At 68.4% G+C, this 55,533-nt stretch carries 46 protein-coding genes; 23 read left to right on the top strand and 23 right to left on the bottom strand.

Going from position 1 to position 55,533, the window contains the following annotated elements; all coding sequences use genetic code 11:
• On the top strand, nt 1-1,670 hold a 1,670-nt coding region (locus CXY81_RS03095; protein WP_304481846.1), incomplete at its 5' end, for an SbcC/MukB-like Walker B domain-containing protein.
• A 36-nt stretch (nt 1,671-1,706) separates the two neighbouring features.
• Here CXY81_RS03095 and CXY81_RS17370 read toward each other — a convergent pair.
• Nucleotides 1,707-2,009 (bottom strand): HNH endonuclease family protein, encoded by a 303-nt coding sequence (locus CXY81_RS17370; RefSeq protein ID WP_369828332.1) that lies wholly within the window; start codon nt 2,007-2,009, stop codon nt 1,707-1,709.
• Nucleotides 1,973-2,479, bottom strand: coding sequence for a hypothetical protein (locus CXY81_RS17365; RefSeq protein ID WP_369828331.1), 507 nt, complete (start codon nt 2,477-2,479; stop codon nt 1,973-1,975). The genes CXY81_RS17370 and CXY81_RS17365 overlap by 37 nt, the downstream gene beginning before the upstream one ends.
• 49 nt (nt 2,480-2,528) lie before the next feature.
• On the opposite strand from CXY81_RS17365, the gene CXY81_RS03085 reads away from it, so the two are divergent.
• The gene (locus CXY81_RS03085) at nt 2,529-2,891 is read left to right on the top strand and encodes a DUF2834 domain-containing protein (RefSeq protein WP_104193930.1); all 363 of its coding nucleotides are present in this window, start codon (nt 2,529-2,531) and stop codon (nt 2,889-2,891) included.
• Nucleotides 2,892-3,035: 144 nt separating this feature from the next.
• Here CXY81_RS03085 and CXY81_RS03080 read toward each other — a convergent pair whose 3' ends face one another.
• Nucleotides 3,036-3,581, bottom strand: a complete 546-nt coding sequence (locus CXY81_RS03080; protein ID WP_104193929.1) for a cupin domain-containing protein — start codon at nt 3,579-3,581, stop codon at nt 3,036-3,038.
• Nucleotides 3,582-3,813: 232 nt separating this feature from the next.
• On the opposite strand from CXY81_RS03080, the gene CXY81_RS03075 reads away from it, so the two are divergent.
• Together CXY81_RS03075 and CXY81_RS03070 are read left to right on the top strand one after the other, a co-directional pair.
• Entirely contained in the window at nt 3,814-4,905 is a 1,092-nt protein-coding gene (locus CXY81_RS03075) for a TerC family protein (RefSeq protein WP_104099665.1), read from the top strand.
• Nucleotides 4,902-5,258 carry a winged helix-turn-helix domain-containing protein gene (locus CXY81_RS03070; protein WP_104193928.1) on the top strand — a complete coding sequence of 119 codons (357 nt, stop codon included), beginning with the start codon at nt 4,902-4,904 and terminating at the stop codon, nt 5,256-5,258. Before CXY81_RS03075 ends, CXY81_RS03070 begins: the two co-directional genes overlap by 4 nt.
• A 13-nt stretch (nt 5,259-5,271) precedes the next feature.
• Here CXY81_RS03070 and CXY81_RS03065 read toward each other — a convergent pair whose 3' ends face one another.
• Nucleotides 5,272-5,964: a Pr6Pr family membrane protein gene (locus tag CXY81_RS03065; RefSeq protein ID WP_104193927.1), complete on the bottom strand. Its 693-nt coding sequence runs from the start codon at nt 5,962-5,964 to the stop codon at nt 5,272-5,274.
• A gap of 168 nt (nt 5,965-6,132) precedes the next feature.
• On the opposite strand from CXY81_RS03065, the gene CXY81_RS03060 reads away from it, so the two are divergent.
• Nucleotides 6,133-7,161 (top strand): TerC/Alx family metal homeostasis membrane protein, encoded by a 1,029-nt coding sequence (locus CXY81_RS03060; RefSeq protein WP_104099663.1) that lies wholly within the window; start codon nt 6,133-6,135, stop codon nt 7,159-7,161.
• A gap of 60 nt (nt 7,162-7,221) precedes the next feature.
• Here CXY81_RS03060 and CXY81_RS03055 read toward each other — a convergent pair whose 3' ends face one another.
• From CXY81_RS03055 to CXY81_RS03045, 3 genes are read right to left on the bottom strand one after another with little or no spacing between them, the layout of a single operon-like run.
• Complete coding sequence (locus CXY81_RS03055) at nt 7,222-8,037, bottom strand: amino acid ABC transporter ATP-binding protein (RefSeq protein WP_104193926.1); 816 nt, start codon at nt 8,035-8,037, stop codon at nt 7,222-7,224.
• Entirely contained in the window at nt 8,024-8,692 is a 669-nt protein-coding gene (locus CXY81_RS03050) for an amino acid ABC transporter permease (RefSeq protein ID WP_104170359.1), read from the bottom strand. The genes CXY81_RS03055 and CXY81_RS03050 overlap by 14 nt, the downstream gene beginning before the upstream one ends.
• Before the next feature lie 12 nt (nt 8,693-8,704).
• The gene (locus CXY81_RS03045; protein ID WP_104170358.1) at nt 8,705-9,517 is read right to left on the bottom strand and encodes an amino acid ABC transporter substrate-binding protein; all 813 of its coding nucleotides are present in this window, start codon (nt 9,515-9,517) and stop codon (nt 8,705-8,707) included.
• Nucleotides 9,518-9,775: 258 nt separating this feature from the next.
• Between CXY81_RS03045 and CXY81_RS03040 the strand changes: the two genes are divergently transcribed.
• A complete protein-coding gene (locus CXY81_RS03040) occupies nt 9,776-10,786 on the top strand; it encodes an ADP-ribosylglycohydrolase family protein (protein WP_104193925.1) in 1,011 nt (336 codons plus the stop codon).
• A gap of 32 nt (nt 10,787-10,818) precedes the next feature.
• Here CXY81_RS03040 and CXY81_RS03035 read toward each other — a convergent pair whose 3' ends face one another.
• Both CXY81_RS03035 and CXY81_RS03030 read right to left on the bottom strand, forming a co-directional pair.
• A complete protein-coding gene (locus CXY81_RS03035) occupies nt 10,819-12,984 on the bottom strand; it encodes a RecQ family ATP-dependent DNA helicase (RefSeq protein WP_104193924.1) in 2,166 nt (721 codons plus the stop codon).
• A 135-nt stretch (nt 12,985-13,119) separates the two neighbouring features.
• Nucleotides 13,120-13,599 carry a PPOX class F420-dependent oxidoreductase gene (locus CXY81_RS03030; RefSeq protein ID WP_104193923.1) on the bottom strand — a complete coding sequence of 160 codons (480 nt, stop codon included), beginning with the start codon at nt 13,597-13,599 and terminating at the stop codon, nt 13,120-13,122.
• An 81-nt stretch (nt 13,600-13,680) separates the two neighbouring features.
• Here CXY81_RS03030 and CXY81_RS03025 point away from each other — a divergent pair, with 81 nt between their 5' ends.
• Nucleotides 13,681-14,403 carry a hypothetical protein gene (locus CXY81_RS03025; protein ID WP_104099656.1) on the top strand — a complete coding sequence of 241 codons (723 nt, stop codon included), beginning with the start codon at nt 13,681-13,683 and terminating at the stop codon, nt 14,401-14,403.
• Between the two features lie 60 nt (nt 14,404-14,463).
• Here the strand turns inward: CXY81_RS03025 and CXY81_RS03020 are convergent, their stop codons facing one another.
• Genes CXY81_RS03020 through CXY81_RS03005 form a run of 4 tightly spaced genes read right to left on the bottom strand, consistent with a single transcriptional unit; the run spans nt 14,464 to nt 19,623 of the window.
• On the bottom strand, nt 14,464-15,255 hold the full coding sequence (locus tag CXY81_RS03020) for a DUF6671 family protein (RefSeq protein WP_134544319.1): 792 nt from the start codon (nt 15,253-15,255) through the stop codon (nt 14,464-14,466).
• 47 nt (nt 15,256-15,302) lie between these two features.
• The gene (locus CXY81_RS03015; protein ID WP_104099654.1) at nt 15,303-15,620 is read right to left on the bottom strand and encodes a DUF190 domain-containing protein; all 318 of its coding nucleotides are present in this window, start codon (nt 15,618-15,620) and stop codon (nt 15,303-15,305) included.
• Entirely contained in the window at nt 15,617-18,100 is a 2,484-nt protein-coding gene (locus CXY81_RS03010) for a DUF2309 domain-containing protein (RefSeq protein ID WP_104193921.1), read from the bottom strand. The genes CXY81_RS03015 and CXY81_RS03010 overlap by 4 nt, the downstream gene beginning before the upstream one ends.
• Entirely contained in the window at nt 18,097-19,623 is a 1,527-nt protein-coding gene (locus CXY81_RS03005; RefSeq protein WP_146067598.1) for a proton-conducting transporter membrane subunit, read from the bottom strand. Before CXY81_RS03005 ends, CXY81_RS03010 begins: the two co-directional genes overlap by 4 nt.
• Nucleotides 19,624-19,729: 106 nt before the next feature.
• Here CXY81_RS03005 and CXY81_RS03000 point away from each other — a divergent pair, with 106 nt between their 5' ends.
• Nucleotides 19,730-20,038: a winged helix-turn-helix domain-containing protein gene (locus CXY81_RS03000; protein ID WP_104170350.1), complete on the top strand. Its 309-nt coding sequence runs from the start codon at nt 19,730-19,732 to the stop codon at nt 20,036-20,038.
• A 28-nt stretch (nt 20,039-20,066) separates the two neighbouring features.
• Here the strand turns inward: CXY81_RS03000 and CXY81_RS02995 are convergent, their stop codons facing one another.
• The gene (locus tag CXY81_RS02995; protein ID WP_104193919.1) at nt 20,067-23,246 is read right to left on the bottom strand and encodes a beta-phosphoglucomutase family hydrolase; all 3,180 of its coding nucleotides are present in this window, start codon (nt 23,244-23,246) and stop codon (nt 20,067-20,069) included.
• A gap of 86 nt (nt 23,247-23,332) precedes the next feature.
• On the opposite strand from CXY81_RS02995, the gene CXY81_RS02990 reads away from it, so the two are divergent.
• Nucleotides 23,333-24,607: a M18 family aminopeptidase gene (locus CXY81_RS02990; protein WP_104193918.1), complete on the top strand. Its 1,275-nt coding sequence runs from the start codon at nt 23,333-23,335 to the stop codon at nt 24,605-24,607.
• 55 nt (nt 24,608-24,662) lie between these two features.
• On the opposite strand, the gene CXY81_RS02985 is transcribed toward CXY81_RS02990, so the two are convergent.
• The 3 genes from CXY81_RS02985 to CXY81_RS02975 form a co-directional block, all read right to left on the bottom strand.
• Nucleotides 24,663-24,866 carry a hypothetical protein gene (locus CXY81_RS02985; protein WP_104099648.1) on the bottom strand — a complete coding sequence of 68 codons (204 nt, stop codon included), beginning with the start codon at nt 24,864-24,866 and terminating at the stop codon, nt 24,663-24,665.
• Between the two features lie 71 nt (nt 24,867-24,937).
• Nucleotides 24,938-25,669, bottom strand: a complete 732-nt coding sequence (locus tag CXY81_RS02980; RefSeq protein ID WP_104193917.1) for an SGNH/GDSL hydrolase family protein — start codon at nt 25,667-25,669, stop codon at nt 24,938-24,940.
• A gap of 9 nt (nt 25,670-25,678) precedes the next feature.
• Nucleotides 25,679-26,581, bottom strand: a complete 903-nt coding sequence (locus CXY81_RS02975; RefSeq protein WP_104170346.1) for an oxygenase MpaB family protein — start codon at nt 26,579-26,581, stop codon at nt 25,679-25,681.
• A 75-nt stretch (nt 26,582-26,656) separates the two neighbouring features.
• Here CXY81_RS02975 and CXY81_RS02970 point away from each other — a divergent pair, with 75 nt between their 5' ends.
• Nucleotides 26,657-28,120 (top strand): cryptochrome/photolyase family protein, encoded by a 1,464-nt coding sequence (locus CXY81_RS02970; RefSeq protein ID WP_104170345.1) that lies wholly within the window; start codon nt 26,657-26,659, stop codon nt 28,118-28,120.
• A 414-nt stretch (nt 28,121-28,534) separates the two neighbouring features.
• Here CXY81_RS02970 and CXY81_RS02965 read toward each other — a convergent pair whose 3' ends face one another.
• Nucleotides 28,535-28,825 (bottom strand): hypothetical protein, encoded by a 291-nt coding sequence (locus CXY81_RS02965; RefSeq protein ID WP_104170344.1) that lies wholly within the window; start codon nt 28,823-28,825, stop codon nt 28,535-28,537.
• A gap of 136 nt (nt 28,826-28,961) precedes the next feature.
• Between CXY81_RS02965 and CXY81_RS15980 the strand changes: the two genes are divergently transcribed.
• Together CXY81_RS15980 and CXY81_RS02950 are read left to right on the top strand one after the other, a co-directional pair.
• Entirely contained in the window at nt 28,962-30,023 is a 1,062-nt protein-coding gene (locus CXY81_RS15980) for a Pvc16 family protein (RefSeq protein ID WP_146067597.1), read from the top strand.
• Between the two features lie 194 nt (nt 30,024-30,217).
• Entirely contained in the window at nt 30,218-30,508 is a 291-nt protein-coding gene (locus CXY81_RS02950; RefSeq protein WP_134544339.1) for a hypothetical protein, read from the top strand.
• Here the strand turns inward: CXY81_RS02950 and CXY81_RS02945 are convergent.
• The gene (locus CXY81_RS02945) at nt 30,480-31,343 is read right to left on the bottom strand and encodes a DUF429 domain-containing protein (protein WP_104170340.1); all 864 of its coding nucleotides are present in this window, start codon (nt 31,341-31,343) and stop codon (nt 30,480-30,482) included. The genes CXY81_RS02950 and CXY81_RS02945 overlap by 29 nt on opposite strands.
• Nucleotides 31,344-31,450: 107 nt before the next feature.
• On the opposite strand from CXY81_RS02945, the gene CXY81_RS02940 reads away from it, so the two are divergent.
• A complete protein-coding gene (locus CXY81_RS02940; protein ID WP_104193915.1) occupies nt 31,451-32,923 on the top strand; it encodes a sugar porter family MFS transporter in 1,473 nt (490 codons plus the stop codon).
• Here CXY81_RS02940 and CXY81_RS17360 read toward each other — a convergent pair.
• Nucleotides 32,916-33,626 (bottom strand): RNase H family protein, encoded by a 711-nt coding sequence (locus CXY81_RS17360; RefSeq protein ID WP_104193914.1) that lies wholly within the window; start codon nt 33,624-33,626, stop codon nt 32,916-32,918. The genes CXY81_RS02940 and CXY81_RS17360 overlap by 8 nt on opposite strands.
• Nucleotides 33,627-33,949: 323 nt before the next feature.
• On the opposite strand from CXY81_RS17360, the gene CXY81_RS02930 reads away from it, so the two are divergent.
• Nucleotides 33,950-35,248: an ISL3 family transposase gene (locus tag CXY81_RS02930; RefSeq protein ID WP_104193913.1), complete on the top strand. Its 1,299-nt coding sequence runs from the start codon at nt 33,950-33,952 to the stop codon at nt 35,246-35,248.
• A 147-nt stretch (nt 35,249-35,395) separates the two neighbouring features.
• Here CXY81_RS02930 and CXY81_RS02925 read toward each other — a convergent pair whose 3' ends face one another.
• On the bottom strand, nt 35,396-36,577 hold the full coding sequence (locus tag CXY81_RS02925; protein WP_104193912.1) for a MarP family serine protease: 1,182 nt from the start codon (nt 36,575-36,577) through the stop codon (nt 35,396-35,398).
• Nucleotides 36,578-36,739: 162 nt separating this feature from the next.
• Here CXY81_RS02925 and CXY81_RS02920 point away from each other — a divergent pair, with 162 nt between their 5' ends.
• Nucleotides 36,740-37,936: a DUF4192 domain-containing protein gene (locus CXY81_RS02920; RefSeq protein ID WP_104193911.1), complete on the top strand. Its 1,197-nt coding sequence runs from the start codon at nt 36,740-36,742 to the stop codon at nt 37,934-37,936.
• Nucleotides 37,937-38,003: 67 nt separating this feature from the next.
• On the opposite strand, the gene CXY81_RS02915 is transcribed toward CXY81_RS02920, so the two are convergent.
• Nucleotides 38,004-39,509, bottom strand: coding sequence for an aspartate aminotransferase family protein (locus CXY81_RS02915; protein ID WP_104193910.1), 1,506 nt, complete (start codon nt 39,507-39,509; stop codon nt 38,004-38,006).
• Nucleotides 39,510-39,514: 5 nt separating this feature from the next.
• Entirely contained in the window at nt 39,515-39,994 is a 480-nt protein-coding gene (locus CXY81_RS02910; protein ID WP_104170334.1) for an Lrp/AsnC family transcriptional regulator, read from the bottom strand.
• Between the two features lie 595 nt (nt 39,995-40,589).
• On the opposite strand from CXY81_RS02910, the gene CXY81_RS02905 reads away from it, so the two are divergent.
• The 8 genes from CXY81_RS02905 (at nt 40,590) to CXY81_RS02870 (ending at nt 55,407) form a co-directional block, all read left to right on the top strand.
• The gene (locus CXY81_RS02905; RefSeq protein WP_104193909.1) at nt 40,590-41,663 is read left to right on the top strand and encodes an FHA domain-containing protein; all 1,074 of its coding nucleotides are present in this window, start codon (nt 40,590-40,592) and stop codon (nt 41,661-41,663) included.
• A 28-nt stretch (nt 41,664-41,691) separates the two neighbouring features.
• Entirely contained in the window at nt 41,692-42,498 is an 807-nt protein-coding gene (locus tag CXY81_RS02900; RefSeq protein WP_104193908.1) for a protein phosphatase 2C domain-containing protein, read from the top strand.
• Nucleotides 42,499-42,616: 118 nt separating this feature from the next.
• Nucleotides 42,617-44,071 (top strand): serine/threonine-protein kinase, encoded by a 1,455-nt coding sequence (locus CXY81_RS02895; RefSeq protein WP_104193907.1) that lies wholly within the window; start codon nt 42,617-42,619, stop codon nt 44,069-44,071.
• Nucleotides 44,068-50,001, top strand: coding sequence for an Ig-like domain-containing protein (locus CXY81_RS16270; RefSeq protein ID WP_158251985.1), 5,934 nt, complete (start codon nt 44,068-44,070; stop codon nt 49,999-50,001). Before CXY81_RS02895 ends, CXY81_RS16270 begins: the two co-directional genes overlap by 4 nt.
• A gap of 21 nt (nt 50,002-50,022) precedes the next feature.
• Nucleotides 50,023-50,994 (top strand): MoxR family ATPase, encoded by a 972-nt coding sequence (locus tag CXY81_RS02885; protein ID WP_104170329.1) that lies wholly within the window; start codon nt 50,023-50,025, stop codon nt 50,992-50,994.
• A complete protein-coding gene (locus CXY81_RS02880) occupies nt 50,991-52,364 on the top strand; it encodes a DUF58 domain-containing protein (protein WP_233193945.1) in 1,374 nt (457 codons plus the stop codon). Before CXY81_RS02885 ends, CXY81_RS02880 begins: the two co-directional genes overlap by 4 nt.
• Before the next feature lie 41 nt (nt 52,365-52,405).
• The gene (locus CXY81_RS02875) at nt 52,406-54,775 is read left to right on the top strand and encodes a transglutaminase-like domain-containing protein (protein WP_104193905.1); all 2,370 of its coding nucleotides are present in this window, start codon (nt 52,406-52,408) and stop codon (nt 54,773-54,775) included.
• Nucleotides 54,772-55,407: an FHA domain-containing protein gene (locus CXY81_RS02870; protein ID WP_104193904.1), complete on the top strand. Its 636-nt coding sequence runs from the start codon at nt 54,772-54,774 to the stop codon at nt 55,405-55,407. Before CXY81_RS02875 ends, CXY81_RS02870 begins: the two co-directional genes overlap by 4 nt.
• Nucleotides 55,408-55,533: the final 126 nt, after the last annotated feature.

Below are 55,533 nucleotides of genomic sequence, written 5' to 3'. Positions count from 1 at the left end.
AGCCCGAGGCGCGCGCCCAGGCGGAGCGGCTGCGGGCGGCCGAGGGCGCGGCCGGCCAGGTGCGGCGTCTCGACGCGGAGCTGGAGGTGGCGCACCGGACCGACGCGGTCGCCGCCGGCGAGAACGCGGCGGCGGCGGTGCGCTACCAGACCCTCGTGGACCGGCGGCTGGCCGGCCACGCCGTCGAGTTGGCCTCGCACCTCGTGCCGGGGGAGCCGTGCGAGGTGTGCGGCTCGACCGCGCATCCGGCTCCCGCCACCGGCGACGATGAACCGGTCACCGAAGCCGACATCGTGGCGGCACGGGCATGCCTGAAGCAGGCGCAGACCCGACTCGATCAAACGCACGCCGCCGCAGGCACCGTGGCCACCGACCTGGCCGAGGCCCGGGCCCGGGCCGGGGAGCGCACCATCGACGAAATCGTCGCCGAAATGGCCGCGTCCGAGGTGGCCCTCGCCGCGGCCGTGAACGCCGGCGTGCGGGCGGCAGCGCTCGGCCTCGACAAGAGCCGGCTGCGGGCCGAACTCGACGAGGTCGGCCGTGCCCTGGCAGGCCTCTGCTCCGCCCGCGATGAGGCGGCCGTGCAGCTTGCCGAGCGCCGCAGCGCCCGACAGGCCATCGACGACCGAGTGTCCGCCCAGCGCGGCGACTTCGCCTCGGTGGGCTACCGGGTCGATCGGCTGCGGGCCGAGCTGGCCTCCGCGCGGGCCCTCGACGAGGCCCTCGACCACAGCCGTGAGCGCCGGAGCCTGCGGAACGCCGCCGGCGCATCCGTTCAGGCCCAGCTGGACCGCGAAGGTTTCGTCGACGAGCAGGACGTGGCCGCCGCCCACCAGGACGACGCCGACGTGCGGCAGCTGGAAGAGCTGATCCGCGGTCACGACGATTCGCGCGCGGCGGCGCGCTCGGTGCTGGCCGAACCGGCGCTCACGGGTCTTCCCGCCGGCCTAACCGACGTCGGTCCGGCCCGGGAAACCCTGGTGACGGCGGCGGCGGAACGGGATGCGGCGCTGGCCGAACGCGGCTCTCTGGGGGAGCGGGTGGCCGTCATGACCGGCCTGGTCACGGATGCCCGCGTGCACTTCGACGCCGGCGCGGAGCTTCTGTCCACGCAGACGCAGGTTCGGGAGTTGGCGGCGGCCGTGCATGGCGACGAACCCAACACGAAACGGATGCGCCTGGAGACCTACGTTCTCGCCGCGCAGCTCGAGCAGATCATTGCAGCGGCCAACAACCGGCTACGCACCATGACCGGGGGCCGCTACACCCTCGAACACGACGACTCGGTGCAGTTCCGTGGTGGCCAGTCCGGGCTCGGGCTGATGATCCGGGACGCGCACACCGGGCGGGCCCGCCCCACCCAGTCGCTCTCCGGCGGCGAGACGTTCCTGGCGTCATTGGCCCTCGCCCTCGGGCTGGCGGAGATCGTGTCGAACCAGGCCGGCGGCATCGCCCTCGACACCCTGTTCGTCGACGAGGGCTTCGGGTCCCTCGACGGTGCCACCCTGGAAACCGCGATGAGCACCCTGGACGGCCTCCGCGCCGGCGGCCGCACCATCGGTCTGATCAGCCATGTCGACTCCATGAAGGAGCAGATCCCGGCCAAGCTGGTCATCACCGTCACCGACCAGGGCTTCAGCGAGATCGGCGAGGTCCTCGTGTCGGTGTAGCCGGGCTGTGACGGTTCGTGCTGTGCCGACGCGGAACTAGTCCAGACCGGGCGTGGCCGAGTAGGCAGGCTGGCCGGGGCAGGTCGCGAGCACGCGCGCCATGGCGTCGTGCTCGGCCCGGGCCACCCATAGGCCGTAGGTGGCCTTCACGGAGATCTGGCGGGCCACATATTCGCAGCGGAACGACTTCTCCGCGGGCAGCCAGGTGGCGGCGTCCCCGTCGCCCTTCTGCGAGTTGGAGACACCGTCGGAGGCCAGCAGGTTCAGCGGGTCGTTGGCCAGGGCGATCCGCTCCTCCCGGGTCAGCTGCGCGGCGCCGGTTTGCCAGGCGTTCGACAAAGCGACCAGATGGTCGATCTGCACGAGCATCGAGGTGGTCTCGCCGCGCTCGAACGACACCGATTCGCCCGTGTACGGCGCCAGCAGCCGCTCAAGACCCGGCAGGACGCGTCGGTCACGATCGCGGCCAGGTCGCGGGCCAGGATATCGTTGCGGGTGTCGCAGCCGTTGTCGTCCACGTCGCGCCAGGCGGAGCCGAACTCGCCGGTGCGGTCGTAGCCGGTCTTCGCGGCCTTGCCCTTGACCGGCAGGGTGGCGAGCAGGTCGGCCGCGTCGCCGGTCACCGGGGCCGCGGCCGTGGATCCGACCGGGAAGGGAACGGATGTCTCGCCCGGCGTGACGCCGGGCACGCCGACCACGATCGCTGAGACCAAAGCCAGGAGCGGCAGGACCACCATCAGGGCGGTGACGGGCCGTCGCCTGGAACGCCGGCTGCGGGTTGACGCAGGCTTGCGAGATGCGTGTGGCATGGTGCTCCCAGGGTCGGTTTTCGACCCTACCGGGCGGCAATAATGACGTATGACCAAAAACTGGACCCCGCTCGCCGCCGTCTACCTGGCGCTCAGCCTCGGCGGCCTCGTGGGCACCTGGACCTTCAACCTGCTGGCGATCGTGCAGCTACGCGACTTCGTCGGTGACTGGGTGAACAGCGGTCCGGCGGTGTCGTCACTGACCGTTGACCTGCTGGTGGTGGCGGTGGCCGGCAGCATCCTGATCATCGTCGAGGCCAGGCGGATCGGGATGAAGCGGGGTTGGCTCTACGTGGTGCTCTCGGGTCTGACAGCGTTCGCCTTCACCTTCCCGCTTTTCCTTGCGATGCGGGAACGCACCCTGCAGGCGCAGCGGGTGCGGCCGGCGCCTGCCGGAGCCCGGACCCGCTAGGCGCCAGTCAGGCGGACCAGTCAGGCGGACCAGTCAGGCGGTCTCGAACCAATTCGACGGAGATTTTGCGCAAAACCGGCCCCAAACATCCGTTTCAGCCCGAAATGCTCAAAATCTCCGTCGAATTCATTAGGCCGCACTCAGCTAGTTGGTGTCGGCGGACCGCGCCCTCGTCGAGGGGCGCTGTGCCGCCGCCTTGCGTGGTGTCTTCGCGGCGGGCTTGGCGGTCGTCTTCGACGTCGGCTTTGCCGTAGCCTGCGTGGCGGCCGGCTTCGCCTGGCGTGATTTCTGCTTCGGCTCCGTGACGGTGCCGTCGAAGTGTTCCTCCGAGGCCTGGGCGTCTGCCTTGGTCAGGTGCACGATGGCGTCCTGATGCTCCGGCGGCGCGTAGATCGTGGCGAGCCGCAGCACCTTGCCGCCCGTGTTGAGCACATTGTGCCGCGCGCCGGCCGGCACGACCATGGCCGAGTTCTTCCTGATCTTCGTCTTGGTGCCGTCGATCCAGATCTCGCCCTTGCCCTTCTCCACCCGAAAGTACTGGTCTCGATCCGGGTGCACCTCTTCCCCGATGTCCTCGCCCGGCTCCAGCGCCATCACGACCAGCTGCAGCCCCCGGGCGGTGTACAGCACCTGGCGGAAATTCGAGTTGCGGATGGCCGCGTCCTCGATGTTGTCGACAAAACCCTTCATGGGATCCTCCGTTGTTCCAGTGCACGGTAGTCGCGGCGGCGGAAGTGCTCAACCGCCGCAGTCAACCCCGCGGTTTGCGCCAAAGGGTGAAGTATGCTTCACTTATTTTCGGAGGGGAGTAATCCCCAGCGTGTGGTCGTCATTACGGTTCCGTCATCGGAGCCCGGCCACAGGGACCCGATCCGGGTTGGACCAGACCTCCAGTCGAAGCAGTGACTGGAAGGCATTCCCCATGGACGTTCCCCTCTACGCCTGGCTGGCGGTGTTCGGCATCATCGCCGTCATGCTCGCCGTCGACCTGTTCGCCCATCGCAAGGCCCATGTGATCGGAGTGCGCGAAGCCGCGATCTGGTCCGTGATCTGGGTGCTCATCGGCATCTCCTTCGGCGTCGTGATCTGGGTGACGGCCGGGGCCGAGTTCGGGCAGCAGTACTACGCGGGCTACCTGATCGAGAAGTCCCTCGCGGTCGACAACGTCTTCGTCTGGGCGATCATCTTCGCCGCTTTCGCGGTGCCGCGCCAGTACCAGCACCGGGTGCTGTTCCTCGGCGTTCTCGGTGCGCTCGTGCTGCGCGGCATCTTCATCGCCGCGGGCGCCGTGTTGATCGAGAACTTCTCCTGGATTCTCTACGTGTTCGCTGCGTTCCTGATCTTCACGGGCTACCGCATGATCCGCACCCGCAACGAGCACGCGCACCCCGAGAAATCCCAAGTGCTGCGCCTCTTCCGCCGCTTCATCCCGATGACCGAGACGTTCCACGGCCAGCGCTTACTCGTGCGCAAGAACGGCATTCTGCTCGCCACACCGCTGCTGGCGGTTCTCGTGCTCGTCGAGGTGACGGATGTCGTGTTCGCCGTGGACTCCATCCCGGCCATCTTCGCGGTCACCAGTGAACCGTTCATCGTCTTCACCGCCAACGCCTTTGCAATCCTCGGCCTCCGGGCGATGTACTTCCTGCTCGCCGACCTCATGCACCGATTCGTCTACCTGAAGATTGGTCTCTCGCTGGTGCTGATCTGGGTGGGCGTCAAGATGCTGCTGCTCGACGTGTTCTACATCCCGACGACCGTTTCGCTATCTGTGATCGCGCTGATCATCGCGGTGTCGGTCATGCTCAGCCTCCGGGCCACGCGGGGCCAGGGGCGGCGCGAGTTCGAGGCCGCTCCCGTCGGCTCGTTCCGCGAGGCCACCCCTGAGGAACTCGCCCAGATGGAGCCGGTCTGGCGCCGATCGGCCCGCACGCCCGAGCAGAAGGCACAGAATGCCGAGCAGAAGGCCGAACAGAAGGCTGAGCAGAAGAAGGTGAACGAGACCCTCCGATGACCGAGATGCTGCCCGAACCGCCGCCCGTTCCGCCGCCTGGACCGACGGATGCCCCTGGCAAGCCGTGGACGTTCCTCACCCACCACGCGCACCTGCTCCTGGCTATCGCGGGGAACCCCGATGCGCGGGTGCAGGAGCTCGCCGACACGGTGGGGGTGTCAACCCGGGCGGCGCTGAGCATCATGGCGGACCTGGTCAAGGCCGGCTACATCCGGCGCGAACGGGTGGGGCGGCGCAATCACTACAGCATCGAGCGGAACCGGCCGTTCCGGCATCCGTCGACCGCGGCGCACAGCGTCGACGAGATGATCGCCGCGTTCAGCACATTCGCGCCGCCGCCGCGATCGGTTTGACCGCGACAGCGGATCAGGCCACGGGTTCGGTCGTCAAAACCTGTGACCGGAGGCGGCTCGCGGCGATTGCGGCCGCGGCGAGACCGGTGATGAAGGTCGCGATGCCGAGCACGTAGAAGATCACGGTCACGTAGCCGCCCGGCTGGGCCGGTTCGAGGAAGGGATAGGTGTGGAAGCCGGTCAGGGTGCCCCGCACCACGGCGTAAGCCACCCAAGCCAGCGGGTAGATCAGGGCCACACCGAGGCGCTTCCAGGCCAGGGCCGGGCGCCCCGGCGAGAGGATCCAGTCCAGCGCGATGAAGATCGGCGCCCAGACGTGCAACACCTCGTTGGGCCAGCCGACACCGATGAAGCCATCGGAGACGACGTTGCGCAGCAGCGCGTTGTAGACGACCCCGGTGACGACCGCGTAGGTGAGTACCGACATTCGCACCCCGGTGAGGAGTTGGGAATCCGTGCTTCGGCGAAGGGCGAGGGAACCTCCCACGAGCAGCACGACCACGTTCATCAGGCTCGACTGGATGGTGAAGTAGCCGAAATACTCGGTCGCCACGAAGGCGTCGTTCCAGAGCTGGTCGGTGATCTGCGTAATGATGCTCGCGAGGAGCAGCAGTCCCATGCCGATCCGCAGCAGACCGGAAAGCTGCCGGAAGGTGGAGGGCGATGCTGAGTCGGAGCCCACCGGAGAGATCGCTGTTGAAGTCACTGGAAAAGAATAGTGCGGACGAGCTGGGGATTTAGCAGGGCAGGCCGCTTGCCCGGAAGGGGGTCAGCAGCAGAGGCAGGATACTGTTGACGTTCATGCTTATTTGGTTCCTCTTATGAGTAGGCTCACGCTGAAATTCTCGCTGAGGACACGACAGGAAGGTCACAGTTGCTGGAAGTAACTGCGCTCCGCTGGACGCTCACCATCGCCGTCATTCTGGGTCTGCTCGCGTTGGACCTGGGTTTGGCCATCGCCCGGCCGCACGTCGTCAAGTTTCGGGAGGCCGCACTCTCGTCGGTGCTGTACATCGCGGTCGCGATCCTGTTCGGCCTCGTTTTCGCGGCGCAGGTGGGCTGGGGGTTCGGCGCGGAATACTTCGCCGGGTACATCGTTGAGAAGAGCCTGTCCATCGACAACCTCTTCGTCTTCGTGATCATCATGTCGACCTTCGCGGTCCCGGAAAAATACCAGCAGAAAGTTCTCATCTTCGGGATCCTGCTGGCACTCATTCTGCGGGCGATCTTCATTGCACTGGGTTCCGCCCTGCTTTCGCTGTTCTCATTCATGTTCCTGATCTTCGGTCTGGTGCTGATCTTCACAGCCGTACAGCTCTTCCGGCACCGTAACGTCGACCCTGACGTGCAAGACAACGTACTGGTCCGGGTGGCCCGTCGGGGCCTGACCGTTACCGACGACTATGTCGACGGTCGAATGTTCACGCGGAGCGCCGGCCGCCGCGCGGTGACACCGCTGTTTATCGTGCTGATAGCGATCGGCAGCACCGATCTCCTGTTCGCACTCGATTCGATCCCGGCGATCTTCGGAATCACCGATGAGGCGTACATCGTCTTCACCGCCAACGCCTTCGCGCTGCTCGGGCTCCGGGCGCTCTTCTTCCTCGTCAAGGGGCTCCTCGACCGGCTGGTCTACCTGTCGACCGGCCTGTCCCTCATCCTGGCCTTCATCGGTGTGAAACTCGTTCTGCATTGGGCACACGGCCTTGATGGCCGAGTGCCGGAGATCAGCACGAATCTCAGCCTGATCGTCATCGGTGTGGTCTTGACCGTGACCACGGTCGCCAGCCTGATCAAGACACGCCAGGATCCCACGGTGCGAGCTCATGCCGGCTCACTCCGGGCAGCGGATCATTCCGAGACTGAACCAGCGGATCAGCCCGACTCCGGGCACAAGAGTTGACGGGCAGGTGAGGGGCTGAGCCTCTGCCCGGCGAGGTCGGCCCCACGCCTGGATGTGCACCTAGAAGGGGAACAGCAGCCGGTGCAGGAACTGCCGGGTGCGTTCCTCCTTCGGGTGGCGCAGCAGCTGATTCGGGTCGCCGCGCTCGACGATCCGGCCACCGTCGACGAAGGCCACCTCGGTGGCTACCTCGCGCGCGAATTCGAGTTCGTGGGTCACGATCACCATGCTCCAGCCCTCCACCGCCAGTTCCTTGATCAGGCGCAGAACATCGCCCACGAGTTCCGGGTCGAGGGACGACGTGGGCTCGTCGAAGAGCAGCAGCTGCGGGCGCAGGGCGAGCGCGCGCACGATGCCCACACGCTGCTGCTGGCCGCCGGAGAGCTCGAACGGGTAGCTGTCCTTCTTGGCGCTGAGGCCCACGCGGTCGAGCAACGCGAGCGCCTCCGCTTCGACCTCCGCCTTCGGGCGGCGCTGCACCACCACGGGCCCCTCCAGCACGTTCTCCAGTACGGTCTTGTGCGGGAACAGGTTGTAGTGCTGGAAGACCATGGCCGACCGGTCGCGCAGAGCCGCACGCTGATTCTTCCCCGGTATGGCTGCGAAGTCGACCGACAGTTCGTCGGCCACGTCGATCGTTCCGCCGTCGGCCAGTTCCAGGCCGTTCAGGCAGCGCAGGATGGTGGTCTTGCCGGAACCGGAGGGTCCGATCAGGGCGAGAACGTGGCCGCGACCCACCGTCAGGTCGATGGATTGCAACACCTGGTTGGCGCCGAAACTCTTCTGGAGCCCGCGCACGCGGAGCAGGACGTCGGAGGTCGCCGCGGCATCCGGGGCCGTCGGTTCGGTCGGATCAATCGGATCAGTGGGGGACATAGCGGTCCAATCGCTTCTCGAGAACGCTCTGCACCGAGGACAGGCCCAGGCAGATCACCCAGTAGACCAGGGCGGCCTCGAGGTAGAGCAGCATGAATTCCTGGCTGAAGGCGGCCACCTGCTGTGCTTCGCGGAACAGCTCCGTGACCAGGATCAGCGAGGCGAGGGAGGTGTCCTTGACCAGGCTGATGAAGGTGTTCGACAGGGGCGGAACCGAGACACGGGCGGCCTGCGGCAGGATGATCCGGGTCAGCGCGCGACGGTGCGACATGCCGATCATGTAGGCCGCCTCCCACTGCCCCTTGGGCACCGAGAGGATGGCCGCCCGAATCACTTCGGCGGCGTAGCCGCCGACGTTGAGTGAGAACGCCACCACGGCGCTCGGCCACGGATCGATCAGGATGCCCAGCGACGGCAGGCCGTAGAAGATCACGAACAACTGGACCAACAGTGGGGTACCGCGCACGATCGAGATGTAGACCCGGGCGATGCCGGACACCCACCGGCGCCGGGAGAGGCGCATCAACGCCAGCCCGAGCGCGAGCGCCAGACCGATCGTGAACGAGGCGAGCGCCAGCGGGATGGTGCCGAGGATCGCCCCCTGCACGATGGGACCGAGCGAGGTCCAGAACAGGTCCCAGGCGGATTGGTTCATGGCTGGACGGGGTTACTGGGAAACGTCGGACCCGAAGTACTTCTCCGAGATCGACGTCAGGGTGCCGGCGGCGGCGAGCTTTTCGAGGGCCGCGTCGACGGCATCCGTCAGCTCCGTGCTGCCCTTGACGAAGGCGAACGAGGTCGCGGACTTCTCGTCGGTGTTCGCGGCGACCTTGAGCCCGGTGGCGCCGGTCTGCTTCTGGTAGTCGAGGAAGGTGAGATTGTCGTTCACGGTCGCGTCGACGCGGCCCTGTTCGACCAGGGCGACCGACTGGGCCCAGCCCTCGACGGCCTGCACACGTGCGCCGCTCTCGGTGGCGAGGGTGTTCCAGTTGCTGGTGAGCGACTGGGCCGTGGTCTTGCCGGCCAGGGTCTCGAAGGAGGTGATCGAGGTGTTGTCGCTCTTGACCACGATCACGCCGGTCGAGAACGTGTAGGGGGTCGAAAAGTTGTACTTGGCGACGCGTTCCGGGGTGGCCGTGACCTGGTTGGCGATGACGTCGAAGCGGCCGGCCTCGAGGCCTGCGAAGATGCCGTCCCACTGGGTTTCCTCGAATTTGGCCGTGACTCCGAGCTCGGCTGCGACGGCCTCGATGATCTCGACGTCGTAGCCGGTCAGTGCGCCGGAGCCACCCTCGTGGAAGGTGAACGGGCGGTACGTGCCCTCGGTGCCGATGGTGAGCACGCCCGCGTCTGTGACGGAGGACAGCGAGGTGTCGGCGCCGGTGGTGGCTGCGTCGTCGGTGTCGGTGCTCGCGGAGCAGCCGGCCAGCGACACGGTGAGCGCTGTGAGTAATACCGCCGACAGGATCTTGAGCTTCATTTTTCTGGCCTAACCGAGGTTGCAGGTGCGTATTCATCGCCGAAAAGCGATGTCTGAAGACTAACAAGGAGTGCGCCCCGGTAAGTATTCCCGTGACGCGCCGCGTCACACACCGGTTGGGCCCCGGTCAATGGCCTTGCCGGGGATTTTGGGCCGGAATAGGCTGCACTCGTCCCGTGCACCCGGCGTTCGTTCTCGGATGTGCAGGTACTCCGGTCCTTACCCGACCCGAATCGGCCCGACCCGAAGGAGCCTGCAATGAAGCTGACTGCCGACCAACACGACCGATCAGCAGCGGTGCTGCTGGGCATGGCCTGCGGGGACGCGCTCGGGGCCGGCTACGAGTTCGCCGGGCCGCTACCGGAAACCGCCCCGGTCAGCATGCGCGGCGGCGGCGGCTTCCACTGGGCACCCGGCGAGTGGACCGACTACACGGCCATGGCGGTGCCGCTCGCGATGGCCGCGGCGGAGGGCGGGGATCTCAGAGACGACTCGGTCCTCGACATCGTCGTGGCCCACTGGGTGGCCTGGGCGAAATCGGCACCGTACGCGGGCGTGCAGCTGGGGGCGGTGCTCTCGGGCAGCGAGCCGAACGCCGATTCCGTGCGTCGCGGGGCGAGGGAGCAGCATGATCGCAACGGGCGCAGCGCCGGCAACGGATCGCTCCTGAGAACCGCGCCGGTGGCGCTGGCGTTCCTCGGCGATCCGGTCGCCCTGGCCGAGGCCGCGCGCCTGGTCAGTGAGCTGACGCACCGTGAAACCGAGGCAGGCGATGCCTGCGTGCTGTTCGGGCTCGCTTTGCGGCACGCCGTGCTCGAGGGCGAACTCGACATTCGGGTGGGCCTGTCCGCCCTGCCGAGCGAGCGCCGCGCGGACTGGTCGACCCGGATCGACGATGCCGAGCGTGAACGGCCCGCGGATTTCCCGGGTAACGGCTGGGTCGTGCAGACCCTGCAGGCCGCCTGGTCGGCGATCACGTACGCCCGGGGAACGGATGCCGGCCAGGTGCGTCGCGCCATCGAAGTCGCGGCGCGCGGCGGCGGCGACACCGACGCCGTAGCAGGTGTCGCTGGCGCGCTGACCGCCGCCCGCTGGGGGCTGGAAGCTGTGCCAACAACCTGGCGCCACCTGGTGCAGGGCTGGCCGGGGCTGCGCGGCGTTGACCTGGTGCGCCTGTCCATGCAGTCAGCTCACTGCGGAGCGGTCGGGGGAGTCCGGGCCGACGAGGTCGGCTTGCAGCGCACGGTCAAGCTGCGCGCGCTGCGTTGACGTCAGGGCGAAAGCTTGAGTTCTCCGGCAGCTCAGGACTTCAACGCCAACGCGAACGGCAGCACGGCCGCCACCCCCTGGCGACGCAGTAGGCGGCCCACGACCGTGAGCGTCCAGCGGCTGTCGGCGAGGTCGTCGACGAGCAGGATCGGTCGGCCCTGCACCGTGTCGAGGGCCGCGGCCAGCTTCGGTCCCACCGCGAAACGGTCCCAGACGTTGGAGAGCCGGTAGGCGCTGTTGCCGCCCGCCGTGCCGGTGGGGCCGCCGTTCACGAGGTCGAGCGAGCCGAGCCAGGGCAGGCGGCCGGCCTCGGCGAACGCCCGAGCCACCGATCCGACCAGCAACGGATGCTGCCGCGAGGGCACGCTCACCACCGCGGCCGGCCGTTCGTCCCAGCCCCACTCCGCCAGCACGCGGATGCAGGCCTGGATCAGGGCCGGGCTCGCCGGGGCATCCGTAGACGGCGCGTCGGAGGACTGGGTGGCGAACAGGTCGCGTAGTGGGCCGCCCCAGCCCAGATCGGTGAGACGGGCGAGGGCGCGGCCGGGCAGCATCCGTTCGCCGGTCGGGATGTTGCCGCGCACGTTCACGCCCAGGCTCGCCACCCCGGTGGGCCACTGCGCGCGCGGCTCGAGAGCCACGCCGACCCGGTCGAGGGCTCGGGCGGCGGCCGAGGTCATCTCGGGCCGCACGTCGCCGGGGAACCAAGCCGTGGTGCAGTTGTCGCAGCGGCCGCAGGCCACCGCGGTGTCGTCGTCGAGCGCGCGCTGCAAGAATTCCATCCGGCAGCCGGTGGTGCGCTCGTAGTCGAGCATCGCCTGCTGCTCGCTCACCCGGGCGGCGGCGATGCGTTCGTAGCGTTCCCGGTCGTAGAACCAGGGCCGGCCGGTGGACACCCAGCCACCGGTGACGCGGCGCACGGCGCCGTCGACGTCGAGCACCTTCAGCAGCAGCTCGAGCGGGCTGCGCTTGAGGTCGACGCGGGCCTCGAGCGCTTGCGTGGACAGCGGGGCCAATCCGTGCTCCGTGAGCGCCCCGATCACGGCTTCCGCCTTGTGCTGGCTGGGCATCGAGGAGGTGGCGAAGTACTGCCAGATGTCTTCGTCTTCGACTCCGGGCAGCAGCAGCACGTCGGCGTTCTCGGTGGCGCGGCCGGCGCGGCCGACCTGCTGGTAGTAGGCCACGGGGGAGGAGGGGGCACCCAGGTGCACTACGAAGCCGAGGTCGGGCTTGTCGAACCCCATGCCCAGGGCGCTGGTGGCGACGAGGGCCTTGACCTTGTTGCGCTTGAGCATGCCCTCGGACTCCTCCCGCTCCGCGGTGTCGGTCTGCCCGGTATAGGCGCGCACCGGGTGCCCGGCCTCCCGCAGCAGACGTGCGGTGTCTTCCGCCGCCGAGACGGTGAGGGTGTAGATGATGCCGCTACCGGGCAGCTCGTCGATGTGGCTGAGCAGCCAGGCCAGCCGGGTGCGCGAGTCGGGCAGGCGCAGTACGCCGAGGCGCAGGGATGCCCGGGCGAGCGGGCCGCGGATGGTGACCACCTCAGCGCCTGCCACGCCGGTCGCGCCGTTCGCGACCGTCGCGCCGGTCGAGACCAGCTGTGCCGCGACATCCGTCACCACGCGGCTGTTCGCCGTGGCCGTGGTCGCCAGCACCGGCACCCCGGCGGGCATCTGAGCGATCAGGTCGCGCAGGCGCCGATAGTCTGGCCGGAAATCGTGGCCCCAGTCGGAGATGCAGTGGGCCTCGTCGACGACGAGCAGGCCCACCCGGGCGAGGAGCGCGGGGAGCTGCTCGTCGCGGAACTTCGGGTTGTTGAGCCGCTCCGGCGACACCAGCAGCACATCGACCTCGTCGTCGATCAGCTGCTGCTGCACCTCTGCCCACTCGTGCGGGTTGGAGGAGTTGATCGACACGGCGCGCACCCCGGCCCGGGCTGCCGCGGCGACCTGGTCGCGCATCAGGGCGAGCAGCGGCGACACCAGGATGGTGGGGCCGGCTCCCTGGCGGCGCAGCAGCAGCGTGGCGACGAAGTAGACGGCCGACTTGCCCCACCCGGTGCGCTGCACGACCAGGGCCCGTCGGCGCTGGTCGACGAGGGTCTCGATCGCCTCGAACTGTTCCTCGTGGAAGTCGGCGTCGTCACGCCCGACCAGGTTGCGCAGAATCTCGAGGGCGGCGGCGCGGGTGTCGGTCATTCGCCCAGCTTCGCAGATGCTGGTGACAGTGCGCCGGGCGCCAGACCTCGCGGCGCAGGTTGGGGAAGCGGGCGCACGGACGAACGTGCGCCCGCTTCCCCAGGGTGCACCGCGACGCCGATCCTGCGAGCGCGGCTACAGTGCGTCGAGCCGGGCAGCGACGTGGGCCGGGAAGCCGCCCGTGCCGATCGGGCTCCACCGGCTGGGGGTGATGCGGATCAGGGACTTGTCCTGAAGCGCCATCGCCGCCCGGTACTCGGCCCAGTCGGAGTGCTCGCCGGAGATGCAGCGGAAGTACTCGACCAGCCCGTCGCCGGCCTCGGGCATGTGCAGCACCTCGGCGTCGCCGTCGACCTGGATCCAGCCGCCGTCCCAGTCGTCCGAGAGCACCAGTACGGAGGCAAGCACATTTCGCTCCGCGTTGCGGGTTTTCGCCCGGGCAGGATAGGAGGAGATCACGATTCGGCCGGAGGGGTCGACCCCGCCGGTCACGGGCGAGATCTGCGGGCGGCCGTCGGTGCGGGTGGTGGCCAGCAGCATCCGGTGCCTCGGGCGCACGAAAGCGAGCATCTCGGCGAGGTCGACTGTGGTGGTGGTTGCAATGTCTCTGGCCATGATCCAAGGCTACGGCAGAGCGGATGCCCGACACGATCGGTCGCATCAGGCTCCGCGGCCACACCTCGCTATGCTCGCACCGTGAAGGTCGTCCAGGAACTCGAAACACGCATGCACCCCGACTCCGTCGCCGGGTTCCGCCTGGTGCTCGCGGAGGCACGGGTGACCGACTCCATTCTGCTGCCGGTGCGGGCGATGGAGCGCATGGTGGCGCCCGTGCAGTGGATGCTGCGCCGCGTCGGTGAGCACGGCATCCGTCTGACCCAGGCCGGCTACCTCCCGCCCGCGGTGGTCGTGGAAGCCTCGACCCAGCTCGACTGGGGCTGGCCCGTCACGGCCAGCCGGGAGAGCCACTTCCTGCCTCTGCTGGAGTTGCGCGCACACCTGCGCAGCGTGGGCCTGCTCCGAGTGAGCAAGGGGATGCTGCTGCAGACCAGTCGCGGCCGGGCGCTCGTCGAGGCGCCGCGCGATCTGTGGTGGCATCTGGCCAGAACCGCGCACCAGAGCCGCGACCCGGCCGAGTCCGACGCCACCAGGCTGCTGCTCCTACTCATTGCGCGGCGGGGTTTTGACGAGGCTGAGCTGTTCAAACAGCTGCTAGCCCTCAGTTTGGAGACCATCGGTTGGGTGCGGGCCGACGGTGCCCCGCTCTCCAGTGACGCGGCGTTCAACCTGGTGCTGCCGAAGTGGCGCTTGCTGCGCCGACTCGGTGTGTTCGATGCCGGCACGAGCAGTTACACGCGCTGGATCGTCACGCCCGGTGGGGCCGCGTTCGCCCGGGCGGCCCTGCAGTCCGAGGTCTGAGGCGCGCCGCGGTCCACCATGCATGAGGCCGACGGGGAGCACGAATAACGCCTGACCTCACTACGGGTTGCAATAGTCGCACCATTGCGGGTCGGCGGTGGCCTGGCCACGCGGTATCCGGGTCCTGTGGGTACAGCGTCCGCAGCCGTGGAGGTCCGCGGCGATCAATGCGGTCGCTGATCTACAGTCGGAACAGGGAACGCCGCGTTCGATGTCTACCTGACCGAACCCAGGTGCTTGACACAGGGAGCAGGGTGTAGCGAGGCGACGAGCCATCTGATAACTCAGCCTGCGAATGGTCTCTGCCCGCGCTGGCGATTTGTGCGCTCGGTAGTCCGGCAGAATCGTGACGGAGGACTGGTCCGTCAGAAGCAATTCGACGGTTTCCTGGAGGTCGCTGAGTTGCGTGAAGTTCTTGTAGACAGTCAGGTGATTATCGTTTGTGCTCTGCACGATCACTCCCTGTTCGGGGAATCCCGCGGCTGACGCGAACGCGAGAGCGCTGTCGGCGTTGTCGACGCGTCTGCCTCCGGGCAGCGCGGAGACATTCACGGCGCCCTCGACGAGTTCCAACCCCAGGGTTTTGTCGATGAACAGGAGAATCTCCATGTTTTCAACGAGAGGACCGAATCCGGAGCTGAAGCTGCCTTCGGAGGCAAGTCCAAGAGTGGTGCCGGCGATCTGCATACCCAGTCGCGCTTTGGCGCGGGCTGCCGAGCGGGGGCTGAGGGTGCGTGGGATATCGCCGGCGAAGGTCCCGAACTGGTCAGTGTTCAGGCCCCCCGCAGCGCTGACTGTCGCGCCGAGAATGTCGTGGAATGCCTGTTGGGCGAGGTGCTCCTTGCCGTGCATGGTGGCGAAGGTGATCAGGCGCCCAGCATAGGAGGAGTGGGAGGAAGTCATTGGAAGTAGTCGGGCCTTGAGACGTAGGTCTCGGCGACGAACATGACGCCGCTGGAGGTGTTAAGCAGCTCGCGCACGGCGTTGATGAGTTCGTCGGCTTTGTCGGGGGGCAACACGGTGATGAGCATGGTGAGGGTGTCGTACTCGTTGAAGAGCAGGGATCCAGAGTGTTGTCCGTGGTGTCCGATGCCGGAGACACCGGAGACGGAGGTGTACCCGGTGGCGCCGGCGGAGGAAACCAGCTCGCGGATGGCGGGGGCGTCGCGGGCAGGCACGACGATCTCCAGTCGGGTCATCTTGGTGAGATTGTTCATGTGTGTGGTCCTTCCATCGGGGTGGCAGTGGCGGCGGGAGTAGCGGTTGCGGTCGCTGTGAAGCCGTAGGCGGTATAGCGGTGCCAGAGGGCAGTGGGGTGATCTCGTGCGGTGAGGGTGATCCAGTCATTGTCGAAAAGATCTCGCAGGACTTGGTTGCGCGAGATGATCTCTCCGATGCGGGCCAGCGGTGCTTCGACAACGACGGTGAGGCGCATCGGCTCATGGAACAGCTCCGTGCCCAGACCCACGGATTGCCACGGCAGGCCGCGGCGGAGGTCGCCGCTGTGGCCCGAGATCACGCCGAGTGTGCCGATGGCGTTGTGGATGGTTTTCGTTCCGGCGCCGAGAGTGTCGGGGTTCAGGGCTGTGAAGTAGTACTGGTGGTTGATCCACTGCGCCACGACGAGGGGGGCGGTCATGATCGTCTCCAGGGCGGCCCCAGTGGGATCCAGTTCGGTGCGGTAGGAGTGCAGGAACACCCGCCGGCCCAAATCAACGTTTCTGGTTATGTCGCGGGGTCCGATGATCATGGTGGCGTTTCCCGCCAACCCGAGCTCTGGATACACCTCAGCCCAGTCGTGGGCACGTCCGCGCAGTCGTGCGGGGGAATGCCGGGGGGATGCTCCCGGTAGGTGCCGGGCGCGTTCGGTCACCAATTTGTCCGCCGCGGTGCGCTGAAGCTGCTCGAAGCGGTCTGCCGAACTCGTGTGGCTGTCGGGGATCAGGTGGCGGTCGAGCACGGTGACCATGTCGCTGACGGTGTTGTGTTCGGCGGCCACGAAGAACGTGTCGAAGGGAATCGGCAGCCCGCGGTCGGCGAGCAGCAGTCGCACTTCGGGGTCGTTGAAGATGGCGGCGGCGGCGCGGGCGTTGGCGTGCCCCGGATTTCCGCCGCACGCGCCGCAGTCCAGTGCGGACTGGTAGAGGTTGTTCTCCGATTCGGAGCCGTGACCTGCCAAAACGACCAGCGGGGCGAACTGGGCCAGGCCCATCATCCGCAAGGCCGTTTCGGCCAACGTGGCACGCTCGTCCAGCGTGAACGCGTCCGCGATCGTCACGTCACTGCGCAGGTCCCGGGGCGAGAGGGAGAGGGCGCGCACGATCCGTGCGTGGATGCGCGGGGTGAGGGTGCGCAGGATGCTGATGCCGCCGTAGAACCATCCTGCCGTCTCCGCGAACGCGAACGGTGTCGCCGCTGTCGAGTCCGCCGTATGCACGGCATGCCGCAGGGCGTCTCGGAATTTTCCAGCGGCAACGACTCTGTGTGCTTGTTCGTGGTCGACGGGGATCTCGGTGATGTGGTGGCGCGCGCTCAGCAGTGCCGGGAGCGAGTTGATTGCTCCGCGCGCCTGGTAGCGGGCGAACCGGATGGGGACGCCGAAGAAGCCGGCGAAACCGAACGTCTCGACCGAGGAGCTTTCTTCGAGGTGGCGGCGCAACCCCTCGGACCGGGGGTCGATGCACATCACCAACTGCACGTTGCGGCCGTCCCGGGTCTCGACGGTGGAGCGGAGTGCCCCGATCAGGGCGGTGCGGTAGTTCAGTTCGTAGGCTTTCTGCCAGGTGTACCGCTGGTCGGTTATCGGATGGGTGGACAGAACCCGAGCAACCGCGGCGACGTCCTCGCGGCTCGGCCGTGCGGCGGTGAGCGCCTGCGCAACCCGTTCGGCCCGCAACCAGAACGGTGCCGAGGTCAGCGTGGTGTGGTCGGGCTGTGCCGTCTGTGTTGTCTGGTCGGCTGCTGGGGTAATTCCGAGCGCAACCTGGACCGTGAATCGGACGGCCAGGTACGAGGTCAGGTCGATGTCGCCGACCTTCTCGGCCCGCCATTTGATGTGCCCGACCCACCCGGGCAGGTGCCCGAGTGCGGTCCGAAGGGCACGTGGGACGTCGGCCGCCGTGATGCCGAGGCATTGCAGGGCGTGCGCCAGCGCCGCGTCCGGTTCGGGCGAAAGTGTGGTGAGGGTGCGCCGAACCGTGCGGGGGAGGGACGGATCGAGGCAGGCCAGGGTTCGCCAGGCCCGGTAGAACCCGTCGGCATGGTGTGGCATGGGCCACGCCGGGTCCGGGCACAGATAGCCGGCAACCCAGACGGCCAGGTATTCATCGAGCCACGTCAGCTCCGCCACCGCAACCGGTTCGGGGGCAGGTGCGGCTGCGACCAGGCGCATATCGAGTTCGGCAACCCGGACCGCGGACACGGCTGCGGTGCCGATCCGCAAGCGTCGGTCGGCCAGCTGGGGGATGCGTTCGAGGAGTGCTGCGTCGATGTCATCACGGGTGATTCGACCGCGCTGGTAGTCAGCCAGGTAGGCGCTCCCGGGGCGGGTGGTTGCCGCTTCCGCGGTTGTTTCGGTCTCGAATGGGTAAGATTCGCGGCCGGCCAGCGGGTTCACGGCGATGAAGGAGTCCAACGGCCAGGCCGGAACGATGTCGTGGGCGGCGGCAGCGACCTGCGCGCGTAGGATCAGACTCACAGGGGTGCTCCAGTTCTGATGGGGTTACGGGGCAGGGATGCGGCAAGTGCGGACGTGTAGACACGATCGCGCAGCCAGACCGCACCGGTGCTGCTTCGAGCCAGCAGCTCGACGGCGATCAGGCCGACCGCGGGCAGAACGAGCAGCCAGCCAGGTGCCCCCTGGACCGGCACCCCGGGTTCCAGTGCTCCCGTGAACAGGTGCAGGAAGGCTACGTAGCCGATTCCGACGGCCGCCGTCACCGTGGTGCCGACCACCATCGTGCGGATCGAGAAGTGGGTTGCCAGTGCCACGGCCAGGGTGACGCCGGCGGTCAGGGCGACGAACGCCAACAGGCCGATGCTGGAGGGCGACACGGCGGGGGAGAGCACCAGTTTGGCTGCCACGAGTACGGCAACGGTTACGGTCACGGAGATGGCCACCGCGAGGCCCGCCACCAGGCGCGACGGGGCTGTGCGGGTGGGGAGGTCGCGGTCGGTGGCGTGCTGTCGCACTCCGGTTCCCGCGCCTAGGAAGAGTGTCGATTTGTACAGGGAGTGGGCAACCAGGTGGAAGATTGCAGCCGCGAACAGGCCCAACCCGCAGGCCATGATCATGAACCCCATCTGCGCCATCGTGGAGAATACCAGTCGGCCCTTCACGTCCGGGCGTGCCAGGCGCACCGCCGACGCGAACACCAGGGTGGCCGCGCCCACCACGCAGACGACGATCATCACGGACCGGTGAGGGGCGATCGCCGGCGCGAACCGCAGAAGCAGGATGGCGCCCGCGTTGACCACCCCGGCATGCAACAGCGCAGAGACCGGTGTCGGGGCGCCGAGAGTGAACGGCAACCAGCCCTGGAATGGGATCTGGCTGGATCGGGCCAGGGCGGCGAGGACCAACATCACCGCGAGGGTGAGCTGGGCGGGCGCGCTCAGGCCGGACGCACCGGCGCCGAGCTGATCGAAGGACACGTCCCCGCCAGCACCAACGAGCAGCACTGCCACCGCGAGCAGGAACGCGGTGTCGGCGGCACCAAAGCGAACCGCGGTGCGCCACACACCCTCCCGCGCCTGTGCCAGCGGCCAGTATGTGGCCAGAAGCAACACAAGTGCGGCGCCGGCGCCGACCCAGGCGCACGCGAACAGGGCCACGGACCCTGCACACACCATCAGCACGGTGAACCCGGTGAGCAGGTTCGCGGTCACCACGAACCAGACCTGACGAGGATCCCCGCGCAGGTAGCGCACGGCGAACCCCTGAATGAGGGAGGACAGCCCCAGAACGAGCAACGACATGATCAGTGCCAGGGCATCGAGTTGCAGGCTTGTCTCCCCGAAGCCCACCTGGATTGAATCCGTCCACAGGGTCGACACGGCAACGGCGACGGCTGCCGTAAAGACGAACCCCAGACCGACGACCGCCGCGGCAATGCGAGCAACCAGATCACCGCTCCGGCCGAGACGCCCGGCGATCGCTGAGGCGAGCACGGCAACCCACGGCCCCGCCAGGACCATTGCCACCGTAACATTCTCGTTCAAAGCTGCTCCTTTTCTCACGATTCATAAAACACGAAAAACATAGCACGTGTTGAGTGTCGGGATTCACGTGTGAGGAAACAATGGTCAGTTGGGTGAGAATAGGAGAATGGCGCAGTGGACGTTTTTAACCAATCACGCGCACGTGCTGTTGTGCGTGGCGGAGAACCCGAATGTGCGATTGCGCGACGTCGCGGCCCAGGTGGGCATCACGGAGCGGGCGGCTCAACGCATCGTCACCGAACTCGAAGACGCCGGTTATCTCGAGCGCGAACGGGAGGGACGGCGCAACATCTATCGCCTCAACACGGGGATGCCGCTTCGCCACCCTCTGGATCGTGGTCACCGCATCGGGGAATTGCTGGCCGCCTTCGCCAACCCCGAGGCTGCCCCGAGCGGCGTTGGCCCACAGGGATAGTGGTTTCAGGAGTCCGGGACGACCGACGCTAACCGAGCGGGAAATCGCGGGTCTCGCCGGGCGCAAGCACGGCCTCCCGGCCCTCGACCCGTACCCGGATCGGAGCGGCGCCGCCTGCCTGCAGCTGCAGGCGCACGTTGCCGGGAGTCAGTTTCAGCCGGATCGGCTGTTCCCGGTAGTTGATGGCAAAGGTGACCTCCGCGAGCTCCTTCGGCAGCACGGGATGCAGCCAGAGCATGTTCTCCCGGATCTCCAGCCCGGTGTAGCAGCGCACGACCATGTCGATCGATCCGGCCATCGCGCCGAGGTGGATGCCCTCGTGGGTGGAGCCGCCGAGGATGTCGCCAAGGTCGCTGTCGAGGGCCCGAGTCAGGTAGTCCCACGACCGTTTCCGGTCGCGCCGGGCGTCCAGCCAGGAGTGCACCACGTTGCTGAGCGTGGAGCCGTGCGTGGAGCGTGCCGAGTAGAACTCGACCGTTCGCACAATCGCCTCCGGCGGCAGTTCGTAGCCCATGGTCTCAAGCAGTTCGCGCAGCTCCTCGGCGGAGAGCAGGTAGAGCAGCATGAGCACATCGGCCTGCTTGGAGAGCCGGTAGTTGTTTGTGCTGTCGCCCTCGGCGTTGAGAATCAGGTCGAGGCGGGCGATCGAGGGATACCGGGCCCGGTAGGCGTCCCAGTCGAACTCGGGCAGGCCCTCGTAGCCCTCGAACTGGCTGATCACGCCGTCGGCGTGGAACGGCACCCGCAGCCGCAGGCTGATCCGGGCCCACTGGTCGACCTCGTCCGGCCGCAGTCGCAGCCGGTTCCAGAGGGACCCGCAGTACCGGTTCTGCAACAGAGCCACGGTGTCGACCGCGCGGCGCAGTACCCACGCGGTCATCACGTTCGTGTACGCGTTGTTGCGGAGGCCGTGGCCCGACGCCCCGGGGTAACCGTCGTGGAACTCGTCCGGCCCCATCACCCCGTCAATGTCGTAGCGGTCGTCCACCTCGTCGTAGCGGGCCAGGCTGGCGAAGAAACGAGCCACTTCGAGCAGCATTTCGGCACCCTGCTGAATCAGGAATTCGGTGTTGCCGGTGGACTGGTAATACTCCCAGATGCTGTAGGCCACGGCGAGGCCCACATGCCGCTGGTTCTGGGAATTGTCGGGCATCCACTGCTGGTTCAGCGGGTTGAAGAGGTTCGTCGGGGTCTCCTCACGCCCGTCGATGCCGCTCTGCCAGGGGAACATCGCGCCCTCGCGGCCGATGCCCCGTGCGGCCGCGCGGGCCTCGCCCAGGCGCCGGTACCGGTAGCCGAGCAGGGCGCGGCTCAGGTCGGGGCGGCGCAGGGTGAGAATCGGGTAGACGAACAGCTCGTCCCAGAAGACGTGCCCGCGGTACCCCTCGCCGTGCAGCCCTCGGGCCGGCATGCTCGCGTCGAGGTCGGCGTCGACGGCCGCCACCGTCTGCAGCACGTGGAAGGTGTTCAGGTTGAGCGCGAGCGACTGGTGATCGCTCGCGCGCATGCCCACCGCGAACTCGTCCCAGAGCACCTGCCAGGCCCGTTCGTGCGCCTCCAACAGGTCCGCCGGGTGCGGCAGGCGCCGCAACCAGATGGCCACCGCCCGGGCCGGCGAGGCGATGGCCCGGTCGCGGGAGGTGCTGACGACGACCGTCTTCTCCACCCTGACCGGATGCCCCGGCTCCAGATCCAGGGTGAACTCGTGCGCCACCCAGCCGGCGTCGTCGGTGAGCAGGTGCCGCGGGGGCTCGACCGGCTGCTCGTCCCTCCGCACCCGGGTGCGGGCCGCCAGGGCGATGTGGATGCCGGACTGCGTGGTCTCCATCTCGAGCAGCACGGTCTCGGCGTCGATTTGCGTGCCGGTGTGGGGAATCAGGTGAGCGTTGGTGAGAAGCCGGTCGGCGGCAACATTGCGGTTGAAGACCCGGCCCTCGAGGGCCGAGCGCACGGTCAACGGGCCGGTCCAGTCCTCCGCCTCGAACGTGGTGTCGAGCACGGCCACATGCGGGGCGGCCTGGGACACGAACCGCCGGGAGGTCACCCGGGTGGTGCGTCCCGCCTCGTCGCGCAAACGGATGACCCGGGTCAGCACGCCGCGCCGCAGGTCCAGCTCCTGCAGATAGGTGACCAGCTCGGTGTGGCCGACGTCGAACCAGTCCCCGTCGGCCACCCTGAATCCCAGCAGCAGCCAGTTGGGGGCGTTGACCAGGTGCTCGTCTTCGACGGTGCGCTCGCCGAGGGTCGTCTGCACCCGGTTGTAGACGCCGGCGAGGTAGGTTCCGGGGTAGTGCACGCCGTCGTCGGTGGACTCGGCCGCCGCGCCGCGAGTGCCCCAGTAGCCGTTTCCGAGTGTGCAGAGCGCCTCCCGCAGCCCCTCGGTCGCGGGGTCATAGCCGATGTAGCGCAGCAACCACGGGTCGCTGCCGGTCTCGCCTCCGGCCCAGCCGCGGTTCTTCCCGGTCAGAGCGGGGTCCAGGCCGGCCAGGTCCAGGTCGGCGAGGTCGGTGAGCACCAGATCGGCGCCGGCCGAGCGCAGCCGGCTGTCGCCCGTACGCTCCATGCCGATGACCAGGGCGAATCCGCCGCGCGCCGCGGCCTGCACCCCGGCCTCGGAGTCTTCGACGACCACGGTGCGGTCCGGCGTCACGTGCAGTCGCCGGGCCGCCTCGAGGAACAGGGCCGGGTCGGGTTTGCCGGCCAGGCGCATCCGCACGGCGTCGGTGCCGTCGACCGTGACGTCGAATAGGCCAGTGAGGCGCGCCGCGGTCAGCACGGCGGCGCTGTTGCGGCTCGCTGTCACGAGGGCCACCGGCAGCCCCTGCTCTTTCAACCGGCGCAACAGCGCCAGCGTGCCGGGGAACGCCTGCACGCCGCCGACGGCGAGCTCGCGGGTGAACAGCTCCTGCTTGCGGCCGGCGAGAGCGTTGATGGTCGCCCGGCCATGCGTCGGTTCGATCCCGCGCGAGGCCAGAAACGCACGGATGCCGTCCTCCCGCGCCCGCCCGTCGACGTACCGCCGGTAGTCGCTCTCGATTTCGAACGAAGGCACCGGCGACTTCGTCAGTCCCGGCAGTGCCTCGTCGAACAGGGCCTTCCACGCCCGGGCGTGCACGGCGGCCGTGTCGGTGACCACGCCGTCGAGGTCGAAGATCACGGCGTCGAAGGCGGCGCGGGCCGGGTGCGGCGGCTGGCTCGGCTGGTTCATGGGTGCTCCTCTGGGCCGTGAATGCCTGGCCGTGACTGCTCGGCCCTGAATGTGGACATAGTACGCAGGGTGGTTGGATATGACCCATGACATCCACACCGGACTACATCAACGATTTCGCCGAGTTCATCACCGCCTCCCCGTCGTCGTACCACGCTGCCGCGGAGGTTGCCCGCCGCCTGGACACCGCCGGCTTCGACCGGGTGAGCGAAACCGAGGAGTGGTCCGGTGCGCCCGGACGGCGCTACCTCGTGCGCGACGGCGCGGTCGTCGCCTGGGTGCAGCCGGACGGGGCCGGCCCGACGACACCGTTTCGCATTCTGGGGGCGCACACCGACTCGCCCGGTTTCAAGCTGAAGCCGAAGCCGACCATCGGCGCCCACGGCTGGCTGCAGGCCGGGGTCGAGGTCTACGGCGGTCCTCTGCTCAACTCCTGGCTCGACCGCGAACTCGAACTCGCCGGCCGCCTCACCACCATCGACGGCACCGAACACCTCGTGCGCACGGGCCCGTTCTGCCGCATCCCGCAGCTGGCCATCCACCTGGACCGGGACGCCAACACCGGCCTCACTCTCGACCGTCAGCGGCACCTGACCCCGGTGTTCGGGGTGGGGGAAACGAGTCAGGCCGACCTGGTCGGGCACCTGGCGGGCCTGGCCGGGCTGGCGGGAGAGGAGGTCGCCGGCTACGACATCCTCACGGCCGACACGGCCAATCCGGCCCGGTTCGGCCTCGGCCGCGAGCTCTTCGCCGCGGGGCGCATGGACAACCTCTCCTCGGTGCACGCCGGCCTGGTAGCCCTGATCGGAGCCCCGGCACCGGCCGGTCAGATCCTGGTGCTCGCGGCCTTCGATCACGAGGAACTCGGTTCCGAGACCCGAACGGGTGCGAGCGGGCCGCTGCTGGGCGACATCCTGACCCGGATCGGGGCAGGACTCGGGGCATCCGTCAGTGATCGCCTGCGCGCCTACGCCGGCTCGTGGTGCGTGTCGGCCGACGCGGGTCACTCGGTGCACCCGAACTACCCGGAGAAGCACGACCCGGCGAACATGGTCGTCGCCGGGGGCGGCCCGCTGCTGAAAATCAACGCCACTCAGCGCTACGCGACGGATGCGGCAGGTGCGGCCCTCTGGGCCCGAACCTGCGCGCAGGCCGGCGTGGAATACCAGGAATTCGTGTCGAACAACACGGTGCCGTGCGGCTCCACAATCGGCCCGCTGACCGCCACGCGGCTCGGCATCCGCACGGTCGACGTGGGCATCCCGCTGCTCTCGATGCATTCCGCCCGCGAATTGTGCCACGTGAGCGACCCGGTCGCTCTCCAGAAGGCGATCGGCGCGTTCTTTGCCTCGGAGGTCTAACGGCAGGCCGCGTGTGGCTGGCCGGCGTCGAACTCGTTCGGGGTGCTGCGGGGCGTCACAGCGCGTAAGCCGACTGGCGGACTCCATGCACGGGATGCCCGGAGCGGGACTCCACGAGGTCCTTGTCATCGGCGAGTTCGCAGTCGCCCTCGTGCACGATCACCGGCCAGACGATGCGCCGGTCGGTTCCGACTTGGGCTGTGCCGCCGATCCCGCACTCCCGACAGTGGACGGTGAGTACCCAGTCGTTTTGTCTCATACTTGGAGGTTTCCTCACAGAGAGGAAATCATCAAGGGGGTGTACTTTCACCCCGTGATATGCAAAACAGTTCAGCGTATGCTGATGCGGCCCAGAAGGTGCTCGGCAATCGCTCGGTAGCCTGCGTCATTGGGGTGGAAACGATCGCTCGTGCCGCCGAAGACATCCTGTCCGGCGGGGCCGCGATTGGCCTCGATCAGATAGAGGTCGTAGAGGCTGACGAAGGCGCCGCCTTCTCGGGCGCACTCGTGGTCGATGATGTCGTTGTACGCGTCGCTCTCATCGGCGCTGCCCCAGGTGCCAACGCAGACGAGGGGGACGCCCGGAGATTCGGTGTGCACGCGGTCCAGGAGTGACCGGTAGCTGAGCGCGAACTCGTCGGGCGCGGTCTGGTCGAGCACGTCGTTGGTGCCCAGTTCGACCACGGCCAGGTCGAGGTTCTCCGGCACATCGACCAGGCTGGATACCGTGCCGGTGGTGGCACCGGCCCGATTCTTGTGGAATTCCTGAACCGGGCCGCCCTCTGCGAGCGCATCGACCATCAGCGGACGGAAGCCCAGGTCTTGCAGTTCCGCGTTGAGGCCGTAGCTGATCGAATCGCCCACGAACAGCACGCGCAGGGGGCGGTCAGCGGGGCGGGTCACCTGCACGTCCCCGTCGGTCTCCGAGAGGTCGGAGTTGACGGCTGCGAAGATTCCCAGTGAGGTCAGAACGAGGGCAGCCAGCCCGATCACCAGCAGTCGGAAGGGGAAGCGGCGAGTGCGAGTCGCGCCCGTACGCGAGAGGTCAGGGCGCGGAGGCATCCGTGCAGTCTAGGCGGGGTTCTCGGCGGAGAGACGCGCGATACGGGCCCGGGCGGCATCCTCTGAGGTTGACGACCGGCCGAGCAGCAGGCGCACCAGGCGGAGAACGGCTCCGGTGCCCCAGACCACCGGGAGCAGGGAGCGCCGCAGGCCGAGCAGCTCGCGGTATTCGCGGGGGATCGAGGCGACGGCGCCGGCGAACATGACCCGGTAGAAGGGCATCATGGCGGGCCGGAGCGGGGGATTGCGAATGAAGCGCACCGCCTCGGCCACGCGTTCGTCGCTCTTGAGGATGCCGGCATCCTTGAACGCATCCAGCTGTGCCTGCAGTTCGGACGCGGAGCGCGGCGGATTGTGCACGCCGACGAGTTCTCCGGCCTTGGCCCATTCGCGCACGTAGCCGTCGGCCCCGCCGGGGATAGGGTCACCCCAGATCGTGTGCGAGGCCAGGAAGGCGTCGGTGAAAACGATGTGCACCCAGGCGAGCAGTTCGGGGTCCCCGGCGGCATAGGGACGCTCGATGCCCTGGGCGTCGCGGTAGGTGCCGGTGACCCGGTCGTGGAAGCGCCCCACGCGGGACGACTCGTGCTCGGCCAGGGTCGTGTCGGCGAAGGTCACGGTGACGAGCCACTGGATGGTGCCGGAGAGCCGTCCGAGCGGGTCTTCCCGATAGCGCGACCAATCGTGTACGCCGGCCATCGCGCCGGGGTGCAGGGTCTGCATGAGCAGGGCACGGATGCCGGCGACCATCGTCGCCATCCCGCCGTGCACGGCCCAGGAGGCGGAGCCCGGACCGAAGAAGCCGATATCGTCGCCCTGTTCGATTTCTTCGACCCACTGCGGGCGACCTGACCCGTTCCCCGAGAAGGTCACCAGAAGATGCGACCGCCAACTGTCCACGAACCTGCCCATGGATCGAGGCTAACCCGTCGCGGCTGGGCATCGGCCTCGAACCTCGCGTGCGGCAAGGCATCTAAACTCGAAGCCATGGCAGTGCCTCGCTTTCTGTTCGCCGACCAGCTCGGCCCCCATTTCGACGACGGCGGACCGATCCTGATGGTGGAGTCCGTCGGCGTTCTCGGTCGGCGCCCGTACCACCGAGCCAAAGCGCACCTCATTCTCACCGCCCTCAGGCACCGGGCCAGGGAGCTCGGTGATCGGGTCGAGTACCTGCGCGCCGAGCACTACCGGGATGTGCTGGCCGGCCGTGACCTCGAGGTGGTCAACCCCACCTCGTGGGGTTCCCGCGCGCTGGTTCACGAGCTCGGCGCGCGGGTGCTGCCCAGCCGCGGCTTCGTGACCAGCGAGGCCGACTTCGCCGTCTGGGCCGCGGGGAGGCCGCCGTCCCGGCTGATCATGGACCAGTTCTATCGCCATGCACGCACGGAAACCGGGCTGCTCATGCGCGGGCCCGATCCCGAGGGCGGCCGGTTCAACTTCGACCACGACAACCGTCAGCCGCCGCCGAAGGGAGCGGTGGGCCTGGGGCTGCCGGACCCCTTCCATCCGGTGGAGGACGACATCGACGAGCAGGTGCGCGCCGACCTCGACCGGTGGCAGGCCGAGGGGCGCATTCGACTGATCGGCGAGGACGGACCCCGCCGGTTCGCCGCCACCCGGGCGGAAGCGCTCGTGGCGCTCGCCGATTTCGTCGAGACGCGTTTGAGCGACTTCGGCCCCTTCGAGGATGCCTCGCTGCTCGGGGACGAGACGATGGCCCACGCCAGGCTGAGCGTTCCCCTTAATTTGGGGCTGCTGCATCCGCGGGAGGTGATCGACGCCGTAGTCGCCGCGTACGAGACCGGGGGAGCCCCACTGCAGAGTGTGGAGGCCGTGGTGCGCCAAATCATGGGCTGGCGGGACTGGGTCTGGCACCTGTACTGGCACCTGGGTGAGGACTACGTGCGGCGCAGCAACCACCTCGAGGCGCAGGTGGCCCTGCCGCGGGAGTTCCTCGAGCTCGACGGCAGTTCCGTGAGGGCGAAGTGCCTCAGCCATGTGCTCGACGAGGTGCGCCGCACGGGCTATGCGCACCACATTCAGCGGCTGATGGTGCTCGGCAACTGGGCGCTGCAGCGCGGTTACCAACCGGCCGAGCTCACCGAATGGTTCACGAACGCCTTCGTCGACGGCGCCCCGTGGGTGATGCCCGCCAATGTGGTCGGGATGTCCCAGCACGCCGACGGCGGGATCGTCGCCACGAAGCCGTATGCCTCCGGGGGCGCCTACATCTCGAAGATGAGCGACTTCTGTGGCGCGTGCACGTTCAACCCGAAGAAACGCCTGGGCGAGGACGCATGCCCGTTCACCGCCGGGTACTGGGCCTTCCTCGACCGGGTGGAGCCACGCATCCGGGGCAATCACCGTATGGCGCAACCGCTCGCCGGACTGCGCCGCCTGGTCGACCGGGAAGAGGTCGTCGAGCAGGAGCGTGCACGCACCGAGTGGTGAGCGTCGCCCGCGGGGCGCCTCGTGAGTCCGTCGCGGCCCGTAGGTCAACCACGACACCGTTAGAGTGAAACTTCTCAGAAGGTGACCTGTAACCCGAGCAGCCCTCGACTTCCCCTGACTGAGCTGCCGAGCAAGTGTGTGGTGCTGTAGGTCAGTCAGAGCTTGAGTCCAGGCACAGGGCGGCGCGGGTCGTGGAAGCCGGCGCAGGATCTAACGTGCGCCGGCCTGTATAAGGTGCGCCGCGAGGCGTGCAGGGGTCTCGCCGCGGATGGCAGGCGGGAGGGAGACCTCGGGAGCGCGTCATCGGGACGCGGTCGTCGCACCGAGGTTTGCTGGGGCTTGATCCGCGTCGGGAAGGGGGGAGGAGTCCAGCGGCGGGTGAGGGTCTACCTGGGCGGGTTGCCGCGCACGCGGCTACCTGACCTCGGTCGGCCAATCGGTCACGCCGGCGAGGGCAGCCTGCAATGACAGTGCCGAAGCCCGGGCCTGCTCGGCCCCGTGGGGGTTGAAGACATCGATCGCGAGCGGCGGGCCCTCGCCGAACTTGGGGATCTCCACTTCGACGCGACCGCCGCCGACGAGCGGCACGAACGGATGCGCCGTCCCGGCATCCCGCACGGTCGACCCGGCCGCCTCCGCGATCAGCCGCAGTGCGTCGGGCTTGGTGACGTGGGTCTGGGCCACGATCGTTGCCGAGTAGTCCATGGAACTCCTTCACTGAGGCGGACATCGCGAGGAACACATCTATCGAAGCAGGCTACGGCATCCGCGGGATGGGCACCGGGCCGGTTCCGCCGTGGCGCAGCCGAACTCCTCGACCTGGTTGGTGAGCCGGAGTACCGTGGCACTGTCTGCTCACTTTCGCATCCAGAAGCTCTCAGAAGCCGGGGTCCCCATGTCGTCGCTCACCAACTACGGCCAGGCCATCGCCTCGACGACCGTCGCGCTCCAACGACTGCTGTCCTCCCCGCCGATCGGGCTGCAGGTCACGGCCTACGTGCTCGGCGCACCCCGCACCGGTGTCGCCGGCCCCTCCATCAACCTGTTCCTCTACTACGACAGCCTGATCAGTTATCGGGAGGAGACCCAGAGGGGACCCAGCCGAGTGATTTCGGAGCTGCACTACCTGGTGAGTGCTTTTCCCGGCGACGACGTCGACACGGATGCCGGCAGCCACCGTGCCTTCGGTGCAGCGCGGGCCGCCATCGAACGCCATCCCGTGCTGAACGTCCCGATCGGCTCGGCAGACAACCTGCAGGTCTGGCTCTCACCCTCGCCGCTGACCAACGAGGTGCTGACCTCCCTCTGGCTGGCATCAAATGCGCCGCTGCGACTGTCCTTCGGCGTGATGGCCTCGTTCACCCTGGACGCAGCCGAGCGCACGGCAGTGGTCGGAACCGTCCGTGATGTCGTGAAGTTGGCCGGGGCAGGTGCGCTCGCCGTGTTCACGGGAGCGGATGCCGTGGCGAAGGCCGAGGCCGCGGCATCCGTCGCGAACGAACTGGGCAAGCCTCTCGTGACGGTGCCCCTGAACGAGGTCGTGGGAGCCAGCGCTGCCGCCACCGAGGACAACCTCGGCCGCATCTTCGAACAGGCCGAACACCGCGGCGCCGTGCTGATGATCGCCGCGTCCGACCCCCTGTTCGGGATGCGGCCGGAGGTGCTCGATGTCGACGACCCCTACTCCGGGTTGGAGATCGGATCCATCCTCGACCTGCTCGGCCAGTCACCGAGCGTCGTGATCATTGAGTTGACTCATCCGGCCGGGGACGAACTGGCGGACCGGACCCGGGTCGAGGTGCGCTTTCCGGGGCCGGGGCCGGGGCCGGGGCCGGGGCAGGAGCCGGAGCCGGAGCCTGGGCAGGAGCCGGAGCCGGATTCCGCGTCGGCCACCGGTGACTGAGCACGTCGAGGCCGAACTCCCGGGTTAGACCTCCCGACCAGGAGGTGAGTGTCAGGAACGCTGGCAGTGCCAGAAGCGGGACGCGCCAGATCATGGTGGGCCTCGATTCTGTCGGGACGTCGGGAATACCTGCGACCAGAGGATACCTGCGACCAGTGGACACCTGTTCGTGCGCACCCGCCTACGCTGACTGGATGCCGTCTTTCCGTATCACCCTGATCATCGGTGCTCTCCATTCGGGCATCGCCCCGGACTCCGTCCTGCCGCACCTGACGGCTGCCGCCGCGGAGCTGACGACCGTGGAGGCATCCGATCTCGCCGTGGTCGCCGGTTCTCCGCGCGCGATCGTGCGGTTCACGGCGGATGATGCCGCGATGGCCCTCCGGGTCGGCGACCGAGTGCTCGCCGCGGCCCGCACCCGCGTGGAGCCGGTGTCGTGGCAGGTGACCGAGCGGGTCAGGACGCGCTGGTACCCGGTGCGGTGACGAGCCGCGCCCCTTCGTCGCCGCGGCGCTGCTCCGGCCGGGCCGGCGCGATGATGGTCGGTCGGTGACCGAGCTCCGACACCGTGTCCCGGGCGCCGAGAACCTGGCAGCGCTCCGTGCCCCGGTGCCACCAGAGCGAGGCCGTCCAGGCGCAGAGCAGGGCGTCGATCAGGTCTTCCCGGTGTTTGTAGGCTCGGTCGACCAACGGTGAATGCTCCGTCACCAGGGCGTCCGAGACGGAATGGGAGCCCAGGTCGAGCGGCGGCGACGCTCGGGTGAGCCCCCAGATCCGCTGGATGAGGTCATCGCAGACCATGGCCCGCTTCGTCCGGCGTTCGTCCGGCGGAAGGGAGGTGCCCATGCGCTTGTAGCGGGGTCGCTTGTCGAGGTAACCGAACTCCGCCGCGCCCACGAGCGTCGTGTAGGGGTAGCACTCAAAGAAGCTGGGGGTGGCCCTATCCATCGGCGCGAGGCCGTCGGTGTAGGTCCAGCCGGAGGCTTCCAATCGGCGTCGGATCGTCACCCCGCCGGCCCAGGGGCGGCCGAGGTTCGAGGCGTTCGCGGAGACATGCCAGCGGCCGTAGCGACTGCCGGTTTCCCGCTCGCACAGGCGCATGCCGGTGGGGTTGTTCACCACCAGGGGCGCGTCGACCGCCAGCACGGCGCCGGGTTCCCACAGGGAGTCGATCCAGCGCATCACGGCATCCGTGCCGCGGGCCCAGCCGGCGTCGAGCACCCGGCCGGTCTCGTCGATGCACGCCAGGCCGGATTCATTGGCCGGTTTCGACGTGCTGCCTTCGGCCCAGGCCAGGTCAACTCCGAGGAATCGCGTCATGGGTCATGGATAGCACAGGGAGATGACGGGCGCAGGTTCCGCCGAGGTCCGGCGCCCCTTCGTTGGGGCGTAGGCTGTTCGGATTGTTCCACAATGAGACAGAGGTCTTGACGATGACCCAGACTGAGGAACCATCCACGAACGGAAAGGTCATTGCGCTGGCGGTGGCGGGAGCCTTCGGCGGGTTTCTTTTCGGGTTCGACGCGTCCGTGATCAACGGCGCGGTGAATGCCATTCAAGACGAGTATGCGCTCACGGCGACTCTCACCGGCTTCGCGGTCGCGAGCGCGCTACTGGGCGCCGCCGCCGGGGCCTACCTGGGCGGCCGGGTCGGCGATCGATACGGTCGAATTCCGGTGATGCTTCTGGGCTCGATCATGTTCTTCGTCAGTTCGGTCGGTTCCGCCTTCGCCTTCAGCATCTACGACCTCGTGCTCTGGCGCATCGTCGGCGGTCTCGGCATCGGGCTCGCATCCGTGGTGGCCCCGGCGTACATCGCCGAGATCTCACCGCGAGCGATTCGGGGACGCCTCGGATCGCTCCAGCAACTCGCCATCACGATCGGTATTTTCTCCGCTCTGCTGTCCGACGCCCTGTTCGCCAACACCGCGGGAGGCGCGAGTGAGCCCTCCCTGTTCGGGATCGACGCCTGGCGCTGGATGTTCCTGGCCTGCGCGCTGCCCGCCGCCGTGTACTTCGTGATCGCGAAGATCCTCCCGGAGTCCCCACGGTTCCTGGTGCTGAAAGACCGTGAGACGGAGGCCCGCGCGGTCTTTCAGAAGGTATGGCCCAACGGCGATGTGGACCGCGAGATCCGCGACATCCGTGCCTCGATCAAGGCCGACACGCTGGGTCAGCGTACCGGGTCACTGCGTGGCAAGGCCTTCGGCCTGCGCCCGATCGTCTGGATCGGCATCCTCTTGTCGATCTTCCAGCAGTTCGTCGGCATCAACGTGATCTTCTTCTACTCGACCACCCTGTGGAAGGCGGTCGGCTTCGAGGAGTCGAGCTCGCTCACCATCTCGGTGTTCACCGGCCTGACCAACATCGCGGTTACCTTCATCGCCATCGCCCTGATCGACCGGATCGGACGTCGGCCGATCCTGATGACCGGTTCCATCGGCATGACGCTGTCGCTGGCCACGATGGCGATCGCCTTCAGCCAGGCGGTCACCGTGGGCGGCGAGATCAGCCTGCCCGGTGCGTGGGGTGGGATCGCCCTGGTCGCGGCCAATGTGTTCGTGGTCTTCTTTGGCGCGTCCTGGGGCCCGGTGGTCTGGGTGCTGCTCGGCGAGATGTTCCCGAACACCATCCGGGTGAAGGCGCTCGGCATCGCCGCAGCGGCCCAATGGATCGCGAACTTCTTGATCGCCGTCACATTCCCGACACTGGCGGCAGTCTCGCTGCCGTTGACCTACGGTCTGTATGCGCTGTTCGCGGCGCTGTCATTCGTGTTCGTGCTGACCAAGATTCCGGAGACCAACGGCATGTCCCTCGACGAGGCGAACACCCTTCTGCCGCCGAAGAACGCGGCGAAGACCGCGTCGAAGAACGCGGCGAAGCAGACCGAGGTCAGATAAGCCCGTGAAGAAGTTCTCCGACGCTGACGCCGAGCCTGGCGGCACGCTCGGTCAGACGGGCGTGCTCGTCGGCGGAGAGTTCCAGAGACACGGTGTGGGAGGCAGCCGGCTCGTCAAACGCGAACAGCTCCGGATGCGACGGGCCGGCCGGGAGCTTCGGGGTGGCGGCAGGCGAAGCGACGGCCCGTACCTTCGTGGCCGAGGTCAGCGCGGGGCGCCGAACCGGTGCGGCATCGCCCTCCCGCACCCAGCCGGGGCCGGCTTTGATCGGCGCGTTCCGCTGGTACGCCTCTGACACGGCTCGGGCCCGGCTGTCAGCGGCCTCGTTGAGCGGGTGGTTAGCGTGGCCCTTGACCCATTCGAACCGGTAGCGGCGTCCGGCCAGAGCTTCGTCGAGCTCCTGGAGCAGGTCCAGGTTCATCACGGGCTTGCCATCCGCCTTGCGCCAGCCCTTGGCCTTCCAACCGCGCATCCACTTGGTGATGGAGTTGATCACATACTGGCTGTCGCACAGCACGAGCAGGTCGTCGTCGAGGTGGGCGGTTGCCCGGAACAGTTCGAGCACGGCCTTCAGTTCGCCCTGATTGTTCGTGGCGTGCTTCCAGCCGCCGGCGGCCCAGCAGGAATCGTTGACGAACCAGGCCCATCCGGCGGGGCCGGGATTGCCCAGGGCCGAACCGTCGGCAGCGGCGATGATCGTCATACAGTGGGCCTTTCCTGTGGTCCCGCTGGTTCAGGACCTTTCTAGTCTGCCATCGCGGACCAGATCGGCGAGTCCTCATGGCCGCGGGCACTGAGAGTTCGCGGACGGGGGTTTCCGACTGGCTCTTCCGCCCACCCCGAACGAATTCGACGGAGATTCTGGCGGAAACGGCCCCAAACCCTCCGAAAGAGCAGTTTTACGCGAGAATCTCGGCTCCCCTGCTCTATCCGTGGGTGTTTCGGAGCGCCTTAACGGCCGCACGCCGCTTCCTGTCTAGGTTTCTGACTGTCAAAGGAAAGAACCTTTATAGGCGGGAAAACGGCGTGCGGTCTCTAACAATATGGCGGACTTTGCTCGGTGTCGACAAGACAGTGGTCGAGGACGTTGATCTCGACCTGGTAGCGGGCGTTTTTGTTGCGTCGGTGCGACTGACCAGGTCGATGCGGAACCGGTGCGGGAGCTGCCAGAAGCGCTGCCCGCGCTACGACGACGGAGCAGGCCGCCGCCGGTGGCGGGGCTTGGATTTCGGCTCGACCCGGGTCTTTCTGGAGGCGGATGCCCCGCGGGTGTCGTGCCGGGATCATGGTGTGATCGTGGCTGCGGTGCCGTGGGCGCGGCACCAGACCGGCCACACCCGCCACTTCGATTCATATGTCGCGTGGCTGGCCACGCAAACCTCGAAAACCGCGGCAACTCAGTTGATGCGAATCGCATGGCGGACGGTCGGGGCGATCATCACCCGGGTTTGGGCTGACACGGAAGAGCTCCATGATCCCTTCGCCGGGCTCACCCGGATCGGGATCGATGAGGTCTCCTTCAAGCGCGGCCGGAAGTTCTTGACCGTGGTCGTCGACCACGATTCAGGGCGTCTGGTCTGGGCTGCACCCGGCCAGGACAAGGCCACCCTGGGCACGTTCTTCGATGCGCTCGGCGCGGAACGTTCCGCTCTGATCACGCATGTTTCCGCGGATGGGGCCGCGTGGATCGCGTCGGTCGTCGCAGCACGCTGCCCGAACGCAGTCCGCTGCGCGGACCCGTTCCACGTCGTGAAGTGGGCCACGGAAGCCCTCGATGAAGTCCGCAAGGCCGCCTGGACCGAGGCCCGCAAACAGGCCCGCCTAAACGAGTCCCGCACGGTTGGCCGGCCCGCGCACGACGCCCCGGCCCGGCCTCACAGCGAGCACGCGAAGTTGATGATGAACTCCCGCTACGCGCTCTGGAAAAACCCCGAAAACCTCACCGAGAAACAACAGATCAAGCTGGCCTGGGTCGTTCACACCAACCCGGCCCTGGGCCGGGCCTACTACCTCAAGGAAGGCCTCCGGCTGGTCTTCAAACTGCCCCACGACGAAGCCGCCGAGGCCCTGGACAAGTGGATCGGCTGGGCCCGCCGCAGCCGAATCCCGTCCTTCGTGAAACTCCAACGCTCCATCATCAAGCACCGGGCCGCGATCCTTGCATCGATCGAGCACGGCCTCTCCAACGGCCGCATCGAATCCGTCAACACCAAGATCCGACTGCTCACCCGAATCGCCTTCGGCTTCAAATCACCCGACGCCCTCATCGCCCTCGCCATGCTCAGCCTCGGCGGCCACAAACCCGCACTCCCCGGCCGGGATTAACCCACGGTTACGACAGGAGAGCCAGAATCTCCGTCGAATTGGTTCGGTACCGGGTGCGGCGTCCGGCCCTGGAGGACCAGGGTCCACCGGGCGCAGTCAGTTTTGACCGCAGGCAGCGACACAGCCAGTCGACGAGGACTCACTCAGTTAGCCGCTGATGCAGGTACCGGACGAGATCGGGGAGCCGAGCGTGGCGGCCTGCTCTACGACCGGGTCGACTTCCTCAATGGCGAGGGCGTAGCCGAGGTTCTCGGTGGTGGTCGACTTCGCGAAGATGACGCCCGTCACGATACCGGCCTCGCTGAGCAGGGGGCCGCCCGATTCGCCATGGTCGACGTCGGCAGCCAGCGTGTAGATCTGCCGGGAGGACGGGTCTTGCCCGTAGATGTCGGCGACCAGGGCCGGGGCCACGGCGACGACCTCGGTCGGCGCCGATTCGAATGGCCCGCCGAAGGGATAGCCGCTGCTCACCGCAAGGCTGCCCGGCGGAAGATTCTGGCCAAGGGAGAGCGGGGGAGCCTCGAGCCCCGACACTGCGATCACGGCGAGGTCCACGATCGGGTCGAAGTAGACGATCTGACCCGAACGGGACCTGCCGTCGGGCGTGACGACGACGGGCTCCTCCACCCCGGCGACGACGTGAGCGTTGGTGAGTACCCGTTCCGGAGCGACCACGAAACCGCTGCCGGACTGGTTCTGCCCGCACGCATAGGCGGTTCCGCTGATCTTCATCACCGACGCGCTCGCCGCGCGCAGGGCGTCGCTGTCGGTGCCCACGCTCGGCACGACCGGGGCCTCGCCGTTGAAGGCCTCCACGACACGCGGGATGCCCTCGGTCACCACGATGGAGCGCAGTTGGGCCAGGAAGCTCTTCACCTGGTCCGGGGTCAGGGAGTCGATCGAGCGGATCACGCTCGACGAGCTCACCGCCGACGACACCACGGGGACCCCGAGGGCACCGACGCTGAAGGCGATCATCGAGACCACGAGGGCCGACACCGCGACGGCTGCACCGGCGCCGAGCACGCGGTCGACGACCCGGAGCTTGTTGCGAGTGCCCTGGGGAGTCAGGATCCTGCCGATGGAGCGTCCGAGCGAGAGGCCGCCGATCAGCAAAACAGCTGCGGCCGCGAGGGTCGCGGCTGTGCGCCACTCCGCGGCGGGAACCCAGGTGCCCACGAGCGGCACCAGAAAGTAGGCGGCGACGGCACCCGCCGCGAGTCCGGCGATTCCGGCGATGCTGCCGATGAGGCCGTTGCGGTATCCGGAAATCAGGTAGCCGAACAGCACGACCAGCAGCAACACATCCAGAAAAATTGAGAATGCCATCCGTGAACCTCGTCCTGTTGTCGGTGTCGTGCGCTTGCCCACCGGCCGCATCCGTCTACTCCAGAGTACGTGGCCAGTCCTCCCCAGAATGTGAATCCGCCGAGTCGTGTACCGACCCGGCCCGGATCGGGAGGTGGAGGCGGTTCCGGAGAGGGTGGACCCATGAACAGGACAATCGTCAAGACCAGGGAAGCACATGACTTCCTCGCGCTCGTGCCGCAGCTCGCCGGGTTCTTGCCCGAGAAGAGCCTGGTGCTCGTCGCCTTCCGCGGCAACCGCACCTGCGGGGCGATGCGGTTCAACCTGCCCGACCCTGCGGCACCGGAGAAGGTGCTCAAGCGCATCGCCACCACGCTCGTGGGAACGCTCTGCAAGATCCCGGACGTCGACGCGCTGGTGCCCGTCGTCTACAGCGACGAGAACATCGTGGCTGTGGCCGGCCTGCCGCAGGAACGCTTCGTCGAGGTGCTGTGCGCTCGCGCCCGGCTCTCCGGTTTCCTGCTTCGCGACGCCCTGTGCGTGGCCGCCGACGGGTGGGGCTCGTACCTCGACCCGGACTGCCCGGCCGGCGGGCATCCGCTCCGCGCGATCGCCGCCTCCGAGGTGCACCGGGCCATCCCCGAAGAGGTTCGCCGCGACCTCGCGACGCTGCAGAGTCGCGCGGACCTGCCGGCGGTCGACCCGTCCATGAGAGAGCGGCTCGGCCGCCGGCTGGCGCGCTATCAACGCCTCGGCGGCCAAGCCGGCACGATGCCGGAACTGCTTGAGCTGGCCGGTGACATCCTCGACCCGGTGGTGGCCGCGGAGGCGGCGCTCGGTTTTGACCCGCAGAACCTGGGGCTTGACGACGCGGCCGCGTTGCTGTTCCTGATGCAGGGGCCGGCCTGCCGGGACCAGATGATGCTGCAATTCGCCTTCGGAGAGACGGTCGGCCGCAACACGCACTGCCTCAACCTGCGGTATGCCATCCTGCAGCGAGCCACGGGACGGAGCCTGGACGACATCATCGCTGAGGAGCAGTCCGACGGACTCGACAGCCCGCACTCCCGGGTCACGAGCGACCTTATGCTCGGGCTCGGCCGGGAGCGCCCCGACCCCGAACGCATCGAGCCGGCGATCCGACTGCTGAAGGTGCTGGTCGCTCTGGCGCCGCGCACGGCCAGACCGGCGCCGCTGTGCATGCTGGCCTGGCTGTCGTGGGCGATGGGGCGCGGGTCGGTCGCCGGAATCTTCGTCGACCAGGCACTCGCCATTGACCGGCACTACGGCATGGCTGAGTTGCTCCACACCGTTTTCGGTTCGGGGCACCTACCAGACTGGGCGTTTGCGGTCCCTCCGGACGAACCCGAAAACGCCTGAGCGGAATGCCGCTATCGGACTTCCGGCGGCAGGTAACCAGCTTCAGGCATCCGGTTGGCCGTAGCGGCTACAGGTACTTGGGCGCCTCCGACAGCACGCCGTACAGGATGTCGCCGATCTCGCGGAATTCGGCCGGGCCGATGGTCAGCGGGGGAGCGAGCTGCACGACGGGGTCTCCGCGGTCGTCGGCACGGCAGTACAGCCCGGCCTCGAACAACGCCTTGGAGAGGTAGCCGCGCAGCAGGCGCTCAGACTCGGCGTCGTTGAAGGTCTCCTTGGTGACCTTGTCCTTCACCAGCTCGATTCCGAAGAAGTAGCCCTCGCCGCGCACGTCGCCCACGATCGGCAGGGCGAGCAGCTTCTCGAGCTCGGCCCGGAAAAGCGGCGAGTTCTCACGCACATTCTCGTTGAGCTTTTCCTCCTCGAAGATGTCGAGGTTGGCCATGGCCACGGCCGCGGAAACCGGGTGGCCACCGAAAGTGTAACCGTGATAAAAGGTCGTGTCACCGTGCTTGAAGGGCTCGTAGATGCGGTCGCTGATAATGGTGGCGCCGATCGGGGAGTAGCCGCTGGTCATGCCCTTCGCGCAGGTGATCATGTCCGGCTCGATCCCGAAGGTCGTGGATGCGAACATGTTGCCGATGCGTCCGAAAGCGGTGATGACCTCGTCGGCCACCAGCAGCACGTCGTACTGGTCGCAGATCTCGCGCACCCGCTTGAAGTAGCCGGGGGGCGGCGGGAAGCAGCCACCAGAGTTCTGCACGGGTTCCAGGAACACCGCGGCCACGGTCTCCGGGCCCTCGAACTGAATCATCTCTTCGATGCGGTTGGCGGCCCACAGGCCAAACTTCTCCACGTCGTCGCCGAGCCCGGAACCCAGCTCGTCGGCGCGGTAGAAGTTGGTGTTCGGGACGCGGAATCCGCCGGGGGTGACGGGTTCGAACATTTCCTTCATGGCCGGGATGCCCGTAATGGCCAAGGCGCCCTGCGGGGTGCCGTGGTAGGCCACGTTGCGGGAGATGACCTTGTGCTTGGTGGGGCGGCCCTGCAGCTTCCAGTAGTACTTGGCCAGCTTGAAGGCGGTCTCCACGGCCTCGCCGCCTCCGGTCGAGTAGAAGACCCGGTTGAGGTCGCCGGGCGCGTTTGCGGCCAGACGATCGGCTAGCTCGATGGCGCTCGGGTGGGCGTAGGACCAGATTGGGAAGAACGCGAGTTCCTCGGCCTGCTTCGCCGCCACCTGGGCAAGCCGCTTGCGGCCGTGGCCGGCGTTGACGGTGAACAGCCCGCTCAGGCCATCGATGTACCTCTTGCCGTTCGAGTCCCAGATGTGGTGGCCGACACCCTTGGTGATAATCGGCACGCCGTGGCCGCTTTCGAGCACGGACTGGCGCGAGAAGTGCATCCAGAGGTGGTCTTTCGCCTTCTGCTGCAGGGTGGCGTTCTCTGCATCCGTGTAAACGCGGGGTGTGGCCGACACCCCGGCTGTGGTGTCGCCGGTGCTGACGGTGGCAACTTCGGCGGCGACTGCGGTGACGGGCGCGGCGGAGTCGGTGGTGGCTGATGTGATTGTCATTTTTTTTACCGTGTTCCCCAGTTGTAGAACTGCTTATGGAGTTTGAGATAAACGAAGGTCTCGGTGGAGCTGACGCCCTCGAGACCGCGGATCTGTGAATTGAGGAGGTCGATCAGTTCGTCGTCGTCCTCGCAGACAACTTCGACCAGCAGGTCGAAGGAGCCGGCCGTCAGGACGACGTAGTCGACGGCTGGAATGGCGGACAGCCGGTCCGCGAGCAGTCGAGTGTCCCCGGTCGCGCGGATGCCGATCATGGCCTGGCGGTAGAAGCCCAGCTGCATCGGGTCGGTGACGGCGACGACCTGCATGACGCCGGCATCCGTCAATTTCTGCACGCGCTGCCGCACTGCGGCCTCGCTCAGGCCCACCGCCTTGCCGATTTCGGCATACGAGCGTCGGCCGTCGGCCTGGAGTTGCTCGATGATCTTCTTCGAGACCTCATCCAGTGGTGCCGGCCTGCCCGCATTGCGCCCGTTTACGCTCATCCAGCGAGTATGCCAGCGGGAGGGACCTCAGGCAAGCGATTCCGCAGCAATTCACGTCAAACACAACGGGATCCTTGGAAGATTGTCTGGTTCAGGCTCGGTTCCCGCCGCTGGGATGATCGCTGCTGGCGAGGTTCCGCCGGCTCATCGAACCACTCGGGAGCTCCGTGAGAGCTCGCGACCTTCCCAATTTCGTCGACGGCGGCCATCGTGGATAACCAATTCGACGGAGATTTTGTTTGAAACAGCTGCTTCGGCGGGTTTAGGGCCGATCCAGCCAAAATCTCCGTCGAATTCGTTCGGGACAGAGTTGATCCTCGGCCTCGGCTCGGATCGACGTGGTGGCCGGAACGGACGTTCATCCCGCGCCGCGGTCCACTGCTCGCTTGCGTCTGCGGCGGGAGCAATGGCCTCGTCGCGGAGATGCCGTACGGCGGATTCCCGCACTCCGGTACGGTAAAGACCTGTCGATGCATGTGCTCGAGGACTACACGCGAATCACGCACGCCATGTCGTAGATCGGCCACCGACCTGATCGGCCACTGAATCGGCGTCCGAATAATGGTCGTCAACGTAACGGAAAGGCACCATTCCCGTGGGGCGCGTCGGATACGAAACCGGTCCCGGCACCGAAGCCGCCTGGACCTTCGTCGTGGGGCGCGGCTTCATCGCCGCCCTGCCCGCCGGCACCCCGGCGGGCATCACCCTGACCCTGGCCGCGCTCGTTACGGCACCCCACGTCGAAGCCGAAGAACTCGTCGCCCTCTTGCCGCTCGGTGGCGAGCACGCCGTCGAGCACTTCGCGGTGATCGTTCAGCGCGCTCCCACGGACGAGGACGGCGTCCCCGTCTCCGTGATCGTTCGCGGCGAGGTTGCGGTCGACGTGTACTCGGTCGGTGGGTCGCGCCGGTTCTCGGACGTCAGCATTCGCCCCTGGCTGTTGGCCGACTTCCTGGCCGTGACCGGGTTCACGGTGGGTTCCACCGGGCGACCCGTGGCCTCCTCGCGCGCCCTCGACTCCGGCCGGCCATTCGGGCTCGGATCCGTGCTCGCGAACACCCTGTTCTGGTCGTTGGCGGAGCACAGCCAGGCCGAGTCAGCGCAGGCCGACGCAGCACAGGCCGACGCTGCGCTGACTGACGACTCACCTGCCGACGATGCCACGATCGTGCGCTCCGGCGCCGCGGGCCGCGCGGCGGATGCCGACACCGTTCTCGCCCGCCCGCCCGGGGCCGACACCCTGATCTCCGACGTCCGGGCGCCCGGGCAGCCCGGGCCTGCGGCCGGCGCACGGGCCCGGGCCGCCGAGGCTCGCTTCGCGTTCCGGCTGCCGAACGGGGAGGAGATCCCGCTGGACCTTCCCTGCCGGCTCGGTCGCCGACCGCGAGCGCCGCGCATCAGTGCCGCCGCGCCGGTGCGGCTGATCGAGGTTGCCTCGCCCACCTCCGCCGTCTCCGGCACCCACGTGGAAATACGACAGGAGGGCGGCTCTATCGTCGTCACCGACCTCGGTTCCACGAACGGCACCGTGGTGGCTCCGCCACGCGGGCGCAGGCAACGGCTTCATTCCGGCCAATCGCTCGCAGTGCTGCCCGGTACGACGGTGCACTTAGGGGACGGTAATATCATCGAGATCCTCCCCGCAGCCGGCAACACGCCCGGTCAGTAATCGCGCGGCAATTTCGGAAGGCACAACCGTGACCCAGATTGGTCAAGGCTCAACCGGTTCCATCGTCGTACTTCCGTCGGTGCAGAAAACCGTGACGCTGGCCTGGGCGGCGATCACCGACACCGGGCACCGCCGCCAGATCAACGAAGACAGCCTCGTCGCCGAAATTCCCGTCTTCGCGGTCGCCGACGGCATGGGCGGTCACTCCGCCGGCGACGTCGCCAGCGCCGCCGTCGTGACCCGGCTGGCCGAGCTCGCCGGAACGGACCACGTCGAAGCGGAGGCGATCAACGACGCGCTCAGCCGTTCCGTCGTCGACATGGCCTCGGGCGAGGGTGTGACCGACCTTGGCACCGGAACGACCGTGACGGGCGCCGCGCTGGCCGTCGTCTCCGGCGAGCCGCAGTGGATCGTGTTCAACATCGGCGACTCCCGGGTGTACCAGCTCACCTCCGGCGTGCTGGAGCAGGTCACCACCGACCACTCCGTGGTCCAGGAACTCGTGGACGCGGGCCGGATCACCAGGGACGAAGCGGATGTGCACCCGCACGGCAACATCGTCACCCGCGCCGTGGGCTTCCACGAACCACCCGTGCCCGACTATCGCATCCGCCCCCTCCAGGCCGGGATGCGGCTCCTGATCTGCTCCGACGGCCTGACCAAGGAGCTGACGGCATACGGCATCCGTCATTTCTTGATCTCCAACCCTCGGGCGGATGACGCGGCCAAGGCTCTCTTGGAAGCCGCGCTCGACAACGGCGGCCGCGACAACGTCACGGTGATCGTGCTCGACGTGATCACCGTCAGCGATGTCGTACCCCCAGAGTTGGGGTAGCTTTCTACCGCCCGTCCGGCAGCGAGACACCTAAAATTAGGGAGCGCCTGTCGAGTCACCCGGTCGATATGCGCCTATTCACGCACGACCCGCACTGATGATGACACCGGGAGGCGACATGGCACGGCGCTTACCCTCCACGCCGCCGAACCTGCCGGGATTCTCCTATCTCCGTCCGCTCGGATCCGGCGGTTTCGCCGACGTGTTCCTCTACGAGCAGAACATGCCCAGGCGCCAGGTCGCGGTCAAGGTACTCCTGTCCGAGATCGTCAACGACCACGTGCGCCAGCTGTTCCAGGCCGAGGCCAACCTGATGGCCCAGCTGAGCTCGCATCCGTCGATTCTCACGGTTTTCCAGGCGAGCGTCTCCGCGGACGGACGACCATATCTCGTCATGGAGTACTGCTCCTCGACCCTCAGCCAGCGCTACCGCTTTGAACCGCTCTCGGTGCCGGATACCCTGCGGATCGGTGTGAAGATAGCGAGCGCCGTCGAGACCGCGCACCGGTCCGGGGTGCTCCACCGGGACCTGAAGCCGTCCAACATCCTGGTCACCGCGTATGGGCACCCGGTGCTGTCGGACTTCGGGATCGCCGCCACCCTCGGCGAGGCCGAGAGGAGCGACGCCATCGGGCTCTCCATTCCGTGGTCGGCCCCTGAGGTGCTGCTCGGCGAGATCTCCGGGTCGGTCGCCTCGGAGGTGTGGTCGCTCGGCGCCACCCTCTACTCGCTCCTGGTCGGTATGTCCCCGTTCGAAGTGGCCGGTACCGAGAACGGTTCGGCCCAGATGATGGCCCGCATCAACAAGGCCCGCGTGCCGCCGCTCGACCGCGCCGACGTGCCGGCCCGGCTCGGCGCCATCCTGAATCGCTCGATGTCGCGGCGGCCGGAACTGCGGCAGCCGAGCGTGCTGGAACTCATCCGAGAGCTTCAATCGGTGGAGGCCGAACTCGGTCTCGCGCAGACGCCCCTCGAGGTGGAGCAGGACGGCTGGGCCGTCGCTGCCCTCGCCGACCAGGAGGACCGGACCCGGATCACGGGCATCAACTCAGTCGACGCCTACGCCGGCCGCCGCCGCCGGAAGGCGTCGCCAACCGGCCTCGGCACGCGCTCGGCGACCTCGGCACTGCTGAGTACCGGGCAGCTGACCACCGGCCCGCAGGGGGACACTGTGACCACCCGGCCCAAGAAGCGGAGGCGCACGCTCACGGTATGGGGACTCGTGTCTGCGGCGGTGATCATCGTGGGACTCGCGACCACGGCGGCGACCGTGCTGGTGACCCAGGCCGGCACCGGCATCCCTCTGGTCAGTGATGTGGATGGCGCGCTCCGCTCTGGAACCATCGTGTTCAGCTGGGCCGACCCCGGGGTCCGGGACGGCGACACCTTCGTGGTGACCCTGCGCAGCGGTCAGAGCAGCATCCAGCGGGGAACGGAATTCCGGGTCGACCCGCAGGGACAATCTCGGGTCTGTGCGACCGTCACGGTCAACCGGGACGGCAAGCTCGGCGCTCCGAGCGGGGAAAAATGCGTCGACACCCGCCTTCCGGGCGCGTCCGGCGGCGCCGGGTGAACCGTCGCTGGCTCGCCCGCCACCGCTCGCTCTTCGCCACCGCGCTCAGCGGCACCGTGGTCGTGGCCGTCATTGCCACCGTGGCCATCGCCTCCGGTGGATACACCGCGCAGCGCCTCGACCTCGGAGACGCGGCCGTCTGGGTGAGTAACGAGGCTCGCCAGGTCGTCGGGCGAGCCAATACGGCCGTCTTCGAACTGAACACGGTGGTCAGCGCCGGAAGCACCAGCCTCGACGTGGTGCAACGGGGCGCCACCGTGCTGGTGCTGGACCGTGGCAACAGCGCCCTCGACATCCTCGACCCCGCGACTGCGGAGGTGGCCGACAGCGTGGCCCTGCCGCCGGACGCTGCCTCGGTCTTCTTGGCCGGCGACCGGGCGGTGGTCACCGCGAACGGCGACGTCTGGAGCGTGGCCGCGAGCCAGCTGTCCGAGTTCGACAGCACCACCGAGCCGACGCTGGCCTTCGGTGCCGGCTCCGTGGTCAGCCTCGACGAGGCCGGCGTGCTGTTCGCCTTCACGCCGGCGACGGGGGAACTCTCCCAGGTCGACCTGCTCACCGCGGACACCATTACCAGCACGGTCACGCTCACGGCCGGCGAAAAGGATGACCGCTACCAGCTGACCAGCGTCGACGGCCGGTGGGCGCTGCTCAACGCGTCGAGCCGGCGACTGTTCCAGGCGGAGGGGGTTGAAGACCTGTCCGGGAGCATCCGTTCCGGGGATGAGCCCGTCCTGTCGGAGCCGAGCGTGACGGGCGACCGCGTTCTCATCGCCCACCGTGAGGGGCTCATTGCGGTGCCCCGTGCCGGCGGACGCCTGACTCCGCTCGTTACCGGCCGGAGCGGGGACGCCGCCGCGCCCGTACAGGACGCCTACTGCGCCCATGCCGCCTGGTCGGACGGCACCGTCTGGCGCGACTGCGCGGCGGCCGGCGCGGAGGGCGGCGCCGGAAGCGACGGCGCCACCGCCACCCTGTCCGGCGTCGCCGGGGACGCCCGGCTGGCCTTCCGCCGGAACGGAACCGGACTCGTGCTGAACGACGCCCGCAACGGCACGACCTGGGCAGTGCAGCAGGGCAACGAACTGATCGACAACTGGGCCGAACTGATCGACACCGACCCCGATCAGCAGCAGGTCGAGCAGGCGGCTGACGACACCCCGCCGGAGTTCGAGAAGTCCCAGGTGCCACCCGTCGCTGTCGACGACGCTTTCGGCGGCCGGCCGGGACGCACCGTCACCCTGCCCGTGCTGCTCAACGACTTCGACCCCAACGGCGACGTGCTGGTGATCTCGGCGCTCACCCCCGTGCCCGAGTCGGCCGGGCGGCTCGAGCTCGTGGCGGACACTCAGCAGGTGCAGCTGACCCTCACGCCGGAGGCATCCGGATCACTGAGCTTCGACTACATCATCGACGACGGGCGCGGCGGGAGCGCCTCGGCCACGGTCACGGTCGCGGTGCGCTCCCCCGAGGAGAACGCCGCACCCGTGCAGGCCCGCACGACGAACACCACGGTGCGCGCCAATGGACGGGTGACCACGGCGGTGCTGGGCGACTGGGTCGACCCGGACGGCGACCCGTTCTATCTGGCGGCGGCGACCGCGCCCGCACCGGACCAGGTCAGCTTCACGCCGGCCGGGTCCGTCGTCTACACGGATGCCGGCGCGGGCGGGGGCGCGAAAACGGTGGGCCTCACCGTCTCCGACGGCCGTGCCGGCGGGGCCGGCGCGCTCTCGGTGATGGTGCGGCCGAGCGGCTCGGTGCCCATCGTCGCCGAGGCGTTCGTGGTGCTTGCGACCGCCGGCAGCGAGGTGGCCGTGTCGCCGCTGGAGCATGTGCGCGGCGGATCGGCGCCGCTGCGCCTGAGCAGCGTGCCGGCCAAACCCGAGGTGAACATCACCGCGGACTTCGACGCCGGCACCTTCCGGTTGCAGAGCAGCGTGGTGGGGGTGCACGAGATCGAGTACGCGGTGACGGATGGCGAACTCACCGCCACCGGACGCATCCGCGTCAACGTGACGGCCGCGCCCGACGCCAGCAGCGCCCCCGTCACCGTGCCGCACACCGCCTTCATCCGCGGCCAGCAGGCCACCCTCGTGGACGTGCTCGCCACGGACTCCGATCCGGCCGGTGGGGTACTTTTGGTGACGGGTATCACGGATGTCCCCGCCGACAGCGGACTTCGAATCGAGATCCTCGACCAGCGCATCCTGCGCGTGACCCTGACCAAACCCCTCGAGGGCGGCACGGCCGTGTTCGGCTACCGGGTCAGCAACGGCCTCGCCGACGCCGCGGGCACGGTGACCGTGATCGAGATCCCGCCGCCGGCCCAGAAGCAGGCCCCGATCGCCGTGCCGGACTCGATCTCCGTGCGCGTCGGCGACGCCATCGACATCCCCGTGCTCGCGAATGACGAGCATCCCGAGGGCGACACCCTCACCCTGGCGCCGGAGCTCGCGACCGAACTGCCCGCCGGCGGCGGTCTGCTCTTCGTCTCGGGTCGGGTGCTGCGGTTCCTGGCGCCGGACACGGCCGGCAACGTCACCGCCGTCTACCGAGTGAACGCCCCGGACGGCCAGTTCGCGAACGCCGAGGTCAGCATCGCGGTGCGGGAAGCCGATCCCACCTCGAACAGCGCCCCCGTGCCGAAAACCGTGACGGCCCGCGTGCTCGCCGGGGACACGGTGAGCATCCCGATCCCGCTCTCCGGCATCGACCCCGACGGCGACTCCGTGCAACTGGTCGGCCAGGAGACCAGTCCGGAGAAGGGGTCGGTCACGGTCACAGGCGTGGACTCGCTCGACTACACGGCCGGGGAGTACTCGGCCGGCACGGACACGTTCAGTTACTCGGTGGTCGACGCGCTCGGGGCCCGGGCCGTCGGCACCGTGCGGGTGGGGATCAGCCCGCGCCTCGACGGCGCCCGCAACCCGGTCGCCACTCCGGACGAAGTCGTGGTGCGCCCCGGCAGTACGATTGCCGTGCGGGTGCTCGGCAACGACTCCGACCCCGACGGCGGCACCCTGAGCATCACCGGCGTGGAGGCGAGCGGCCAGGCGAGCGGCGAGGCCGACTCGGGCACCGCCGTCGTCGACGGCGACACCGTGGCCGTGACCTCACCCGTGACACCGGGCCGCTACGGCTTCATCTATGAAATCCAGAACGTGCGGGGCGGAACGAGTTCCACCTTCCTCACGGTCGTGGTCCGCGAGGACGCCCCGCGCTCGCGTCCGGATGCACGCGACACCCACGTGCCGCTGTCCGACGTGCTCGAGGCCCGGACCGTCGACGTCGACGTGCTGGCCAACGTCTTCTTCGCGGAGGGGCCGGCAACCGCATTGGCTCTGACGGTGCCCGAGCGTTTCTCGGGAATCGCCGAGGTGACGCCGGCCCGGCGCATCCGGGTCACGGCGGGCTCGACCAGCCAGATCATCCCGTTCGCGGTGACGCACCCGGAGGACGCGAGCATCGTGTCCTACGCGTTCATCTGGGTTCCCGGGACCGACGACGCCCTACCCCAGGTGCGCCGCGGTGCCCCGCCGCTGACCGTGCAGAGCGAGGCGCTGCTCTCCATCGACATCAACGACTACGTCGTCGCGGTCGGCGGAAAAAAGGTGCGCCTCACCGACCGCAGCCTCGTGCGGGCGACGCATTCGGACGGGGCCGACCTGGCCCGGAACGACACCGGCCTCGCGTTCACGAGCACCGACAAATACTTCGGGCCGGCGTCCATTTCGTTCGAGGTCACCGACGGTTCGGGGCCTGAAGACCCGGATGGGCGCACGGCGACCATCGTGCTGCCCATCGAGGTCACGCCCCGCGAGAATCAGCCGCCCGGTTTCAATGGAGCGGTGCTCGAGTTCGAGCCCGACCAGGAGAAGGTCATCGACCTGACCCGACTCACCAGTTACCCGTATCCGAACGACCAACCTGAGCTGGCGTACACCGTGCTCGACCCGCTTCCGACCGGTTTCAGCTACGCGCTCGACGGGCAGACGCTCACCCTGCGCGCCACGGAATCCACCCCGAAGGGCGCGCGGAGCACGATCACGATCGGCGTGCGCGACGGCGTTCAGGAGGGCCGAGCCGGCCGGATCGACCTGCGCGTGGTCGCGTCAATGCGACCCGTCGCCATCCCCGTGACGGATGCCGCGGTCGCTCCCCGCGGTCGCACGACCGTCGTCGACGTGCTCGCGAACGACGGCGCCACCAACCCGTTCCCGTCCGTGCCGCTGCGCGTGCTCGCGGTGCGCGGCCTGGACGGCGGCGCCGTTCCGGCCGGGGTGAGTATCACGCCCAGCACGGACCGAAGCCGGCTGTCGGTCCGGGTGTCCTCGGACGCCGCGCCGACCGACCTGACCCTGCAGTACCAGGTGGCCGACGCGACGAACGACCCTGCCCGCTACGCCTGGGGCACCGTGCGCATCTCGGTGCAGGACAAACCCGACCCGGTGTCCAGCCTGCGCGTCACCGGCTTCTTCGATCGGGGCCTGTCCTTCTCGTTCAACGCCGGGGCCTTCAACAACTCGGCGATCACCGGGTATCAGATTTCCCTCCTCGACGCCGCGTCGGGGGCCGTGCTGTCCACCTCGCTCTGCTCAGCGACCTCCTGCCAGGTCGCGACGCCCGGCAACGGCCAGGGCAATGCTCTGCGTGTGTCGGTTGCCGCGCAGAACGGGATCGGGCTGTCCGAGGCGACCATGCTGTCCGATCGGGTCTGGTCCGACTCGGTGCCGACCGCGCCGACCGGCCTGGTTGCGGAGCCGCTCGACGGCGGGCTGCGCCTGCGCTGGAACACGGTTGCCCCGGTGGGCGGCGGGACGGCGATTCGCGGCTATGTGGTGACCCGGAACGGCGCCGTCCAGGAGGAGGTCAGCGCTTCCGGATCGAGTTGCGCGGCGGGAACCTGCTCCGTCGACGTGATGGGCCTCGTTAACGGCGTGAACACCCCCTTCACGGTCAGCGCCCGCAACGACGCCTACCCGGCCCTGGCCGGTTGGAACAGCGCGGCCGGGAGTGCGACGCCGTTCGGCCCGGCCCGCGCCGGCGCGATCACGGCCAGCGCGGCCGACGCCGCCGGAGCGGTGACCGTGACGTGGGACGGGTTTGACGGCCGCGGCGCCCTCATCGGCGGCTACTTCGTGCAGCGGCTGCGCGAAGATCAGGTTCCGACGGGTGCGCAGGCGTGCACGGTGTCCGCGTCGGGGGAGCTTCAGCCACCGACAGAGGGCGGCATCGTCGCCCAGCAGAAGGCGCTCGGCGGCGACGCGAACAGCACCGTGTTCGACAGCCTCCTCGCGGACAACGGCCGCTACTACTTCGCCGTCTGGGGGTACAACAAGGCCGGCTGCGCCCCGACGGCGGTGGCGAGCGTTCTCGTGCGCCCGGCGCCCGGACCGGTCACCGATGTGCAGAGCACCATGGCGGCGCGGGGCGATGCCTGGGATCTGCGCGTCGACGGGATCAACCCGAGTGCGGGCATCCGGGACTACCGGCTGCGCGCGGTCGACGGCTCCGGCGGGTTCGTTCCGAGATCCGAGGTCGTCTTCAGCGGGGCCGGCTGGCCGCGCGAACTTCTGAGTCTCCCGTTCGGTGAGATTGTGCGTTATCAGGTTTCGGCCTGTACCGACTGGGGCTCGTGCGGGCCGTGGTCGGGCACGCTGACCGCGCCCGAGGCCTCCGTCAGCTTCACCGTGACCGGGCTTGCCTACGACCCGGCCACCGGAGTCATCAGCTGGACCAACGGGCCTCAGAACAACGGCCTTCCCGCCGCCTACAGCTGCTCGGTGCCCGGCGACGCCACGGTGACCCCGCGGGATGCCGACTCCCCGAACACCTGCAGGTTCGGCACCGACGCGCCGCCCCCGCCGGCCGGCGCCGTGCTTCTGGCGCTGACCGTGAATAATCAGACCTATACCTATGCGCCGTGAACCAACGAAAGTGATCACCCCATGACGATGACCGCGGAGCAGGCGGCCCAGTTCGCCGACGTTTTCGACCGACTGGTGACCGGGGTCGAGCAGGTGCTGCTGGGCAAGCACCACGTCATCCGGATGTCGTTCACCGCGCTTCTCAGCGGCGGACACCTGCTGCTCGAGGATGTGCCCGGCACCGGCAAGACCTCGCTCGCGCGCGCCATCGCACAGAGCGTGCGTGGTACCAGCAACCGGGTGCAGTTCACCCCCGACCTGCTGCCGGGCGACATCACCGGAGTGAGCATCTACGACCAGCGCAGCGGGGCGTTCGAATTCCACCGCGGGCCGGTCTTCGCCAACATCGTGCTGGCCGACGAGATCAACCGGGCCAGCCCGAAGACCCAGGCCGCGCTGCTCGAGGTGATGGAGGAGGGTCAGATCACCGCCGACGGCGTCACCCACCCGGTGGCGGCCCCGTTCATGGTGATCGCCACCCAGAACCCGATCGAGCAGGCCGGCACATACCGGCTACCCGAGGCGCAGTTGGACCGATTCATCATGAAGGCCTCCATCGGCTACCCGGACCACGCCTCGACCATTCGCATCCTCGAAGGTGCCGGGCAGCGCGCGCACGAGGTGACCGTGCCTCCGGTGGTGTCCGCGGCGACCGTCGTCGAACTCGCCGCCCTGGCCCGCACCGTCTACGTCGACGCCACCATCAACGACTACGTGGCGCGACTGATCGACGGCACCCGCACGAGCTCCGAGGTACGTCTGGGCGTCAGCGTGCGCGGGGCGCTCGCGCTGATCCGCACCGCGAAGACCCTCGCCGCCGCGAACGGCCGCCACTACGTGGTGCCCGACGACATCAAGGAGCTGGCTGACGCCGTGCTCGCGCACCGGCTCGTGCTCGACCCCGAAGCCGAATTCGACGGCGTCACCGCCTCCAGTGTGATCGCCCGGGTGCTGATCGAGACTCCGCCGCCCAGCGACAGGCAGGCTGCGTGACGCAGATCGTGCCGGGTCCGGGCGCAGGCACAGCTACCGCGCCTGCGCTGCTCGCGCCCGCGCCGCCCGCTACTTCGCCGGTCGCAGTCTCCGGTGACGGCCGGCTGGCCGACTTCGTCGCGGCGGGAGTCCGGTTCGGGTTGGAATGCGGTGCTCGTGTCGCCGGCGCCCTGCGTGCGGTCTTGTCCGTGGTCACCCCGCTCGGCTGGGCCGTCCTGGCGGTCGTGGGGGTCTCGTTCCTGTTCGGCTATGCGCTGGGCTGGACCGAGCTGATCGTGATCGGCTGGGCCGGGCTCGTGCTCCTGGTGGCGGCATCCTGTTTCCTGATCGGTCGGAACGCGTTCGAGATCCACCTGCACCTGCCCGTGGATCGGGTGGTCGTGGGGGAGCGGGTGCCCGGCCAGGTGAGCGTGCGGAACCCGACCCGCCGGAGGGTGCCGGGCGTGGGCGTCGAGGTGCCGGTCGGCTCCGGGCTGGCCGAATTCTCGATGCCAAGCCTCGCCCGCGGCGAGGACTTCTCGGACGTCTTCATCGTGCCGACCCGCAGACGCGGCGTGATCCCGATCGGTCCGGTGCGGACGGCGCGCGCCGACCCGATCGGGCTACTGCGCCGGGAGATCGTCTGGGCCGAACAGGTCTCGCTGTTCGTGCACCCGCGCACGGTCTCGATCCCGAGCATGAGCACGGGCTTCATCCGCGACCTTGAGGGCAATCCCACCCGTGACCTGACCAACAGCGACGTCTCGTTCCACGCGCTGCGCGAATACGTGCCCGGGGATGAGCGGCGCACCATCCACTGGAAGAGCACCGCGAAGACCGGCCGCTACATGGTGCGCCAGTTCGAGGAATCCCGCCGCAGCCACCTCATGGTCGCTCTCAGCCTGGCGCAGTCCGACTATGCCGGCGAGGACGAATTCGAGATGGCCGTCAGCGTCGCCGGCAGCCTGGGGGTGCGGGCCATCCGCGACGCGCGCACGGTCTCCGTTGTCGCCAGTGCGGTGCCGCCGGACTCCAGCCGACGACGGATGCCGGGACTCCGTCCGCTGAGCACCCTCACCCGCACCCGGCTGCTCGACGATCTCAGCGGCGTGGAACGCTCCCTGGCCGCCCTGCCGGTCAGCGAGCTGGCCAGGGCCGCAGCGGACACCGTGGCCGGCATCTCGGTGGCCTTCCTGGTGTGCGGGTCGGCCACCACCCTCACCCAGGTGCGCACGGCCGCCAGCCGTTTCCCGGCCGGCGTCGACGTGGTCGCCGTGATCTGCGCCCCGGAGACCGTCCCCAGCCTCCGCCGCGTGGCCGACCTGAGCGTGCTCACCATCGGCTACCTCGACGACCTGCAGCACAGTCTCGCCCGAACGAAGGCGGCATGAGCGCGCGGGGGATGAGGAGGGGCGGCGCGCGCCGAGGCGGGATGGCGGTCCGCGGCATCCTTCTGGACTGGCACTTCATCGTCGGCAACACCGTCGGGCTGCTCCTGGCGACCCTGATCGCGAGCGCCTCGCTCTGGCCGGCCTATCAGAGCCGCGAGTTCATCGTGCTGGTCGGCGTCACCTTCGGGCTGGGTACCGTCGTCGCCATACTGGGGGCGCTGTTTCGCTGGGGCACCTGGCTGGTGGCGCTTTCCACCGTGGGGCTCTACCTACTCGCCGGGGTGCCACTGGCCGTTCCCGGTCGGGCGGTGCGCGGCATCCTGCCCACCCCGGACGGCCTGCTCGACCTGCTGGCCGCGACCGCGCTGAGCTGGAAACAGCTCGTCACCATCGTGCTTCCGGTCGGTTCCTATCAGGCGCTGCTCGTGCCCGCCTTCATCCTGGTGCTGCTCAGCACCGTGATCGGGCTGTCGGTCGCCCTCCGCGCCCCGGTCGGCGAGCTCGGCACACTGGCCCCCGCCATCCTGTTCGTCAGCGGCATCGTGCTGGGCCCGACGGTCGCGACCATGCCGATCGGAACCGGTCTCGGCCTCTTCGTCGTGCTCCTGTTCTGGCTGCTCTGGTTTCGCTGGATGCGCCGCCGTTCCGGCGTGCGGCTCGCCCTGCAGCAATCCCGCCGCAGCACGGCGTCGTCGTCCGACCGGCGGCTCGCGGCGGCCCGCGGGCTGGTCAGCGCAGCCGTGATCGTGGCGGTGGCGATCGCCGCCGGAACCGGGGCCGCGGTCGTGCTGCCGGCCGACGTGCCGCGCGACGTGCTGCGCGCTCGGGTGCAGCAGCCGTTCGACCCTCGGGCCTACCCGAGCCCGCTGAGCGAATTCCGCGGTTACCTGCAGGCCGGACGGGCGGATGCGGTGCTCCTCGAGGTGACCGGCCTCCCGAGCGGCGGCCGCCTCCGCTTGGCCACCCTGGACAGCTACGACGGGATCGTCTACTCGGTCGGCAGCGACCAGGTCAGCAGCGCGTCCGGCTCCTTCACCCGGCTGCCGGACCGTCTCGACCAGTCCCTGGTCGACGGCGACCCGGCCACCCTCACGGTGACCGTCGAGGGCTACACCGGCGTCTGGGTGCCCGGCGCCGGCCAGCTCGAACGCATCACGTTCAACGGCCCCACCCGGATCCTGCGCTCCGACTCCTTCTCTTACAACGACAACAGCGGCACGGCCGCGGTGCTCACCGGGCTGGTCCGGGGCGATGGTTACCAGAGCGTGGGCGTCATCCCGCGGTCACCGGACAGCCTGGCCGACCTGCGCCCCGGCAGCGCCGTGCTGCCTGCGCCCGCTGTTCTGCCGGACGAGGTCGAACAGGCGCTCGCCCGCTACGTGCAAGCCGGCGACCCGCCCGGTGTGCAGCTGCAGGCCATGCTCGACGGCCTGAAAACGGATGGTTACATCAGCCACGGCATCCTCCCGGACGAACCGGCGAGCCGGTCCGGGCACGGCGCCGACCGCATCAGCGAGCTGTTCACCGACCAGCCCATGCTCGGTGACGCCGAGCAATACGCCGTGGCCGCGGCCCTGATGGCGCGCCGGCTCGGCTTCCCGGCCCGGGTCGTCATCGGCTTCGTGCCGCAGGCGGCCGCCGGCGCCGAGGCCGCCTCCGGGGCCGAGGCGGTCCCCATCGTCGGTTCCGACATCTCGGCGTGGATTGAGGTTTCCTCCACCGAGGGCTGGGCCACGATCGATCCGAACCCGGCCGTGCGGGACATCCCGGCTCGGGCCCCCGATGACCCGTCGGTGGTTTCCCGGCCGCAGTCGGTTGTGCCCCCGGCCCTCCCCGACCCGGTGGAACTGCGCGAGCCAGCCCCGCCGGAGAGCACCAGCGACGACCCGCCGGAACCGCTCAACCCGCTGCTGGTCTTCCTGCTCGCCGCGGCGACCATCGCCGCCTGGACGCTCCTCGGTCTCGGCGTGCTGATCTCGCCCCTCCTGCTGATCGCCCTGGCCAAAGCACGCAGGCGGCAGCTGCGCCGCACCCGGTCCACACCGCTCGACCGGATTCGGGGCGGCTGGCGAGAATTCACCGACGCCGCCGTGGACCATGGCATCGATGTTCCGGTGGGGGCCACCCGCACGGAACTGGCCGCGCTGGTGCCGGGAGCGGAACCTCTGACACTGGCGGTCGCCGTTGACCGTGCCGTGTTCTCCCCGGAACGGCCGGGCAATGCCGCCGCCGAGGACGTGTGGACCGCGGTCACCGACCTGCGTCGCTCGCTCAACGCGGGGAGCAGGCGCACCGATCGGCTTCGGGCCCTCGTGTCGTTGCGTTCGCTGGGTCGGTACGCTGGAGGGGAATCCGTTCGCCGAACTGCCCCGAGCGGGAGCGGCCCTGCACCGGGAGGAGCCCGCCCATGAACTGTCTGATCTGCGGTGCGCAGCTTCCCGTCGGCGCCATGTTCTGCGGCGAATGCGGCAGCTCGAGCACGGCCACCCCGCTAACCCGGAAGCGACCGGACCCGCGGCCCAGCGACACAACGGTCATCCTGCCGCTCCGTCGGCGCTCCGTGATCTCGGTGCCGGTCGTGTCGGTGCCGGTCGTGTCCGCCCCGGTCGAGGTGCCGGTCGTGTCGGCTCCGGTCGAGGTGCCGGTCGTGTCCGCCCCGGTCGAGGCTCCCGCCCCAGTGCCGCTCCAGGCTCCGGAACCCGCCCCCGCCCCTACCGCGTCCCTGTTCGTGCTCCAGTTCAGCACGGGGGAGACGATCTCGGCCCTCGGCACCGGCCTGATCGGTCGCCGGCCGCTGCCCCAGCCGACCGAACGCGTCGACATCCTGGTGCAGATCAACGACCTCGGCCGTTCGGTGTCGAAGAGCCACCTCGAGTTCGGCCAGCACGACGGCGAGTTCTGGGTCAGTGACCGGTACTCGGGCAATGGCACCATCATCCGTCGCCCGGATGCGGTGGCGGTGCGCTGCGAACCCGGCCGGCGCTATCTGGTGCCGCGTGGTTCCCGGGTCGAGATCGCGGACCAGTTCTTCATCCTCAAATAGTCCCTCACCAACTGACCCCTCCCCGGCCAGATGAGTGTGCCCAATGACCGTGGGCGCTGAAGGTCCGCGGATTGGAGTGTTCCGCGGCGGTTATGCCCGGTGCCGGTGCCGGTGCCGGTGCCGGTG

The organism is Cryobacterium sp. M25, assembly GCF_002929635.1.
Lineage (GTDB): Bacteria > Actinomycetota > Actinomycetes > Actinomycetales > Microbacteriaceae > Cryobacterium > Cryobacterium sandaracinum.
The sequence above is the reverse complement of the archived record's forward strand: the minus strand, read 5'-3'. Positions and strand labels throughout refer to the sequence as shown.

Bases quoted from the DNA above. Each gene is read 5' to 3' on its own strand.
- CXY81_RS17365 (WP_369828331.1), bottom strand. From the start codon at position 2,479: ATGCCACACGCATCTCGCAAGCCTGCGTCAACCCGCAGCCGGCGTTCC.
- CXY81_RS03085 (WP_104193930.1), top strand. From the start codon at position 2,529: ATGACCAAAAACTGGACCCCGCTCGCCGCCGTCTACCTGGCGCTCAGC.
- CXY81_RS03080 (WP_104193929.1), bottom strand. From the start codon at position 3,581: ATGAAGGGTTTTGTCGACAACATCGAGGACGCGGCCATCCGCAACTCG.
- CXY81_RS03075 (WP_104099665.1), top strand. From the start codon at position 3,814: ATGGACGTTCCCCTCTACGCCTGGCTGGCGGTGTTCGGCATCATCGCC.
- CXY81_RS03070 (WP_104193928.1), top strand. From the start codon at position 4,902: ATGACCGAGATGCTGCCCGAACCGCCGCCCGTTCCGCCGCCTGGACCG.
- CXY81_RS03055 (WP_104193926.1), bottom strand. From the start codon at position 8,037: ATGTCCCCCACTGATCCGATTGATCCGACCGAACCGACGGCCCCGGAT.
- CXY81_RS03050 (WP_104170359.1), bottom strand. From the start codon at position 8,692: ATGAACCAATCCGCCTGGGACCTGTTCTGGACCTCGCTCGGTCCCATC.
- CXY81_RS03045 (WP_104170358.1), bottom strand. From the start codon at position 9,517: ATGAAGCTCAAGATCCTGTCGGCGGTATTACTCACAGCGCTCACCGTG.
- CXY81_RS03040 (WP_104193925.1), top strand. From the start codon at position 9,776: ATGAAGCTGACTGCCGACCAACACGACCGATCAGCAGCGGTGCTGCTG.
- CXY81_RS03035 (WP_104193924.1), bottom strand. From the start codon at position 12,984: ATGACCGACACCCGCGCCGCCGCCCTCGAGATTCTGCGCAACCTGGTC.
- CXY81_RS03030 (WP_104193923.1), bottom strand. From the start codon at position 13,599: ATGGCCAGAGACATTGCAACCACCACCACAGTCGACCTCGCCGAGATG.
- CXY81_RS03020 (WP_134544319.1), bottom strand. From the start codon at position 15,255: ATGCACGGCAAGGAGCACCTCGCCCAACAGGCATTCCACGACATTCTC.
- CXY81_RS03015 (WP_104099654.1), bottom strand. From the start codon at position 15,620: ATGAACAATCTCACCAAGATGACCCGACTGGAGATCGTCGTGCCTGCC.
- CXY81_RS03000 (WP_104170350.1), top strand. From the start codon at position 19,730: ATGGCGCAGTGGACGTTTTTAACCAATCACGCGCACGTGCTGTTGTGC.
- CXY81_RS02995 (WP_104193919.1), bottom strand. From the start codon at position 23,246: ATGAACCAGCCGAGCCAGCCGCCGCACCCGGCCCGCGCCGCCTTCGAC.
- CXY81_RS02990 (WP_104193918.1), top strand. From the start codon at position 23,333: ATGACATCCACACCGGACTACATCAACGATTTCGCCGAGTTCATCACC.
- CXY81_RS02985 (WP_104099648.1), bottom strand. From the start codon at position 24,866: ATGAGACAAAACGACTGGGTACTCACCGTCCACTGTCGGGAGTGCGGG.
- CXY81_RS02980 (WP_104193917.1), bottom strand. From the start codon at position 25,669: ATGCCTCCGCGCCCTGACCTCTCGCGTACGGGCGCGACTCGCACTCGC.
- CXY81_RS02975 (WP_104170346.1), bottom strand. From the start codon at position 26,581: ATGGGCAGGTTCGTGGACAGTTGGCGGTCGCATCTTCTGGTGACCTTC.
- CXY81_RS02970 (WP_104170345.1), top strand. From the start codon at position 26,657: ATGGCAGTGCCTCGCTTTCTGTTCGCCGACCAGCTCGGCCCCCATTTC.
- CXY81_RS02965 (WP_104170344.1), bottom strand. From the start codon at position 28,825: ATGGACTACTCGGCAACGATCGTGGCCCAGACCCACGTCACCAAGCCC.
- CXY81_RS02950 (WP_134544339.1), top strand. From the start codon at position 30,218: ATGCCGTCTTTCCGTATCACCCTGATCATCGGTGCTCTCCATTCGGGC.
- CXY81_RS02945 (WP_104170340.1), bottom strand. From the start codon at position 31,343: ATGACGCGATTCCTCGGAGTTGACCTGGCCTGGGCCGAAGGCAGCACG.
- CXY81_RS17360 (WP_104193914.1), bottom strand. From the start codon at position 33,626: ATGACGATCATCGCCGCTGCCGACGGTTCGGCCCTGGGCAATCCCGGC.
- CXY81_RS02925 (WP_104193912.1), bottom strand. From the start codon at position 36,577: ATGGCATTCTCAATTTTTCTGGATGTGTTGCTGCTGGTCGTGCTGTTC.
- CXY81_RS02920 (WP_104193911.1), top strand. From the start codon at position 36,740: ATGAACAGGACAATCGTCAAGACCAGGGAAGCACATGACTTCCTCGCG.
- CXY81_RS02915 (WP_104193910.1), bottom strand. From the start codon at position 39,509: ATGACAATCACATCAGCCACCACCGACTCCGCCGCGCCCGTCACCGCA.
- CXY81_RS02910 (WP_104170334.1), bottom strand. From the start codon at position 39,994: ATGAGCGTAAACGGGCGCAATGCGGGCAGGCCGGCACCACTGGATGAG.
- CXY81_RS02895 (WP_104193907.1), top strand. From the start codon at position 42,617: ATGGCACGGCGCTTACCCTCCACGCCGCCGAACCTGCCGGGATTCTCC.
- CXY81_RS02885 (WP_104170329.1), top strand. From the start codon at position 50,023: ATGACGATGACCGCGGAGCAGGCGGCCCAGTTCGCCGACGTTTTCGAC.
- CXY81_RS02875 (WP_104193905.1), top strand. From the start codon at position 52,406: ATGGCGGTCCGCGGCATCCTTCTGGACTGGCACTTCATCGTCGGCAAC.
- CXY81_RS02870 (WP_104193904.1), top strand. From the start codon at position 54,772: ATGAACTGTCTGATCTGCGGTGCGCAGCTTCCCGTCGGCGCCATGTTC.